Consider the following 57,671-nt stretch of genomic DNA (forward strand, 5'->3'; position numbering starts at 1 on the left):
ACGCACCGGTTGAGCAGTATGAGCGGCTACAACTTGAATCCGAATATCAAGCCGCAACGAATTAACGTCGCACGCCACCGGGGTGTGGTTGATGGTGCAAAGCCCTGCAGTTGTCGCTGCAGGGCTTTGCTGACGAATTAGGGGCAACCTAGCGCGGCGTTCACTGTTGAACTGATTGAAGCAAGGAGAGCAGATGCAAATAGGACTTTTGTACTTTGTGGTGATTTTACTGGCCAATTCGCTGGGGGCCGTGTCGGGAATGGGCGGCGGGGTGATCATTAAGCCGGTGTTTGATTTGATTGGCGCGCACAGCGTGGCCGCCATCTCATTCTATTCGGCCACGGCGGTTTTCACGATGTCGGCTGTGTCGACCCTCAGGCAGGTTCGAAGCGGCGTCAAGATCGAAGGCCGGATGCTGCTGGGGATCGCGCTCGGCGCGCTTGGCGGTGGCTGGGCGGGGAATGCGGCATTGAATTGGCTGCTGAGGGTGTGCCAGAACGAGGGAACGGTTAAGCTGATTCAAATCGTGATCACGATCGTGACGCTGCTGTTCGCCCTTTTGTACACGCGCAATGACTGGCAGGGGGCACACTTAGCTGCGTTTGGTTGGTATCTCGCGTGTGGGGCCCTGCTTGGCTTCTTCGCCAGCCTGCTGGGGATCGGCGGCGGCCCGATCAATGTCTCGCTGTTGATGTTGATGTTTGGGATGCCGATCAAGCTGGCGACGGTTTACTCGATCGGGACGATTTTCTTTTCACAGCTGTCGAAGCTGGTCTCGATCGCGCTGACCGGGCAGCTGCTGACGTTTGATTTAGGCATCTTGGCATTCGTTATCCCAAGCGCCATTCTGGGTGGATTGATCGGGGCGCATCTCAGCCATCTGTTGTCGCCACGGTACGTCACCATTGTTTTTCAAGCGATGATTCTGTTTGTCATCGTGATCAACCTCTACAACGGGGTCATGTTATGCGTCTGAATGATATTGACTGAACAAGTCAGAACGGGAGTCGTGCCATGAAAAGTGTTTCGATTTTGATCAAACCGGCCTCGGCGCTGTGCAACCTGCGCTGCAAGTATTGCTTCTATGCGAATGTTAGCTCGATGCGCGAGGTGCGGTCGTTTGGCCGAATGAAGTTGGGGCTGGTCGATCAGCTCGTGGCCAGTGTTTATGCGGACCTTGATGACGGGGATGAGTTGACTATCGCCTTTCAAGGCGGCGAGCCGACCTTGGCCGGGCTTCGTTATTTTGAACACTTTATTGCCACCGTGCAGACTCAGGCTAAGGCGGTGACGGTGCACTACGCCCTGCAAACCAACGGGATGGTGATCAACGAAGCGTGGTGTCGCTTCCTGAAGGCCAACGACTTTTTGGTGGGCCTGTCAATGGACGGCACCCCCATTTATCACGACTTGAATCGCCTGGACACGCACGGCCGCGGCACGTTCTTTCGCGTGCATCAAACCAAGGAATTGTTTGATCAATACCAGATCCCCTATAACGTGTTGTGCGTGCTGACCAATCCACTGGCCAAGCATGCGCGGAAGGTCTTTAACTACTTCAAAGCCAATCACGTGGCGTATGTGCAGTTCATTCCCTGCTTGGATGAGCTGGATGCCACGGAACGCAGTGGTTACGCGCTGACGCCGGAGCGCTTTGCCGCTTTTTATCAGACCTACTTCAAGCTGTGGCTCGAGCAGTTGGCAGACGGTCACTACCAGAGTGTGAAGCTGTTTGATGACGTGATCAACCTGTTCAAGTTTGGCCAGGCAACAGCGTGCGGCATCACCGGCCCGTGCCGCATTCAGTACGTGATCGAGGCGGATGGCAGCGTTTATCCTTGTGACTTTTATGCGCTGGATGAATACAAGTTGGGCTATATCCAAGAACAAACGCTCAAGGAATTGTTCAACCAACCACGGGCGTTGACCTTCATGTCGACCAAGCGGGAACTGCCTGCGTACTGCGACAGCTGCCCATTCAAGCGGCTGTGCTGTGGGGGCTGTAAGCGGATGAAGGATGCGATGTACGTCAACGCGAAGGGAGATTTCTGCGGGTATCGGCAACTGTTGGAGACGATCGTCCCGAGACAGGATCAAATCCTTAGCCTCGTTCAGCAGTGTGCGCGCGTTTAGGTGGGGACGCGCCACGGGAAACAGGAATCAATAAAAGTGCACGCAATGCGGCGGGCCGCGTTGCGTGTTTTTGACTGGCCTGCGCAGGCAAATCGTCGGGCTTAAACTAGCACCGACGCTGAAGGCGGCGGCAGAATGGCGTGGCCCGGATGGCCCCCCGTGCCGCGACTGGGGCCAGAAAAAAACCACCCTCAAGCGCACGGAAGGCTTGGGGGTGGTTGCATTAGGGCTTAAGGGCAGGACACTTACTCGGACAAGCGCTTGCGAATCTGAATGAGGGTACGAAGGATAAGCACTAAGACGATGAGGATCAAAACACCGGAGAGTTCGGCAAAAAACGCTAGTGCTTCGAGCAGCCAATAGAACAATATGAGTCACCTCGCTCATCTGATTGGAACGGCCCCGGGAGCTGTTGTGCCGCCACTGCCTGACCGTAGCGGAAAGGCCGGTAATGGTACTGCCAAAAGTGAAATGAGAACGAGAATCGATTGGGCGCGACGATCGATTGCGCGAAACCAATTATCGTTTGAATCTATTTTACACAAAAAGAGGCTTTTGACCCACTGACTTGAGTTGTATTTCCTCCGATAATAAAAATCCAGGCCCTCCGCTTGTGTGTGCGGAGGGCCTGGATCAGCTAGAAAAATAATCGACACATGCGGCTAGTCGTGCAGGGTGAACTGCAACTTCATGCGTGGCGCCGCCAGTTCAACCATCTGGCCGAGCAGCTTGTTACTGTTCTTGAAGGACAGCGCCGCCATTTGGTCATTGATGGTCGTCAGGTAGGCCGGCAGGTCCGCTTGCGTTGCAGCGGCCGCGTCGGCTTGGCGCTGCAGGTAGCGGCAGGCCGCCACGGTGTTTTCTTCAAAGACGTTCTCTTGGTCTTCGAACAGCGCGAAGTCGGTGTCGCCGAACACCGCCATGAGGTTAGAGAGCCAGTACATCTTGGTGGCGTCGAACTCGCCGGTGGTGTCGCGGTAGGTCGCCGGCGTGTCGGTGACGTTGGCGTAAAACGGGATCACGGCGTTGAAGGTGTTCGGGCCAAACGCCAGCCAGTGGATGCCGGCGAGGGCGGCGGGCACGTTGTTGCGGATCTGCAGGATGTGCAGCTCCTGGTTGCGGTTGATGCCGATCGGCCGGTACAGCTTCTTTTGTTCTGGGGTGCCTTGCGTGCCGTACACGTCGTAGGGCGTGTTTTGGTAGTGAGAGGACAGCACGAGCTTGACGTCTTCGATCGAGATCTTGTGGTCGGTCCGGCAGATGAACGGCAGGTCCTGGTCGATCGGGGTGGTGTCAAATTCGGGGTTGAAATACTTTTGGCCGTACCACGCCCGCGGGTTGTTGTAGCGGGTGTCCTTGAAGGAGGCGGAGCCGAAGATGTGGCGCAGGTTGTAGCCCACCGGATCCGGGTTGAGCTGGTTGTCGTCGACTAAGGCCTTGAGGTCTGCGGAGCACAGCGTGTCTTCGGAGTCGAAGTCAAAGTCGGTGATGTTGAAGCGGTTCGGGGCGACCACGTAGGCGTCATCTGGGATGCGCACGGCGGCCCAGTGGTGGCCGGCGATGGATTCGAAGTACCAGACCTCATCCTTGTCGGCAAAACAGATGCCGTTGGTTTCGTACGTCCCGTACTCGGTCAGCAAGGCACCGAGGCGTTCGACACCTTCGCGGGCGCTCTTGATGTACGGCAGGGTGATGGTTGGCATGTCCTCTTCACCGAGGCCGCTGTCAACCAGCGGGTCGATGCCCAGGATGCGGCTGTTGGTGGTGATCGTTTCGGTCGAGGTCATCGCAACGTTGGCGCTGTTGATCCCAGCGGCGGCCCACAAGCCGTGCCCGTCCACGGCTTCCGGCGTGGCGGTGTAGGCCAGCGGGTTCTCCGGCAGGTCAAGGTTGAATCGGCTGAGCACGCTTTGGTAGTGGCGCGGCTGATCCTCGGGCTTCACCAGCACGAACTTCTGCGGGTGCAGTGGGGAGTTGCCGTCTTCGTTGCGCGCGATGATGGTGGAGCCGTCCAGGCTGGCGTTTTTACCGACGAGGATGGTGGTGCAGGAACCTTTGATTCGTTTCGTCAAAATGGTCATCTCTTTCTCGAATATTAGGTCAATTGTAAGCCTGTTGCCGCGATTCGGCTAGGCCTGAAGCAGGACGTCCAGCTCAGTGGCGATGGCGTCGCACTCGGCCAGGTCTTGCGCGATGGCGCCGCTGGCCAGTGGGTGGCCCCCGCCGCCGTGCGCGACGGCGAGCGGGTTGATGCTGACGGTCTTGCTCCGCAGCTCCACGCGGTAGCGGCCGTCCGGGCGGGCGGTGAAGACGGCCCAGGCCTGAATGGTGCTGAGCTGGCCCAGTGGCCCAACAACGCGCTGGGCGTCATTGTTGGTCAGCCCAAGCTCATCCAGCGTGGTCTGATCCAGCGTCAGGCGCCCGGCACCGTTGGCCGACACCGTCACGTGGGTGAGACCGTAGCCGATCAGCTTGGCGATGGGCGGGGTCCACTCGTTTTCGCGGCGGCCGATGGCAGGCGCATCGATGCCGGTTTCAAGCAGCTGTGCCGCCACGCGGTGGGTGGACGGGCGGGTCAGGTCGTACAGGAAGCGGCCGGTGTCGCCGATGATGCCGGCGTACAGGCGTGCCGCCACCGTGGGGTCCAGCGCTAACCGGTCGCTGGCCGCGATCAGGTCGGCGACGATCTCTGAGCTGGAGGACGCGGAGGTGTCGACGTAGCTGAGGTCCCCGAACGGCTCGCGGTCGGGGTGGTGGTCGATTTTCATCACCAGCTTACCGGTTTGCCAGTGGTCACCGGCGATGCGCGGGATGTTGGCGGTGTCGATCACCACGACCAAGGCGTCGGCGTAAGCGGCGACGGGGACTTGGTCGGCCGGGCCGATCCAGGTCAAGGCCGGCTCCGCGGGCCCGGCGGCGTAGACGGTTTTGGTCGGGTAAGCGGCTTGCAGGGCGGCCTGCAGCCCGGTTTGCGCCCCGATGGCATCGGGGTCCGGGTTGAGGTGGCGGTGAATGATGATGGTGTCGTACTGGTCGAACGCGGCCAGTAGGGTTTCTAAGGTTGCAGACATTGTGGCGCCTCCATTCTGCCTTTATTCTAGTAGAATAGGAGACAAGACGCACGCGCAATTGGAGGGTTCTCGCATGAAAAAACGCACCAAGCTCCTGTTCATCTTGTTCGCGGTTCTGGCTTTGCTGGGGCTCGGCGGTCACATTGCCTTGCGCGCCCAAGCGCACCCGGCCACGCCGGCGGCCGCCCAAGTCGCCGCGACAGCCGCGGCAGTCGGCGACACGCGGGTCTTCGGGCCCAAGCGCGCCAAGCTGACGGTGGTGGTGTACCCCGGGGCGTTCGTTGACCCGGCGGCGTACAGCCTCTGGGCCCAGCGGGTGGCCGCGGCCGGCTACCGGGTGGCGATCGTCAGCTTTCCCTATGATCTCGCGGTGCTCGGGGGCAACCGGGCGGACACGGTGGTGAAGGCCGGCCAGCGCTATGTCATCGGCGGGCACTCGCTGGGTGGGGTGATGGCGAGCCGGTACGCGGCGGCGCACCCGCAGGGCCTGGCCGGGGTGTTTTTCCTTGCCAGCTACCCGGACGCCAAGGGTAAGCTGACCGATGTGCCGGCGCTGTCGCTGATGGGCAGCCGCGATGGGGTGCTCAGCTGGTCGGCGTGGCGCAAGGCGAAGGCAAACCTGCCCGCGGCCACAACGTTTGCCCAGCTGACCGGGGGCAATCACGCCGGCTTTGGCGCGTACGGCGGTCAAAAAGGGGACCGCGCCGCCACGGTCAGCAACGCAGCGCAGCAGAAATGGGTCGCCGCGCAGCTGACGCGGTGGCTGGTAACCCTGAAATGAGTGCACGCAAAGAGATTTCATGGTACTCTAATCGCTAGACTGACTTTGGGGGCGCATCATGCAATTATCGAAGACTCGGGCCAACGGGCTGCTGCTGTTGGCGGCGACCATCTGGGGCGCCGGCTACATCTGGTCCAAGCAAGCGACCAATGCGGGCATGCCGGCGGGACTGATCAATGGCATCCGCGGGCTGATCTATGCGGTGCTAGCCTACGCGGCGTTCCATCGCACGATCAACCGAATGACGCGCGCCGACTTAAAGGTGGGCCTGATCGCCGGGGGAATCAACTTCCTGGGCTTTCAGTTTCAGACGATCGGGCTCAGTGATACAACGCCGGCCAGCAACGCTTTTTTGACTGCGACTTACGTGGTGATCGTGCCGTTCATCGTGTGGGTGTTGTTCCACCAGCGACCCGAAGCCAAGAGCTACCTGGCGATCGTGGTGTGCATGATCGGCATGGCGTTTTTGACCAATGTGGTCAGCCAAGGCTTTTCGCTGCACCTCGGGGATGTGCTGACGATCGTGTCGGCGTTTTTCTACGCGCTGCAGATCGTGTACTTCGGCATGACGGCGACCCGCACCGCGCCGTGGATCCTGGCGTTCATGCTCGGCGTGACGCAAGGCGGCTTCGGCTTTCTGTGGTCAGGGCTGTTCGAGCGCGGGACGTACGGCGCGATCGACTGGCAGGCCGGGCTGTGGCCGGTGGTGATCCTGGGTATCGTGTCATCCTTTGGCGCGCAGACCCTGCAGCTGGTGGGACAACGCTTCACCGACCCGACGCCGGCGGGGCTGATCCTGATGACCGAGTCGCTGTTTGGCAGCGTGTTCTCGGTGGTGCTGGGATTTGAACCGTTCACGACCAACCTGTTGATCGGTGGGACCCTGATCGTCGTGGCGCTTTTGACGATGCAGGTCGGGTTGCGCCACCTGTGGCCGTTTCGGCGGCGGGTGCACGGGGAACGCTAAGGGTGAGGCCGTCGCAAACCGGCGGCCTTTTTGTCTGCTCTCATTTTAATCTCATGTTTTCACTTGACTTTAATAGTCAGTCTTGTAAGCTGAATGCAATCAGAATTGGAGGGATGACCATGCAAATCAAGACGCTGACCGTGCACCGCATGATGCTGCACCTGCGCCAACCCGCGACGGTGACCTTCGCCACCTTCGATGCGGTGCCCAGCCTGCTCGTGCGGCTTGAAACCGACACGGGGCTGGTCGGCTACGGTGAGGCCAATCCGGTCGAGCAGGTGACGGGGGAAACGGTCGCCAGCTCGATCGCGGCTTTGGCTACGCTGCGACCGGTGCTGGTGGGCACCGACCCGCTGAGCATCGAGGCCGCACACCGGCGCATGGACGCCGCACTGCTCGGCCACACCGCACTCAAGGCCGGCATCGACCTGGCGCTGTACGACCTGCTGGGCAAGCACACTGGGCTGCCGCTGTACCAGCTGCTCGGCGGTAACGCCAACGCGGTCACGACCGACATCACCGTAATGCTCAACTCGGCTTCGGTGATGATCGCTGAGGCCAAGGCCCGCGTGGCAGAAGGCTTCACGGCGCTCAAAATCAAAACGGGTCTGGATGAGGCGCACGACCGCACCGTCATCGCCGGTATTCTGGCCGCGGTGCCGCCAACCGTCAGCCTGAAGCTCGATGCCAACCAAGGCTGGACGCCCAAGCAGACGATCCGCATGATGCGCCAGTTCGACGTGCCCAACCTGACCATTGTGGAGCAGCCGCTCCCGGCGTGGCAAACCGCCGGCAATCCGCTGGTGCGCGCCGGCATCACGCAGGATCTGATGCTGGACGAAACCGTGCACGATGCCCACGATGCGGCCGCCGCGGTGGCTGCCGGGGCGTGTGACGCGATCAACATCAAGCTGATGAAGGCCAGCGGGCTGTGGGGCGCGGAAGCCATCAACCGCGTGGCCGAGGCTGCCGGCGTCTACTGCATGATCGGCTGCATGGCGGAAAGCCGGCTGGGGATTGCGGCCGCCGCGCATTTTGCCGCTGCGCACGCCAACGTGCGGGATTGTGACCTGGACTCGGTGCTGTTACTGGAAGAGACCCCGTGGCTGCAGGGCGGCTTCACCCAAACCGGTGAGCAGCTCGTGCTCAGCGATGCCCCGGGGCTGGGCGTGACCGTGGATGAGGAGGCGCTGAATGACCGTTTATGATGTCTACCAATGCGGGGTGCGGCGGGCCAGTTTCACCGTCACCCCAGGAACGCCGGTCGCGGTCACGGTGGCGAGCCGCTTGGACCTTCCCCAGTGGGCGCAAAACTGGGCGGGTCAGCCGCTACCACCCCTGGTCGAAGGGGAGTTGCGCGCACATGGCGCACGCTACACCGAAGCGGCTGGGGGCCGTGTCTGGCAACAACGCGATGCGCGCCCGGCCGTGAATTTGTTGGTGCATGATGGGCGCGTAGTGGGGGCGGAAACCACCAATAATAGCGCGACCGAGGTGGTGATCGCGCGCGGGCTTGAGGCGCAGTCCAGCCTGGCCGCTTGGCAGGCCGCGGGGTTGCTGCTTGAGGCACCGGCGCCGCTGCCGGCGGCCTTCACCGCGCAGGTGCCGATGCGCGACGGGGTGCAGTTGGCCACCACCGTGCAGCTGCCGACCACGCCGGGCCCGGCGGCAGTGGTGTTCATGCGCACCCCGTACGGCCGCCAGCTGTACGAAGCGGGGCTGGCGCATTTTGCCCAGCGCGGGTTCGTCGTGGTAATTCAGGACGTGCGTGGGCGCAACGACTCGCAGGGCGAGTGGGTGCCGATGGTGCACGAGGAGGCGGATGGCGAAGACGCCTTGGATTGGCTGGCGGCGCAGTCCTGGTCCACCGGCAAAATCGGCATGTTTGGCGGTTCATACAGCGGCGGTGTGCAGTGGGCCGCGGCCGCCAGCCGCAGCCCGCACCTGACCACGATGATCAGCCAGGTCACCTCCGGCGGGCCGTTCGATGACATGTTCTACCGCAACGGCGCACCGCTGTCGGCCGTGGCCTCCTGGCTCTTTGCGACCGGTGAACGGTATTTTGATCCAACCAAAATGCAGCGCACCGACTGGGCGGACCTGCTGAAGGTGCGGCCGTTCCAAAACATTCCGGTGGTCGGCCTTGGCCATGAGATCTCGGGCTTCTCGACCATCATGGCCCACCCGGACTATGATGCCTGGCATCAGGCGATGGACTGGCCAACGCGCGTGGCCGGCATGCAGGTACCGGTGCTGATCCAAAGCGGCTGGTACGACGATGACGGCGTGGGCACCACCGATGCCCTGCTGGCCACCGCGCACTACCCGGCGACCCAGCGCCGCGTGATCCTCGGCCCATGGCTGCATGGCGGCAACAGTCAATACGACCTCGGCCCTGTCCATCTGGGCGAACAAGCGCTGCGGTTTGATATTGATCTGATTCACCAGCAGTGGTTCGACCACTTCCTAAACGGCGTTGCCAATGGGGTCGAGCAGGGGCCCACCGTCGAATATTACGTGATCCATGAGGACCGCTGGCGCACCGCGACCACTTTTCCCCCGGAAGGGACCGAGACGACTTGGCACCTGGACGCGACCACCGGGACGCTGGCGCCGGATGCGCCAACGCAAGCGGGGACAGTCAGCTACGACTACGATCCAGCCGACCCGACCCCGCAGCTGCTCGATGTCAGCGCCAATGAGTTCCAGTACCCCAACGACTACCAACCGGTTGAGGCGCGGTCTGATGTGGTCAGCTTCACCAGCGCGCCATTGGCCCAGCCGATGACCGTCGCAGGCTGGTTTGACGTCGCCTTTGACGCCCAGTCCAGTGCGGTCAACACCGACTGGGTGGTCAGATTGACCGATGTCACCCCTGATGGGCAAAGCATCAACCTAGCCGACCAGGTGCTGAACGCGCGCTACCGCAACGGCCTAGCCGACCCGACACTGCTGACGCCGGGGGCCACCGCGCATTATCGTATTCGCACGCAAAAAACGGCGTACCGTCTGGCCGCCGGGCACCGCCTGCGGCTGGACATTGCCAGTGCGGCGGACAATCTGATTTTCCCCAACACCAACACGGCCGCCGGCGCCGCAGGGACGACCGCAGTGGTCGCGCACCAGACGATCGTGACCGGGCCCGGGCAGGGCGGCACGGTGACGTTCACCGTGGTGGCAGATTAAAGCAAATAAAAAGGACGCATGATGCGTCCTTTTTACTTGGTTAGGATTTCTTCAGCTTGTTCACCAGCTCCGCCAGCGCCGAAATATCGGTGGCGCTGGTGTGGGTGTCATGCAGCTTCAGGTGGGGAAAACTCTTGAGCAGGCGGCGCTGAACGTGGCTGAGGCGCGGCAGCTTGGCGCGCGACTCGGCGTCTTGGCGGTACTGTTCCAGCCACGGGTATTCGGCCTCCAGGCGTGCGCCGGTGGCTGCCGCCTTTTGCTGCAGCTCCTGCTTGGTCGCAGCGATCGTGTCGCCGATGCGCTTGGTGGCGGCACCAAAGGCCAGCAGGTTGGCCAGCGTGAAGCCGAAGTCAAAGGCGAACAGTGCGATCAGCGCGAACGCCGCAAAGACGCCGTAGCGCGCGTCGATGTGGGTGACCACCTGCGCGACCAGCGGGTGGATGACTTTGATGATCACGAGCATGCCGACGCCCCAAAAGGCAGAGATGGGTAGCGCCACGCGGCCGTTCAGGTTCAGCGGGATGTTGCTGTAATCCCACCAGCGCGCGTGGAACAGCGCCTCCATCAGCCAGGAGGTGACGTACTCGATCACCGTGATGATGAGCACCGACAGCAGGTAGAGCATCAGCAGGTTGTGCTGGAACGGGTGGATCACCGCGAGCACCGCCGTCATCGAGAACCCGTAGACGGGAATGACCGGACCGGTCAAAAAGCCCGAGTTGACCCAGCGATGTTTGCGGACACTGACGTAGCCGCTTTCCCACAGCCAGCCAACGAAGCCGTACGCGAAGAAGTAAAGCACCCAAGTGGTGAAGCCCTGTGCAAGCGCCATGAGTTGTGCGGAATGTGTCATGAGCAGCCCTCCATTCGCTTCGACTGTAACACACTGGCAAAAGCCGGTACAATAGAAGAAAACTGGAGGTCACCTTATGGACTTCAATCTGATCGGCGACCCGGCCAAGGCGCGCCCGATGGCCCGTTATATGAAAGACCAGTTTCCGTTTGTCGGGGTGCAAACGGTGGCGCGCCGCGCGCAGACCCGCCCGCTACTTCAGGCCGCGAAGTACGAGTCCCTGTCCACGGTGCACGCGTGGCTGCAGGCGCTGTACGCGCGGCCGGAACGCGAGTACCAGTACGTGGCTTACGATCTGGCCGCCAGCGCGGTGCGCCGGTTCACCCTGGCGGACTTAGTGGCGCTTGAGCCGCTGGTGCTTGCAAAGCCGTGGTGGGATACGGTGGATGGCTGGCGCGCCGTATACGGCCGCTACCTGCAGCTGCACCCCGAAGACAAGGACGCGGTGTTCGCGCGCTTCGACCGCCACCCGGACTTCTGGGCCCGGCGCGTGGCCATCACGCTACAGTTACAGGAAAAAGGGGCCACCGACACGGCGATGCTGGCGCAAGCCATCGAATACGATCGCACCACCCCTGAATTTTTCATTCAAAAAGCGATCGGGTGGGCGCTGCGGGCGTACAGCAAAACGGACGCGGCGTGGGTACGAGACTTCATCGCCACGCACGAACTGAGCAAGCTGGCGGTGCGCGAGGGCAGTAAGTACCTGTGACCACGCCAAAACGGCCACCCCAGTGAAGCGCGGGTGGCCGTTTTGACGTGGTCCAGACGATCAGGCCGCGACCCGCTCCAAGTGCTGCGCCCAGCCATTGATGGCGGCGGCGATCAGCATCAGCACAAGTGCGAGCACCATCACATTGTGCAGGCCGCTGTGCAGGATCTGGCGCATCTGCGGCATGAGCGCCTGGGGTAGGCTACCGGCGCTGTGGCTGTCGGACAGCTTGTTCATCATCGCCAGCGTGACACGGCCGTGCGTGGCCGCGATGCCGCGCAGCAGCGCGCGGTTGACCAGCAGGCCGAAGATGGCGGTGGTGAAGGTCTGGCTGAGCATTCGCAGTAAAAACGAGAAGCTGGTCGCCACCGGCACGTCCTGCAAGGCGGCGTCTTGTTGCACCTTGACCTGCAGCTCGTTGAAACAGCCGCCGTTGCCGAATCCCTCAAACCCCGCGGCCACCAGCAGCAGCCAGTACGGCGCCTGCACACCGGCCCCGACCATCAGCACGAAGCTGATGATCAGCATGGCGATGCCGATCATCACCACCTGGTGCGGCGAGCAGAAGCGCCGCAGTCCCGGCACCGCCTCCGAACCGATGAAGTCGGTGACTGAGCCCGGGATCTGCGTGGCGCCGCCAATCAGGGCGGTGGTGCCGATCAGCCCCTGCGCCCACATCGGCGAGTAGGTCAAAAAGCCGATGAACGCGCCCCAGATCAGCGTGAACAGCGCAAAGTCGATCACCAGCGCCCGATTTTGGAACAGCCGGCCGGGGATGATCGGATCGGCGGCTGTGCGCTCCACCCGCACCAGCCCGGCAAAGGCCAGCACCGCGATGACGGCGGCGACGGCAACCACCCAGCTGGCGGCCAAGCCGACGAACTCGATGGCGCACAGCAGGGCGATCAGGCCGACTGCCATCAGTCCGGCGCCCAGCGCATCGGTTTTGCCTACCGCGCGGGGGCGGGCCTGGGTCTGGTAGAACACCTGGATCAGCACCGCCGACAGCAGGCCGATCGGTACGTTCAGGTAAAAGACCCAGTGCCACGACAGCGTGTCGACGATGGCGCCGCCGACCAGCGGACCGATGATGGTCGCGGTGCTGTAGCTGGCCGAGACGAACCCGAGCACCTGCATGCGCCGGCGCGGTTGCGGGTAGAGCTCCGCGTAGATGATATAGGGCAACGAGATCATCCCGCCGTTGCCGATGCCGGCCAGCCCGCGCGCGAGGATCAAAAAGCCCATGTTCGGCGCGATCCCCTGCAACAGCGACCCGACGACGAAGAACACCGCGGCGAGCTGGTAGGCGGTCTTGTTGCCGACGCGCTCGCCGAGTTTGCTCCAGATGAGCGTGGACACGGCGGTGCCGAGCAGGAACACGGCGACCAGCCACGCCATCCACCGCAGGCCGTGCAGGTCGGCGATGATGGCGGGCAGGGCGGTGTTGACGATGGTGCCGTCCAGGCCACTCATGGCGTTGGATAAGAGGAGCGCGAGCGTGACGATGGTGATGTTGCGTTTAGTCAAGGCGAGACTTCCTTTTCTGAAAATAATCACGCCTTTTATTCAACACCTTTGGCGGTGCGACTGCAAATGGTGGCGGTATGAAAAAAGCGCCACCGTCGCAAGCGGTGACGCCAAGTCTAGTCCACAACTGCCAGCCGCGCCACCTGTACCAGCGTCTCGGCCAGCGTGGCCATCGCCTCGGTGGACACGCACTCGTACGGGCCGTGGAAGTTGATGCCGCCGTTGAACAGGTTCGGAGCGGGCAGGCCCATGTACGTCAGCTTGGAGCCGTCCGTGCCGCCGCGAAACGGCAGGTACTTGGGTGTGAGCCCCACGGCCTCGATGGCGCGCTCGGCCAAGTCGAGCGGCCGGCGGTCCTGGTCGATGATGGGGGCCATATTATAGTACTGATCGGTCATCGTGACCTGCAACCGCGGCCGGTCGAGCGTCTGGTTGAGCCCAGCGACTGCGGCGAGGAAGGCCGCCTTGCGCGCCGCGAACTGCGCCTGGTCGAAGTCGCGGATGATGTAGGTCAAAGTGGCGGTTTGAATGCTGCCGGTGACATCGTGCAGTAGGTAAAACCCGGCGCGATTGCGGGTGAATTCGGGGCGCTCAAAGCGCGGCAGCGCCGCATCCAGCTGTTCCCCCAAGCTGATGGCGTTGACCATCAGCCCGTACGCCTCGCCTGGGTGGACGCTAGTGCCAGTGATGGTGACGACGGCCTGCGCGGCATTGAAGGTCTCGTACTCGATCTGGCCGAGGTCGCCGTTGTCCAATGTGTAGGCCCAGTCAGCGCCAAAGTCGGCTACCTCGAAGCGGTCCGCCCCGGCGCCGATTTCCTCATCGGGCCCAAAGGCGAGCTTGATGACGCCGTGCGGCCACTCGGGGTGCGCCATCAGGGTGCGCACGGCGGCGATCGCCGCGGCGATGCCCGCCTTATCGTCCACGCCCAAAAGCGTGGTGCCGTCACCGGTGATCAGCGTCTGCCCTTGGTACTGGCGCAGTGCCGGGAAGTCGGCCGGGTCAAGCACCAGCCCGTTCTCAAACGGGATCGGCGTGCCGTCGTAGTGGGGGTGTAGCTGGGGGTGGACCGTTTCGGCTGCGTAGTCGGCCGTATCGAGGTGGGCGATCCAGCCGATGGTCGGCGCAGGCGTTGCGGTCGTGGCCGGCAGGGTCGCCGTCACAAAACCGCTGGCGGCACTGAGCGTCACCTCATCGAGCCCCATCTTGGTCAGCTGTGCGACCAGCTGGCGCGCGAGGACGGTTTGCCCCGGGGTGGACGGCACGCGGTCTGCGTGCGCCGGATCGGAACGGGTGTTGACTTGAACATAGGCGAGAAAATCGGCCTGGAGCTGGGCTTGGTCAATGACCATGAGCAATCACTTCTTTACAGGGTTTACCCGTGATTATAGGCGTTGTGGGCCGCGGTTGCCACCTGTTGTTGCAGCGCCTGGCCGAGCCGTCGCGCGCCTTCGTCGATCTGGGCCAGCGTGTTGCCGGTGAAGCTCAAGCGTGCGGCGTCTTGGAAGTGACCATGCGGCGACAGCGTGTTGCCGGGCACGATGGCGACGTGGTACTGCGGCCCCAGCACTTCCTTGACGAAGCGCGCCATGTCCAGCCCAGGGCAGGTGAGCCAGAGGAAAAAGCCGCCATCCGGCGCGCTCAGCGTGGCGCCAGCCGGCAACCGCGGCGTCAGCCCGGACTGCAGCCGCGCCATTTTCGCGGCGTACACCTGGCGCAGGGTGGCGATGTGAGCGTCCAAGTCGTGATGTGCTAGGTATGCGGCCACCGCATCGGTGACCACGCGGCTGGATTCGAGGTCCGCCCCACCCTTGAGTGCGATCAGTGGCGTCAGCAGCGCCGGTGCTGCAGTCAGCCAGCCGAGGCGCAGGTTCGGTGCGAGAATTTTGCTGAAACTTGATACGTGAATCACATGGCCTGTCGTGTCGAGGCTCGCCAGGGTCGGGAGTTGCACGCCGCGGTAGCGCAGCGCGCGGTACGGGGCGTCCTCCAGGATCACGCAGTCGTACTGCGTGGCCAGGGCCACCAGAGCGCGGCGCTTGGCCAGCGACATCACCGTACCGGTCGGGTTTTGGAAGTCCGGCACCGTGTAGATCAGCTTGACCGGGTGCTGGCGCAACACCTGGCGCAGCGCCGTCAGGTCCATGCCGTCGTGCGCCACCGGGACCTCGTAGTAGGTCGGCTGGTAGGTGTCAAAGGCCGACAGCGCGCCGATGTAGGTCGGCCCCTCGACCACGAGGCCATCGCCGGGGTCGATCAAAAGCCGCGCCACCAGGTCCAGCGCCTGCTGGGCCCCTTGGGTCAACAGCACCTGGTCCGCGGTGGTGGGGAGGCCATCTTGGGTCAGCCGGTGCGCCAGTTGCGTGCGCAACGCGGGACTGCCTTGGGGCGTGCTGTACTGTAGCGCCGCCGGGGTGGTGCTGGCGGTGAGCGCCTGACCCAAAAGCGCCGCCGGAAACAGCGTCGCATCAGGGTAACCGCCGGCAAAGGCGATCAGTTCGGGATCATTGGCGGCAAACAGGGCATCCATACCGTTGTCGGCGTAAGCAGTCATCCGTTGGGCAAATTTCATTGGGCTCACCTCAGCTTGAGAATTGACTTTAGCTTACCCGGCCGGTAGGATGAAGTAAAATTCAACTTATTCAAATTAGATTGAAATTTCGTCACCTTAAGGAGAAACGCATGAGTAATTTTAGTTATGAGGTGTTCCGCGCCGTGGTCGAGCAGGGCACCTTCATCCAGGCGGCCAACCGGCTGAACGTGACGCCCAGCGCCATCAGCCACAGTGTCGCGCAACTGGAGTCGGACCTCGGCTTTCCGCTGTTCATTCGCAACCGTACCGGGGTGGAACTGACCCCTGATGGCGCGCAGATCCTGCCGACCGTGCAGGCGATTTTGAACCTGGAGGAGCAGTTGACCCAGATCGCGGACAACATCAACGGCATGAACACCGGGCGCGTGCGCATCGGGGCGTTCTCTTCCGTATCGACCAACTGGCTGCCACCGATCATCCTGAATTTCAAGCGCCTGTACCCGGAGATCGACGTCAGCGTCATGCAGGGCAGCTTCAACGACATCGTGGCCCAGGTGCGCACCGGCGCCATCGACATCGGCTTTTCGCTTTTGCCGGCGGACCGCACGTTGGTGGTCAAGCCGCTGATCGAGGACCCGATCTACTGCCTAACCGCGACCACCGATCACCCGCAAAACGGCACCGCGATCACCGATGCGGACATGACCGACCGCACCTTCATCTTGCAGCGCGGCGACTACGACCGCGACACCAAGGCGGCCCTGGACCGCTACAACGTGTCGACGAATTCGCTGGCTTACTCCATCGATGACCAGTCGATCCTGTCGATGGTGGAGGCGGGGCTGGGATGGGGCGTGTTGCCCAAGCTCGCGCTGACGAAGCTGACCGGCGCCGTCAACGTGTTCCCGTTCTCCGAACCCTTTGCGCGGACGCTGTGTCTGGTGATGAACCCGACCACGCAAAAATCACCGTCAGTGACGCACATGCTGACGGTGATCGAGACGTTTTTGAAAGCCGAGTACGGCGACTTGTGCCTGTTCGACCGCTAAAGCTGGTCCATCGTGCGGTTGAGCGCCGCGTCCACCGCGTTGTTGTAGCGGTTGGTCGCGTGGCCCTTCACCTTCTGGAACTGGAGTTGATCAAAGCGCGCGACCTGCTGCAACAGCTGCTGCCAGAGTTCGGCGTTTTTGACCGGCTTACCGCCCTTCATCCAGTGGTTCGCCTGCCACTTGACGTACCACTTTTGCTGCATGGTGTTGATCACGTAGGCGGAATCCGAGAACACGGTGACGGGCAGGTCGGTGCGCTTCAGCGCGGACAGGCCCTGGATCACCGCCATGATTTCCATGTAGTTGTTGGTGCGACCGCGCTCGCCGGCTGACAGCATCTTTTGGTGCTCGCCGTAAATCAGCAGCGCGGCCCACGCGCTTTTATCCTCCGGGCGCACCGACCCACCGGCCACGTTGCCGGTATTGCGGTTGCCACCGTCGGTATAGACGTGAATTTCTGTCATGGGAACTCCTTTCAAAACCAGAGCGAAGTGGTGCGGTTATAAGACCGGACTACGGTCCAGCTAGTGCCACTTCCAGCTCCGGCGGGTGGCGGCGGAACGCGTGGGGCTCCCCCGAGCCAAAGAGCGGTCTCGGGACCCGCCCTTGTTGTAAGCCGGCAAAGGGCGCCGACTAACAACAATCTCACGCTGGCTCGCCACCCGCCTCCGCTTCCAGTGTCACTGGCTGAACCTCCGCCCTCCGATTATGAACCACTCAGACATCCACTGAGCTGATCATGTTTGCGAACTAACAAGTATCGAAATGCGTGCGACACAGATTTTTAAAACACACTCTAGCCATGTCACTTGCGCCCGCACTTAGGCGCGAGTGACATGGCGTAGCTAGATGCACCTGCGTTGCGTTGCGTAGCTCGACGAAGCGCGGAAAGTAGTAAGCGAGGCAGAAAGCCCGTAAGCAAGTTTGTTCAGTGAGCAGACCCTACGAACGACTTTTGCCCTTACTTAGGCGCGCTGGCATGGTTAACTGTACTACCGTTTCGCCGCTCCTGTCATTGTACGAGGCAAAAAGCCTTGGGGCAAGTCGGGTTCTAGGGTAAGATGGGGAAGATTACCAATGGGGAGAGGACAACATGAAACAAAAAATGATTGCGCTGGACTTGGACGGCACGACACTGAACGCCCATGGGGAGCTGAGCGCGACCACGGTGGCGGTACTGCAGGCGGCCACGGCGGCCGGGCACTTGGTGGTGATCACCACGGGGCGTCCGGATGGGATCTCCGAGCCGTTTTACGACCAGCTCGGACTGACCAGCCCCCTGATCAATTTCAACGGCGCCTTGATCCACAAACCGCATCAGGCTTGGGCACATGAGCGCGCCGTGACGATCGAGGTGCCGACCGCGTTGGCGCTGCGCGACTTGCGGCAGGATTTCGCCATTCGGGTGATGGTCGCGGAAGGCAAGCAGATGCTGTTGGCCGACCACGGGTACACCGGCGTGCCGTTTTTGCCGGACATGCCAGCGCCCACCACGCTGTTTGATGAAATCGGGCTGGTGCGCGCGCCGATTTCAGTCACGATGTTCATTGATGAGCCGACGCTGGCGCCGTTGAGCGCGGCCATTCAGGCCCAGTACCCGCAGCTGGTCGGCAAAACCTGGGGCGCATGGAGCGGCGAGCACACTGCGCTTGAGGTGACGGCCGGCAACGCGTCCAAGTCGCGTGGACTGGCCTATGTGGCCGGGGCGTACGGCATTGCGCAGGAGGATATCATCGCGTTTGGCGACGACATGAACGATCTGGACATGCTGCAGTATGCCGGGGTCGGAGTGGCGATGGCCAACGCGCGGCCGCAGATCCTGGCTGTGGCGGATGCCGTCACCCCGACCACGAACGATAACGACGGGGTGGCCAACTACCTGACCGCGCACCTCGCGCTGTAACGATAGGAGGATAAGATGACAGAACTCTGGTTGGTGCGCCATGGCCAAACCGAATACAATGTGCAAGACCGCGTGCAGGGGATGGCCAACTCGGCGCTGACCCCGGCCGGGCGCGCCGGGGCGGCTGCCTTGGGGCGTGGCTTCAAGCAAGCGGGGGTGACCTTTGACGCCGCGTTCAGCTCGGATCTGGCCCGCGCGCAAGACACCGCGCAACTGGCGCTGGCGGCCGCGGGGCAGGCAAGCTTGCCGCTGACGCTTGACGCCGGGCTGCGCGAGGAGAATTACGGCAAGTACGAGGGGCAGCTGACCAACGATTTTGCGCAAAGCCTGTTCGGTCTACCGGACTTCAAGGCGGCGCTGCTGGCGCACGAGCTGAACCTGGCGCAGATCGCGGATGCGACATATGCCGCCAACGCGGATCAGACGCCGAATCGCGCCGAGGACAACGGCATGGTGCAGCGGCGCTTCGACGCTGCGTTGCGGACGCTTACGGTCGGGCAAACGGGCCGGCTGTTGGTCGTGACCCACGGCACGGTGACGCTGATGTGGCTGAACTACATCGGCTTTGACACGCGCGGCCAGGAGATGCTGCACAACACCAGCGTCACGCGGGTCGCGTATGCCGATGGAATCTTCACCGTGCACGACTTTGATGATGATACCTACCTCACCCTGGGCAAGGAGGCCTAACATGACCCACCGACTGAATCGTCGTGAGCTGTTTTTCATTGGCGCGATGTTGTTCGGCCTGTTCTTTGGCGCCGGTAATCTGATTTTTCCCGTGTTTGTCGGCCAGGAAGCCGGCACGGCGCTGGGGCCGGCGCTGCTCGGCTTTCTGGTGTCGGGCGTGGGCCTGCCGCTCTTGGGCGTGGCGGCCATTGGACTGACCAAGTCCGAGGGCGTGTTCGAACTGGCGCAAAAAGTCAGTCGGCCGTACGCATACGCCTTCACGGTGCTCCTGTACCTGTGCATCGGCCCGGCCTTTGCACTGCCACGCCTCGCCTCGATCTCCTATGAGGTGGGCCTGGCGCCGTTTGTTGCGGCGCCACACCAAACCGTGAGCCTGCTGGGCTACTCGCTGGCATTTTTCGCGCTGGCGTGGTGGTTCGCCCGCAAACCCAGTCAGATCATGGTGTGGGTCGGTAAGGTGCTGACGCCGGCCTTCCTCGTGGCCCTCGGGATCCTGTTGGTGGCGGTGCTCGTGCACCCGCTGGGGAGCGGGCAGGCGGCCAACGGTGCGTATCGCGCGCAGCCGCTTTTGACCGGCTTCACCGCGGGCTACTCCACCATGGATGCGCTGGCGGCGCTAGCCTTCGGCATCATCGTGGTGGATGCGTTGCGTGACCTCGGCGTGACCGAGCCTGCGACCATCGCCAAGGACACCATCCGTGCCGGCGCATTGGCCGTGGGAATGATGGGGGTGCTGTACGCACTACTGGCCTTGCTTGGCCGTAATGCGGTGGGGCCGTTTGCCCGCGCGGCGAACGGGGGGCCGATTCTGGCCAACGTCGCCCACGCGTACTTCGGGACCTTTGGCAACGGCTTGCTGGCCGTCATCGTCATTCTGGCCTGTCTCAAAACGGCGATCGGGCTGATCACCGCATTCGGGGATACCTTCAAGACCCTTTTTCCCCGCCTGCCGTACCAGGGGCTGATCCTGGTGGCGACCGTTGTGCCACTGGTGTTTGCCAACGTGGGCCTCGATCGCCTGCTGGCGGTGTCCGTTCCCGTCTTGTACGCCATCTACCCGCTGGCCATCACGCTGATCCTGCTGGGTCTGCTGTCGCCGTGGCTGGGTGAGTCGCACTGGCTGTTCGGCACCGTCACCGCGTTCACCGCCGTGCCCGCGCTGTTGGACGGGCTCAACGCGTTGCCTACCAGCTTGCACACCGGTTGGGTGGCCCAGCTCCTGCAACTCGGTGATTGGCTGCCTGGCTTCGCGTACGGGCTGGGCTGGACCGTGCCCGCCCTGGTCGGGCTGGTCGTGGGGCTGATCGCCCATCACCTCAGCCGATAAAAAATGACTGTTCAGCTTCCCCAGGAGGCCGAACAGTCATTTTTGCTTATTTGTCTTCTTCAGGGGTGGGTTCAGGGTTGGGAATGCCGCCGCCCAGGTTCTTCACGATCGCCTTGAAGTTGATCACGATTTTGAAGTTCAACTCCGTCGCGTTCTGCCGGTCGCCGGCGTCATAGTCGGTGATGGTGAGTAGCGCGGAGTTCTCGTATACCTTCTGGACGGTGCCAGTAAATTGGGCGTCCATATCTTCTTTCACTTTTGCCGTCACGGTATCGCCGAGGTGGATGTCTTCTTTATTCAACGGGACCATATCCTTTCGCATGATCAATCGGTTCTTTCAATTGATAGGTTGCATGGTATAACACACGATTAGATAAATCAAGTGATTTTTCGCACTTATTCCGAAACTATATGATTTCTTGCACAAGACGGGGTCGTTGACCTATCCTAAAGGGGAACAACATTCATGAAGGGTGGCTGTCGACATGACAGAGGAAGCATTGACAGTGAACGAGCTGGCGCCTGACGCGCAGGACGCAGCGGTGGGCTCATTCGCACAGTTTTACTTGGAAAAGTACACACATGAGGGCCTCGACGTCTTCGCTCAGATTGACACAACGGGCCATATTGCAGATATCAATCAGTGGCTGGTTGACAACGTGAACTTCTTGCACGAGGAGAAGCTGCACGGCCTCATCCAAAGCCGAAGCGCGAATTTTGTCGCGCTGTTGCAGGTGCTCAAGGCGCCGTTCAACCGCAACGGCCAGCCGCTTACCTCGTGGTCGACCTGGTTTGCCGACCAGATCGCCAAGATCCCGCAGGGGCGCTAAAACCAGAGCGAAGTGGCGCGGTTATGAGGGTTGGGCTAAGCCGGCCTGACGCTTGCGCCCGCACTTAGGCGCGAGGGGCAGGCCGGCTTAGATCGCACCCTCATGCGCCACGTAGCTCGACGAAACCAGAGCGAAGCGAAGCGTACTTAGCAGGATGGCTAGCCTAAGACTGGTACTTGCGCCCGTACTTAGGCGCGAGTACCAGTCCGTAGCTAGACACGCCTGCGTTGCTTTGCATAGCTCGACGAAACCAGAGCAGCGCAAAGCGCACTTAGCGGAATGGCTAGCGAGGGTCAAGTGCTTGGGGCGTACTTGGCCCCGAGTGCTTGACCCTTGCTAGACGCTTCCGCGTTGCTTTGCGGCGCTCGACGAAGGTTGGAAAGAAGTAAGCGAGCCGTAAAGTCCGTGGTGGAGGACGCACGATTAAAAGCCCTGGAAAAGCTCGCGACCCAGGCACCAAAACAACCCAGTTCACGCAAAAGAATGCTGCAAGGCATTCTTTTTTTAACTCGCGCGGCGAAAGCGCTCGATGTTGTGCGCCGTTACCCTCTGCCTGCACGCATGCAAGGGGCAAACCAGCCAGCCGCGCGATTGTTTGGTACAATAGCGCCAGGAGGATACCTATGGACAATTACTTGATCGTCAGCGATGTGGACGGCACGCTGGCGTATGATGAACGACACATTACGGCGCGCACCCAGCGTGTGCTGAACCAACTGATGGACGCAGGGCACGAGTTTTACCTGGCGACCGGGCGGATGTACAGCCTGGCCGAGACGATGGCGACGCAAATCGGCCCGCGCGCTGAGATCATTGCGGCCAACGGGGCGGTGTACGACTTCGCCGGCGCCCGGGTCCACCACCGCTTGGGCTTGGCCGGGCTGGCAGCCATTGAGCGCACAGTGGCCGCCAATGACTTGGCGGCGCTGTACTTCAGCGATGACACCGTGTACTACACGACACCGCCCGTGCCGGTGGTGCAGGCGATGCTGGCGGCGTTTGCGCCAGCCGATTCGCCGGTCGCCGTGCGGCAGGTGGCATCGGTCAGTGAATGCGCGGCGACGGCCAACAATGGCATCGTCTTTGCGCCGCACGCCCCGGCTGCTCTGGAGCGCACGTTGACGGCGCTCAATGCCTGTCCAGAGCTGGCAGTGTCGGCCAGTGACCCGACCAACCTGGAGCTGATCCCTCGTGGCATTGACAAGGCAGTGGCCATTGCTGAGCTGCAGGCCAAAACCGGGATCCCCGCCGCGCGCACCATCGTGTTCGGCGATGGGATGAATGACCTCGGCATGCTGAAGGCGGCCGGCATCAGTGTGGCGATGGGCAACGCGATGCCCGCGGTGAAGGCGGTGGCCAAGCATGTGACGGCCACGAACAAGGAAGACGGCTTGGCACAGTTTCTCGAACAGTTTTTCAACTAAAGGAGGACGAATTCATGTATCACGCAAACCCTGATCGTTACGGCCACGTGCCGGTGCGCCACGCCGGCACCAGCGGCCTGATGCTACCGGTGGTCTCGCTGGGCCTCTGGCAGCACTTCGGTAGCGCCGACCCGTTCGCGGCGCGGCGGGACGTGATCCTGGCCGCATTTGACCGCGGTGTGTTTCACTTCGACTGCGCCAACCACTACGGGGACGGCGACTTCGGCTCTAGCGAGGCGCTGCTGGGTCAGGTGCTGGGTGCCGACCTGCGCGCGTACCGCGACGAGCTCGTGATTTCGACTAAGGTCGGCTACGAGATCCACCCTGGCCCATACGGCACCGGCACGAGTCGCAAGGCCGTGATGCAAAGCATCGACAGCTCCCTGCAGCGCCTGCAGCTGGATTACGTTGATCTGTTTTACGCCCACCGCTTCGATGAGACGGTAAATGTGGCCGAAACGGTGCGTGCGCTGGACGATGTGGTGCGGGCGGGCAAGGCGCTGTACATCGGCGTCTCCAACTTCGAGACCCCACAAGCCCAGGAAGCCATCGGCCTGTTCCAGCAGCTGGGGACGCCGTTTGTCGTCAACCAGATGAGCTACAACCTGTTCAACCGCAACGTGGAAACCAGTGGCCAGCTGGCCCTGTTGCGTGAGCATGGCGCCGGGTTGGTGGCGTACGGTCCGCTGTCCGAGGGGCTGCTGTCCGACCGCTACCTCGGTGGGATCCCCGATACCTTCAAGATCCATCCGACCAACCAGGCCACCTTCAGCCGCGGCAAAGACGAAGTGGTTCACTGCTTGAACCAATTGAATGACATCGCGCACGACCGCGGCCAGACGCTGGCTCAAATGGCGCTGGCCTGGCTGCTTCGCGACCCGGTGGTGACCAGCGTGATCATCGGCACCACCAGCGTTGAACACCTGGAAGATAATCTGGCAGCGGCGGAGAACCTGACGTTTAGTGCTGAGGAACTGGCTCGGATCGAGGCACTGACGGCATTGAGCTGAAGACGCGTTATCTGACGCAAGGTCGACGAAAAAGTCGGCTTTTTTTTACGCTAAAGTTCAATTAAAAAACTAATTCTATTAATAACCGTCGTTTTATTTGAGACGAGTTTGGCCACCTTGGTATGGTTATCTTGGGGCTAGAAATTGGAGATGTATTGCTTACTGATTTAGAAAGGTTGGTGAGAATTTGACTTCAAAAAAGCGAGGATGGTCAATCGTGCTGCTTTGTGCACTGTTGATCCCATACTTAGTGACAATGTGGACCAGTTGGCCGCGGAAAGTTGACGCGGTCACGGACACACAGCAAACGATTGTCGAGAACGATAATTTGAAGGTGTCAACCAGGTACGAAGTATCGGGTGACACCATTGAATGGACAATCGACTATACCAAGACGATGACCAATAACCGATTGGGTCGCTTGAAGTTAGCGAACGACACAGACACACCGATGGTGAGTCAAGGCTGGATGAAGCAGGATGCTTGGACAGTTGAACAAGCGTTTAGCGCGCAGAGCCGCGGTCAAGTTCGCTTGGACATGCCAGTTTCTCACCCGACGCTGAAGCTTCGGGTGCAACTGGATGAACAAGGCGTTAAGTCTAGCGCTACGACACAAGCTGACGTGACAGCAACGGCAGACACGGATACCCCCGACGATGATGCGGATGTCGCCCCGACCGCAGCAACGGAAGTGGAGCTCCTAGTGGATCAGCTGACGGACGCAGAAGCCGGTCCGCACACGCTGACCGCCGAAGTGCCAAGCGCGGATGCCACTGCGGATGTGAAAGATACTGCGGATGACGCGGATGATGTGGCGAGCACGCCGGCAGATGTTGCCACTGAACTTACCGATAGTGGCGTCATGCAGGCACCGTTAACCACGAGTCGAATTGGTGGAAGTGGGAATCCGACATCGCTTTCGCCAACGAGTGAAACGGATCCGTATGCCTACACGCCGGATTCGGACGGACGTTTCCCAACGTCTTACAATGACGCAACGAGCGCTAACGTGCGTAACTACAACTACGGCAAAAACGAAAATAAGTCTGATCAGGCTAACGCCGTGATGCCGTACATCTGGAGCTCGCGCCAACTTAACTTTGACGATGGATTCTTAGATTACAATGGTGCGGGCCTGCGTAAATGGGCGACACCGGTGGCAAACACGACGGACCAGTTTGACATCAATCTGGAAATCATCGGTAACAGCATCCTCCCAAAGCCTAAAGTGGATATTGTGCTGGTGCTCGATAAATCCTCGAGCATGGGTAGCGCTATTGGTAACACGAATAACGCGGCTCTGATTAGTGCTGTTCGGCCGTTCATTCAGAGTATTTTCGCTAAGGATGATCAGCTTGATGCCAGAATCGGGATCGTGTCGTTCCACGGCACCACCACGACCAAAACGTCAGGGCTGTTGAGCACCGCAGGCAGTCTAACGAATCAAGAGGCACTGACAATGACTGGTACCGGGTACACCCCGATGTCCCGTGGGCTCAAAGAAGGAACCGAGATGCTGCTTGATCATAGCACTGCGCGGGCAGATGCGAAGAAGTACCTGCTTTTCTTCGGCGATGGCGGCTCTAACCGAGGCTATGCAGGGCTTGCAAATTCGCGCGAGCGCAACGCCGGGTACTTTGCTATGAAGAATCTTGTGTCTCCCGGTATCGCGTCTGGCAACATGATTAGTACAGACGACTGGTACTACACCGGATATGGCAGTAACGTTTCAAATATTGGTAGTGGTACGTACGGCGATAAGGCATCAATGCTTCTGACCACGAGCTACATTCATTACTTGAAGACGAATGGCGCTGCCAGCTGGCTAAACCAGGAGGTGACCGCCCACGCAGTCGCGTACAATGTCGCAGGAAATGCGAACGAACAGTGGTGGGCGAAAAACACAATCGCCAACATTCCGGAAGGTACCGGGGGCAGTTTCCTGGCGTCCAGCAATGCTGCTGAGCTTCAGGACTACTTTGACGATTTGGTCGAAAAACTGACCAACACAGTCAAAGAAGCAACGGTGACCGATCCGCTGAGTGACTACGTTGACTTGGTGACGCCTCCAGCAATCGAAAAGGCGAGCTTTAAGTTGGGCAATACTCAACGTGAGAATTGGACTGGGGCAGCAGCGCCGTCAACGAACATGGTGATGTCGTACGATGCGGATTCGAACATCATTACGGCAAGTAATTTAGAAGTCGGCAAGAACCAAGGGGTGCGCATCACCTATCGGGTCAAATTAAAAGAAGCGTACCACAATGGCACCTTCTACCCGGCCAACAAGGCGACCTACCTGGTGAACGGGAAAGCGAATGCCAAAACGGATCGCATCCACTTCGCGGTGCCTTCCGTGCGGGTGCCGCAACCAACAGTGAACTTCACGCTGAAAAAGCAGATCGCCGGGTCCTCGGTCGGGTTGGCTGGCGCTAAGTTCCAGCTGTTTACGGCCGAAACCGGTGGCACTGCAGTGGGCGCGGAAGTGACCTCAACCGGGAATGGCACGTTGGCGTTCACCGATATTGCGCCGGGGACGTACTGGCTGCGCGAAACCGCGACGCCAAGCAACTTCCTGCCGGGTGAGCCGGTACAGATCACCGTTAATCGTGACGGCAGTGTGACCGGCTTGACGAACAACATCGTTGAGAACACGCGCAAGCCAATCGATGTGACGCTGAGCAAAAAGGATGGCAACGCGCTGTTACCAGGGGCAACGTTTGTGTTGAAGAACGGTAACGCGGTTGCCTATACGTTGACGGGTAACCAAGGCGTTCACAGCGCGCAAAACGTGGCCCCAGGCGTGTACACGTTGGTTGAAACCGTGGCACCGGCTGGTTATGAGCTGATCGGTGAGATCGGCACGCTGACGGTGAGCGTGGATGGTACGGTCACCTATAAGCTCAAGGGCGCTTCGGCGAATGCAACGATTCAGACGAACAACACCGGAGTGCGGATCAGCATCACGCTGCCAGAGGTTCAAAACGAGCTGAAGGACTTCGTGCTGAACCTTGAGAAGTACGACATGGCCGACAAGAGCGTACCGCTGGAAGCGGCTGAGTTTGAGCTGTACACCGAGAAACCAGGCCCACTTGGCGGCACGGCTAAAGCGACCGCAACCACGAACGCCAACGGCAAGGCCGTCTTCATGAAAGACGCGACCACCGTATATCCGCTTACCGTGGGGTCAACCTACTATATCAAAGAAGTGACCAGCCCAGACAGCTATGAGCTACTGACGGGGCTGATCACCCTGACGGTGACGAGCAAGACTGCGGCGACCATCACCTATGACGGGCCAGAAAGTGGTGCGGTCAGTGCAACGGTCGACGTGAAGCTGAATAGTGGTGCTGATCTGAACACGCTGACTTTTAAGGCGTACAACCAGGAGGCGCCAGAGATGCTGCCATCCACGGGTGGCCCGGGTATCCAAGGCATGATCGCCATTGCCATGGTGCTGATGATGACTGCGGGGATGGCGTGGCTATGGCTACGTCGCCCAGGAATGGAGGTGCGTTAGGATGCTGAAGCGATTACTACTTGCTGTTGCAGTGCTTGCTTGCGCGCTGCCATTTTTCGGCCAACGTCCGGTGCAGGCAGCAACAGATGATGTGACTGTCACCTTGCATAAGCGCATTTTCCGGAATGTGCGGCAGGATTACAGTGATTACGTCCACACGAATACGGGGCTTGCGATTGATCCAGCAACGACAGATGAGACAGAGCAACTTCTGTTGAACAGTACGTACGGACTCAATGGCGCGACCTTTGAAATTTACGATACGACCCAATGGTACATGGCCGCGCAGGCGGACGGACAGACGGCAATTGAGTTTGCCGCCGAGTTCGATGCGATGTCACGGCGCGATGCGTTGAAGTGGGTGCAGGCGCAGTCGCTGAAGCCGTTCAAAACGGTTAGGACTGCAGCGGTGGCCGGTGAGGACGGCGTGGCAAGTGTCGCGCTACCTCGCAAGGTCGAAGGACGCTATGCCGCCTACCTGATCATCGAGACAGCCGTAGACCACGATGTGTTGCTTAACGTGGATTTGGAGAAAAAGTCAAGCCCGATGATGGTCGTGTTACCGGTCATGCATCCGGTTCAGACGACGCAAAGCCTGCGTGAGATTCACCTGTACCCGAAGAACGTTGGGTATGTGCGTGATCCATATTTCTTCAAATTCGGGAAGCAGGTTAGTGGCGATGAAGTACGGCTGAAAGGGGCCGTGTTCGCCCTGTTCCGCTACGCTGAGGACGGCACGAAGCTGTATCTGAGCATGTCGATGGAAACAGACTTGAAGAATCGTTGGATTGCCTCTAGCACCCCGCTCAAGGATGACGATGTGGATAAGTTTATCTCGGATGCGGATGGACTTGTGAACACCGGTCGGCGCTTCCTGCCAAGTGGGACCTACTATTTCGAAGAATTGCAGTCGGTGACGGGGTATCAAAATGACCTAACGGAAACCAGCGTGAAGGTAGAAATTCCAGAAAGCTGGACCGACGAGGCCGACAATGAACTGCCAGTTTTGATCAACGGCGAGGCGATGGACGAAACGCTTCAGGGGACAGTTCAACCTGCAACGATTACCAAGGGCCGGCCGCGTGTGTACAACACACAGGTCAAACCTAAAGAAGAAGTGTCGACCAAACCAAGTGGCAACTTGCCTCAAGCCGGAGCAACCGTCAGCGTTGGGTTGATGGTGCTCGGAGTGATCGTGATGCTGACGGCATGGGGGCTGCAAAAAGTCCGCAAGCGTGCCTAACCAAAATAAGGGGGGACTTTGATGAAGCTCAGTAAACTAACGCGCTTTGCCATTACCGGGATGATGACCTGTTCGATGGCATTGACGACGATCGGCACCATGGCCACAGCTGCACCGGTGATTGCCACTGTGAATCCCGGGGATACCAATCTGTCGGATAAGCTGCCGGCGGAGGTCACGGTGAAGGTGAACAAGCTGGCGTTCAAGGATGCCAGCTCAACCCCACAGGACAACACCGGGGGACTAATGGACTACATCGGGGCAGATCCGCTGCCTGGCGTGGAATTCAAGATGTATGACGTTCGTGCCGTGTTCGACGCAATTAAAGCAGACGATCCAACCCTAAAGAATGATCAGATCATGGCTATGATCACGGGGGATTGGGACACCTACAAGGCCGGTGCGGTTGATAAAGGCAATGCAACCACTAACAGTGCCGGCGTGGCCACCTTTAGCGGCGTGAAAACGCGTCAAGCAGACGGGGCGAAGAAGTACGCCTTGTACCTCTTTGAGGAACTACCATCTGCCGCTAACGCTGGGAATGACAACTACTTCATGTCACCGCCGTTCGTGGCCGGGTTCCCGATCAAGAATGAAGCCGGCAAGCATTACAAGACCGTGAATCTGTACGCGAAGAACAGCGGGATCGAAAAGGACTTGGTGGCGCCTGGCGAAAACGGTGGCCAATCCGGTGACGGTGGCAATACCTGGAACTTTGAGGTGGGGAAGACCGTGACCTATAAGGCCAACGTCAATATTCCTCACCACATTAGCGACACGTTGAGCGATGGCAGCTACAAGTACTCATCCCTGATCATCCGCGATGAGATGACGACCTCAGGCACTGATTTTGTGGGGATCAAGAAAATTACCGCTGGATCAACGGACGTGACAACGCTGTTCAACAACTTGAATAAATACACCGACTCCAATCAGGATGGCTGGACCGGTAACGCAGGCTTTGAGTACAACATCCCACTCAAGGGTGACGGCGCCCCAAGTGCCGCTGCGCTGACGGCGCTGCTCGATGCCATCAAGGGCGAGTCGCTGACCTTTGAGTACGAGATGAAGATAAACGACCAGGCAGTGCCGACAGAAGACATCGGCAACGGCTTCCAGGTGACGTTCGATGGCAAGACGATTGTCGACGTCGCGCAAGACATCGAAACCGGTGGCTATAAGTTCAAGAAGTACGACACGGAAGATGATAGCGCCCTGGCAGGCGCGAAGTTCATTATTTCGCGCGTGAAGAATGGGGTCACTCAGTATGCGCAGTTCTACTATGGCACCGCGACCACCCCATCGACGGGGGACACCTCGCTTGTTAACGCCAATGGGACGTATACCCCAGCGATGATCGATTGGACTATCATCGAGGACGATGCGACCAAGATCACGTCCGGCACGCTTGGCAATCTGCAGATTAACGGACTGGGTTCCGGGAACTACAAACTGATTGAAACGGACGCGCCGGAAGGCTACAAGCTACCGGTTGCGCCAGCAAATGAGACAGCCTTTACCATCAAATTGGGATCAGATGGCTTCGAGGCACTGACGCAAAACAACCAGTTGCACAAGGATGTGGCAAACACGCCAGACGATGGTCTCCTGCCAACGACCGGGGGCACCGGGATTGCCGCCTTCCTGATCATGGGGACCGCCGCAATGGGCACCGCCGTTTACTACAAGAAGCGCCGCGCGTAAGCCGGCATAAGGAGGGGCGCAGATGGCCAAAGGCAAGCGCAAAAAAGCCAAACTGAGCACAGATCTCATCGTGTTGCTGGTGTTTTTCGCCGGCCTGGCCACCTTTGCCTACCCCTTCGTCGCCCAAGCGGTGAACACGGTCACGGTGGCGCTGCGCGTGCAACGCGACACGAAGATGGCGCAGGAGAACGCGAGGAAGCAGGCGGCCGACATGAAGGCCAACAATGAACGGTTGGCGAAGTACGGCATGCGGCCCAACTCGGATATCTTTGAGCAAAAGGGGACCGGGATTCAGTCGGTGAAGGCACTGCGCGAGCACATGATCGGCGTGATCACGATTCCCAAGCTCAATGTGAACCTGCCGCTGTTCGACACGGTGGGGGAGGACCTGCTCCAAAACGGGGCAGTGGTCCTCCCTGGCACCAGCGCCCCGACCGGCGGTGCCAGCACGCACACGGTGATCTCCGCGCACAGCGGCCTGCCGAGCAAGACGCTGTTCACCAACCTGTACAAGCTCAAAAAGGGCCAGCAGTTCATCATCACGGTGAACGACAAGCGCCTGGCGTACAAGGTCAACAAGATTGAGACCATCGAGCCGACCGATACGAAGGCTCTGACCATCGTGCCGGGCAAAGATCTGGCTACCCTGATGACCTGCACGCCGATCGGCATCAACTCGCATCGCCTGTTGGTGACTGGCTACCGGGTGCCGTACACCGAGGCCACCGCCAAGGCGGTGAGCGTGGGGACCCAGCGCGCGTGGTGGCAAAGCCTCGGCGTGATCGCCGGCGCGGTGCTGGGGCTTGCGCTCCTGATCACCCTGATCGTGCGCCTTGTGCGCAAGCACCGCCGGCCGCATTAAGCCGCAAAAACGGCGGTTCCCCTGGAGGGAGCCGCCGTTTTGCATTGAGAGGATAGAAGATGGAGAAGCTCGGTTAAGCGCGCTTGCGAATCAGTACAACTGCTCCAATCGCGGCGATCACGAGGACACCGGCAACCGCAACGCCAGTAGCCACTTTTTCGCCTGTCTGCGGCAGGAAGCCGTGTTTGGTCGTGGCGGTCTTGTTGTTCTTGGCTGCGACTGGCGTGTTCTTGTCCTTGCCACCGGATGGCTTGTTGGATGTTTGGTCCTTGTTGGTGTCGGTGGAAGGCTTGTTAGATGGCGTGTTAGCATCTGTGTCGTCCTTGTCGTCACCGTTAGTGGTGGTCGATGGGTCGGTGGTTTCTGGGCTCTTGGCCAAAGCCTTGATGGTGACCTGGGCTGGGTCGTAGCCGTTCAGAACGGTGCTGATGGTGAGCTGCTGTTCTGCCTCGGTCATTGGGACGGTTAGTTCGTAGTGACCTTCACCGCCGATGACGCCGGACGCAACGACTTTGCCGTTGGCGTCTGTTGCGGAGATTGGTTCGCCGGTAGTGGCTTCGGAGTCCACGATGGTGCCGGTGATCACAGCGGTTTTGCCGTCTTCCTTGTAGGTGACGTTATCAACGCTGATGTGGTTGGTCTGGATGTCTTCGGCGCTGAGCAGGCCCAGCTTGTTCTTCATCTGAAGGATCCGTTTAACGGAACCGTCAATTTGGGCTTCGGAGATTTCACCCTTTTGAACTGCTGCGACAACCTGTGGAATGCCGGTTTCGTAGTCGTTGTTCATGATGCAGTCGTTTCCGGCTTTAACGGCGAGTGTATCGATTTCTTCGCCATCGTGGTTCTTGGCGAACTCTTGGATGGCGCCCATTTCAAGCGCATCGGTGATGACAACACCCTTGAAGCCAAGGTCGTTGCGGAGTAAGCTGATGACTTTCGGCGAAAGGGAAGCTGGGTAAACCGGATCAACTTGCGTCATGACAATGTGGGCAATCATAACGGAGTCAACGCCGGCATCGATCCCGGCCTTGAATGGCAGGAAGTCTTGAGCTTTGAAATCAGCCAGGGACTTCTGCACTTCAGCAAAGTCGGTGTGGGTGTCGATCGCGGAACCGTAGCCTGGGAAGTGCTTCAGCGTGGCGGCCACACCGGCGTTTTGCCAGGCAGGGACAACTTGTTTCATGTAGTCAGCGGTGGTCTGGTAGTCTTGGCCCAGCGTGCGCTTGAAGATGAAGGCGCTGGTGTCGTCGGTCACGTCAGCGTCTGGCGCGTAATTCCAGTTGACGCCGAGGCTCCGCAAGATCGTCCCGACTTCGGTGGCTTCCTTGGTCGTTGCATCAACGCCGCCTTGCTTGTAGAGATCCTGTGGTGATGGGAACTCGCGGTCCGTGATCAAGCCGCTGGCAGATAGACGTGAGACGCTACCGCCTTCTTGGTCGATCCCGATCAGCAGCGGGGTCTTAGCCGCAACCTGAAACGCGTCAGACTTCGCTTTGACCTGTTCCTGCGTCAGCCCTTGCAGGTCGGCAGCGTAGTAAATTAGCCCGCCCAGGTTGTACTTTTGCACGTCCTGCTTCACTTTTTCGGTGTCCGCAGGGGTGCGCAGAACAAACATCTGGCCGACTTTTTGAGAAAGTGTGAGGCTGTTGATGTACTTGTCGATCTGCGCGTCCGTGACACCAGTCTTCACTTCCGCAGCGTTGACCGATGATACTGGTGCGGCCAGGGCACCCAAGACGAGTGCTGCCGTACTGAATATTGAAGCTGTGATGCGCCCAAATTTACTCATAATTCCACTCCCATTCCTGTGTATTGATCTCGGTCGAAAGGTGATAAGACCACGGGGTAAGTGTAGCATCGTCCAAATGAGTTTGTAAGCGATACCATATAACGCGGCGATGTGACGTTGGGGTACTCCGATAGAATGATCAACGTTAGGAAATGGGCTGCGAGTTAGCTGATACTTATAAAAAATATTTTTTGGTATGAACAAAAATTATCGAGGATGAAAAGTGCTATAACACAGCGAGAGCAAACTATTTAGCGAGATCAGTGTCATTAAATTCTGACCTTGTCTTTCCACAATAAAGCGGAATTTTACTTTGTTGTTTGCTTCACCGCGTGGGAATTGTTTTTTTCGGTGGCAGATGTTGTCTAAGTGGGCGCTTGAGCGGCTGATGCACGCAATTGGCGGTAGTCAGGTCGAAGACATATAGACATGTGCGGATAGACTCGGCGGCAGAGACATAATTAGCGGCCCAAGAATGAATTGCGACTATTTTGGGATAGTACGAAAAAAACAACGTCCTTTCTAACGCATGTCTGCTCGTAACTTATTTCGTTCGAAACGAGTAGAGCGAGCCATATAATCAAGGCTAAAACCGCTTTTTCTCAGCTTCGGTTTTTGCATGGGGCTGTTTCCCGTGAAATACAACGGCTACACGCCGAACTTGCGCAGGTGTGCGGCCAAAAAGCGGCCGGTATGCCCTGCGGTGCTGGCGGCGACTTGGTGTGGGGTGCCGCTGGCGACGATGTGGCCGCCGCGGCTACCGCCTTCCGGCCCGAGGTCGAGGAGGTAGTCGGCGTTGGCCATGATGTCCAGGTCGTGCTCGATGGCAAGCACCGTGCCGCCGGCGTCGAGCAGGCGCTGGAACACGGCCAGCAGCGTGCGCACATTCAGCGGGTGCAGGCCGACGCTGGGCTCATCGAACACGAACAGCGTCCCCTTGAGCTGTTTGCCCATGTGCGCGGCTAACTTCAGCCGCTGGGCCTCGCCGCCGGACAGCGCCGGCGTGCTTTCGCCGAGGTGTAGGTAACCGAGGCCGATGGCGTGCAGGGTTTGCAGCGCGGCGGCGATGGCCGGCTCATCAGCAAACACGGGCAGGGCCTCATCGGCGCTCAGCGCGAGCACATCCGCAATGGTATAACCGTGCCAAGTGACTTCGAGGATCTTGGGGGCGTAGCGCTTGCCGCCGCAGGTCGGGCACGTCTGCTGCATGTCCGGCAGATACTGAATATCGAGGCTGATGGTGCCGGTGCCGCCACACGTTGGGCAGGCCCCGGCCTTGACGTTGTAGGAAAAATCGCTGACGGTGTAGCTGCGCGCCACGCTTTCGGGCTGCGCGGCAAACAGCGCCCGCAGGTGGTCGAGGATCGGCGTGTAGGTGGCCACAGTCGAGCGCACGTTTTTGCCCACCGGGGTGGCGTCGATGGCGACCACGCGACGCAGGCCACCGCGCTGGAGGCTTTGGCTAAACGCCGGGGCGGGCTGCTTAGCCGTTGCGGTCAGCGCCGGCACCAGTGCGTCAAACACCAGCGTCGACTTGCCAGCGCCGGAGAAGCCGGTCACCACGCTGAGCTGATTGAGCGGAAAGCGCACGGTCAGGTCGTGCAGGTTGAAGCGGTCTGTCACGGTGACGCCGTAAAAGGCGGTCGCGGCCACGCGGGCGCGCTTGGCGGTCGGGCGCACCACCAGCTCGGCGCTGCCGTTGAGGTACGGGCCGATCAGCGAGTGTGGGGCTTCGGCCACCGCAGCCGGCGTTCCCTGGTTGATCAGCCGGCCACCGGCGAGACCAGCTCCGGGGCCGATTTCCAGCACCTGATCGGCGGCTTCAATGATGGCGGTGTCGTGGTCCACCACGACCACGGAGTTGCCCTGCGCCACCAGCGCGCGCATCACCGTGATCAGGCCCTGCACGTTGGCGGGGTGCAGGCCGATGGCGGGCTCGTCCAGGACGTACAGCACGCCGGTGGTGTGGGTGCGTAGCGTGCGCGCCAGCTGAATGCGCTGCAGCTCGCCGGTCGACAGGCTGTTGCCGGCCCGCTCAAGGCTGAGGTAGTTGAGCCCGAGGTCGATCAGTGGCTGCAAAATGGTGGTCAGCTCGCGCAGAATGTCATGCGCCAGCGCCTGCATGTCGGCAGGTAGGCTTGCGTAAACGGTGGGGATGAAGGCCTCAAGGTCCGCCAACGACTTTGCGCTCACTTCGGCGATGGTGCGCCCAGCCAGCGTTTGGCCCATCAGCTTGGGGTCAAAGCGCGTGCCGTGGCAGGTGGGGCAGACGCCGAATGCGTAGAAGCGGTTCAGCCGCGCGATCGCCCGCTCGTTGGTCGTGGTGGCCATGGAGTCGGTGACCGCATTGAAGGCATTCTCGTAGACGGCGTTGTCCATGTGAAAAATCTTACCGGTTTTGCTGGGAATGTTGATCGCGTAAGTCCGCCGCGGGCCGTGCCACACCAGCTCCTGCTGGGCCTTGGGCAGCGCCTGGAACGGCGTGTCGATGTCGATGCCGGCGTACTGTGCGACGATCGGCATGAAGTTGCGGCCCGGCAGGCGCCACGAAGCCACGGCGCCGGCCCGAATGGTTTTGGTCGGGTCGGGGATCAGCCGGTCCACCGCAAGGGTTCGAGCCACCCCGGTGCCGTCACAGGTTGGGCATGCGCCAACGGAATTGAAGGCGAATGACTCGGCCCCCAGCAGCGGGAAAACCGCGCCGCAAACCGGGCAGGTCATCGTCGCGTCCTTGCCATCGGTGTCCATGGCGTGCGCGATGGCCAGCGTTGGGGCCAGCTGGTGCCCGTTGGGACAGCGCGGCGACCCCAGCCGCGAAAATGCCAAGCGCAGCACGTTGAGCGCCTCGGTGGTCGTGCCGACCGTGCTGCGGATGCCGGGTACCGTGGGCCGCTGGCGCAGGGCGATGGCGCTGGGGATGTGCTGGATGTCATCGACCGCGGCGTGGCCGACCTGGCCAAGGCGCCGACGCGTGTAGGTGGACAGCGCCGAGACGTAGCGGCGCATCCCCTCGGCGTACAGCACGCCCATGGCCAGAGACGACTTACCGGAGCCTGAGCGGCCGGTGATGGCGACCAGTTGATGCAGCGGGATCGTGACATCCAAGTGGCGCAGATTGTTCACATGGGCACCGCGGACCATTATTGCTTGCGGAAACGTGTTATCATTCAATGGAACCCCTTCTTCTTTATTCAATAGAAAAGAGTGACAAGATGCCTCATCGCAGTATTCGACAATTTACCCCTGCGCCGGTCAGCGCCGCGACCCTGACGCTTTTGGAAGCCACCGCGCAGGCGACGGCCTCCAGCCAATTCTTACAACAATTCACGCTGATCCGCGTGGCCGATGCCGCCAAGCGTGCGGCCATTGCGGCCTTGACCCACTGTGATTTCGTGGCAGGGCCAGGCGTGCTGTATGTGTTCGTTGTGGATCAGGCCCGCAACCAGCGGCTGCTGGCAGCAGGCGTGGCGGATCGGTTGCGCGACTGGAACGCCTTTTTGGCCGGGAGTTTTGATGCGACCCTGGCCGCGCAGCACGTGGTTGACACGGCGGAGGCGCTGGGGCTTGGGACCTGCTACCTCGGCAGCATCCTGAACGACCCGCAGCAGATGATCGACCTGCTGCACCTGCCGCGCTATACCTTCCCCTTGTTGGGGTTGATGGTGGGGCACCCGGCGACCATTCCGGCGGGCAAACCGCGCCTACCGCAGGCGGCCGTAGTGGCCACGGATCAGTACCCGGCGCCAGTTTCGCTCACTGCTTATGATAACACCCTGCGCGATTATTACGAGCACCGGCCCGAGCACCCACGGTCGACCGACTTCACCCAGCTGGTCAATGCGTACATAAAAACCGATCCACACCATCGCGGTGAGATCGGTCGGATTTTGCGCCAGCAGGGCTTCAGACTGGATTAGCGCGCCGTTCGTTCTCTTGGATCAGCACAGCGTTCGCCTCGTCCAGTAGGTTGAGGAGCTGCGCGAACTTTTCGGCGCCTAACCCGTCATGCAGCGTGCGCATCGGCTGGAAGTAGTTGCCGGCCAAGTCGCGCACGGCCTGCTTGCCGGTTTCTGTGACGGAAAGCGTGAAGCTGCGGTTGTCGGCCGGGTCCACGGTTTTGGTCAGCAGGCCGTCTTCGATCAGCGGATTGAGCATCTTGGTGATCGCCGCCTTGGTCAACCCCATGGCCTCCGCTAACGCGGTCGGCGTCGGGGGCGTGGCCTCGGCAGCGACCCAAAACAGCAGGTTCTGCTGCGACAGCGGCCGCTTGGCGTTCGCCACCGGTGGGCTCAACCGGTTGAACTGGTTCAGTGTCTGGTTCATCCTGAGATGTTTGAGTTCCATACCGTGCCTCCTTTTGTGTCTCTAGTTAAATTGTACCGGGTTGCGGCAGGTGAACACAATCAAAGTGGCCTTGCGCCCGCGACAAAGAAAGGATTTCCATGATGATCGACTCAATTTTGATGCACCACGCCCAAACAGTGCTGGCCGCTGACCACAGCGGCCACAGCCTGGATCACATTCAGCGGGTGGTGGCGACTACCCGCACCCTGCTCGCCCAGACGCCGGACGCGGACGCGACCATTGCGCTGGCCGCGGCGATCTTGCACGACACCTACGATGACAAGCTGGTTGAAGACGTGGCGGCCGCCAAGGCGGCCACGCAGGCCAAGATGGGGGAGGCTGGGCTGACGGCCGCTCAGCAAACCGCCGTGCTGGCCATCATCGACCACATGAGCTTCAAGCAGAGTTTGAGCGGGCATCAGGTGCTGAGCCTGGAGGGCCGGCTGGTGCAAGACGCCGACCGACTGGATGCCATCGGCGCCATTGGCATCGCCCGCACGCTGCTGTACGGCGGCGCGCATGCCAGCAAGTTGTACGATCCGGCGCTTCCGCCGCGCACCGCGCTTGACGCACAAAGCTACCGACAAGGCGAGTCCACGGTGATCAACCACTTCTACGAAAAGCTCCTGAAGCTGGCCGCGCAGATGAACACGCCGGCGGCCAAGCAGCTGGCCGCGCACCGGCAGCAGGTGATGCAAGACTTTCTCGCCGAGTTCACCGCCGAATGGCAGGGCAAAAGTTAAGCGTAGCGGAACTTTTTTGCCTCAGATAGTTGCACCGCGGCCGGAAATATTGTATATTAATTGGGCAGTTGTTTTTGCTAAAACAACCGTCAATGCCGTCTTAGCTCAGTAGGTAGAGCGCATCCATGGTAAGGATGAGGTCGCTGGTTCGAATCCAGTAGACGGCAGCAGGATCACCCGTGAACGGTCGAAGCCCAGTGCCTCGGCTGTTTTTTTATCCACCGAATACGCAATTGGCCGCAGTGAAGGGCGTGTAGTTGGCCGACCACCGATGCTGCTCAAAAGCAGCGGTGGCATCAGCAAGGCACCCTAACGTAGGGCTGTTCTGTGTGCCACCGAAAAGCAGGCCAAATAATCGGGCGGCACTGTCAACCCTAGGTCCGGGTTTGTCAGTGCCGCCCGCTTATTCTTATCTCTGGGCGCAGGTGCAGCCGCTTGAGATCCGATGGGGTGACAAGCGTCAAACTCAGCGGCGGCGCTTGTTCTTGGCCGTTCGCATCGTGGCTTTCAAATTCTTTTTGGTGCCAAACATTTTGGCGATTTTGGCGTTCTCGCGGGCTTTGCCGCGAAGTGCCACGTTTTCGCTTTGTTCAGCCTGAAGCTGTTGGTAGCTGTTAAAACGCTTTTGATGCAACTGGCCGGCCGCGATTGCAGCCTGTACCGCACAGCCCGGTTCGTGGGTGTGGGTGCAGTCATTGAACTTACACCGTTGTGCCAGCTCAATGATGTCCGCAAAGGTGCCGGCCACGTCGGCCTCAACCAGCGCTAATTCGCGCATCCCCGGCGTATCGATCACGATCGCGCCGTTGGGCAAAAGCAGGAGCTGGCGGCCGGTCGTCGTGTGACGCCCGTGTGCATCCGCGTGGCGAACTGCTCCTGTTGCCAGGTCATCGTTCCCGCGCAGTCGGTTAATTAACGTGGTTTTGCCGACCCCGGATGAGCCGAGGAAGGCATACGTCTTGCCAGGGTGTACCACCTCGGCCAGCGCTTGCCAGCCGGTCGCGCGGGTGGCATCACAGACGAGCACCTGCGCGTCGCCACTTGTTGCGGTCACCTGCGCCATCTGATCCGCAAAGTGCTGCGCAAGGTCTGCCTTGGTGAGCACGACCACGGGTTGGGCGCCGCTAGTTCTGGCAACGGCGAGGTAGCGTTCCAGCCGACGGACATTGAAGTTCCCGTCCATCGCCATGCACAGAAACAAGACATCGATGTTGGCAGCTACCACTTGCAGATGGCTGGTCATCCCGGCTGCTTTGCGGGTAAAAACAGTCGTGCGTGGGATCAGTCGCTCGATCACCCCGACATCTGAGGGGTTCGGCGGTAGCCGCAGTTGCACCCAATCGCCCACTGCGGGATAGTCCTCGGGGCCAACCGCGACATTGATAAAGCGTCCAGAAACCTGCGCGGCGACTCGGGTCGTCGCAGTTTGTACCGTGTGCGACTCTGGCCCACCACGCGTCCCAAGGTTAAGGGGCCGGCCATGATAGCCCGTAATTCAGCGGTTAACCCATAAGAGTCAAGTATATTTTGATTCAATTGTTTGTGTGTCCTCCACATTTAGCCATGGAGGGTTGGGCGCGCCTAAAGCGTCATCCCCTCCGCCGTCATGACAGCGTATCGTCCAATGCCCTTCTTCGCCATGTTGCCACACATCCTTTCTGCGGTGACTTCGCGCACCGAATGTTGTCGGGGCGAGTCAACCACCGTACCGTTTACGGGTACCGATATTGCCTTCAATATATCATATGACGGTGACGGCATGCAGGAAAGCTGGCTGTTCACGCCCCGTCCGCGTGGTATGATAAAGCACAAAGGAGTGTGGCAGCGTGACGATACGACAGGTTCTGGGCCGCGGGCTGATGACGGCCGGCATGTTTTTGGTGTATCAACTGGTGACGGCGGTGGTGCTGGTGCCCAGCCTCATTGGGCGGCCATCAACGCTTTTGAACGCGGCGCTGTTCACGGCCGCATTCGGGGGACTGATCTGGTTTCTGGCCATTGTGTACACGCAATGGCTGGCGGCGGAAAAAAGCGCGCACTTCGGCCTCCGCGGCATGGACTTCGGCAAAGCCAAGCTGTTGTTTCTGGCCGTGTTGGCGATGGTGGTCATTCAGGCGGCATCGGTGGCGATGATCACGCTGCACTGGACGCCGGAAGCGGAGAACCAAACCGAGCTTATCAACTTTTTCAATCAGGCCCCACTGCCAATGGTGCTGATCACGGTGGTCGGCGGGCCGCCGGTTGAGGAGTTCGTTTTCCGTGGCCTGTTGATGCACAGCTTTCCGCATCAGGATCAGCGCGCCTGGCGGTGGCTCAGCGGCAGTGTCTCGGCGCTGTTGTTCGGGCTGGCGCACACAGGCTTCGATGATCCCCTCAACCTCGCCGTCTATGTCGCCCTGGGCGCGGTGTTCACCGCGGTCTACGCGCGCACAGGCGATTTGCGGTATTCGATCGGGCTGCACTTTCTGAACAACTTCGCCGCCTTGTTTCTCTAAATAGTCCAAAAAACGTGCGGCCCATCCTCAATGACGGGCCGCACGTTTGCGTTCGGTTTAGTTGTGCGTCGCCACGCCAGCCTGTGTGAGCAACCCGGCTGGCAACGCAGTCAGCAGTGGGCTTGGTGCGTCCAGTGCCATCAGTACCAGGGTGTGCAGCGCGCGGGAGGCCAGCGTGTACAGGAGGTCGCGGTCGCTGTCAGCGGCGTAGGTGCCAGCGCTTACGTCGTAGCCGATCACCGCGTCGAACTCCAGCCCCTTGGCGAGGTATACCGGCAGGATCACGCAGCCGGTGTGCATCTGGTGGTCCTGCGGCGAAAGCAGGGTGATGGGGACGTCCAGCTGCAGCGTGGCGAACAAACGCGTGGCGGTGGCCATGTCCTTGGTCAAAATCGCCACGGTGTGGTGGTCATTGAGCAGCTGGGTGACGGTGCGGATCAGGGTGTCACGCGCCGCTTCGGCCGGGATGACCAGCAGTTGCGGCGTCTGACCATCGCGGCTGAAGGCCTGAATGTGGGCGTGGTCCGGCAGGAGATTTTTGGCCAAGTTCGTGATCGGTGCGGTGGACCGGTAGCTGCGAAACAGGTTGATCAGCCGCACGTTCTGGGTGCCGAAGACGTGCTGGATCGCTTCGATGAGGTCGGCCGGCTGGTAGTCGCTGGTGAAAACGTCCTGCTTCACGTCGCCGAGCAGCGTCATCTTGGCCTTGGGGAAGGCGTGGTGCAGGTACTTGAGCTGGGCCATGCTGTAATCCTGCATCTCATCGATGAAGACGTACTGGATCAGGTGGTTGCGCCCGGTGCCGGCCAAGGTATCCCGCAGCATCAGCAGCGGGGCGGCGTCTTCTAGCCGCAACACGTGGGCCTCAAGGTCGGCCTGATAGGCGGCGATCATCGCGGCCCAGGTGGCCGGGGCGACCGGCGCGGTGACTTGCGCCAGGAAGCGGGCGTAGTCGGTGTAGCAGTCCAGGAAGTAGTCGTTGTAGATGGCGTCGTACACGGGGGCAAAAGCGCGCTCGACCAGGTGGGCCGCGATGAAGGCCGTTTCGGCATCCCCTGAGGCAAAGGTCCGCTCACCGACAATGGTGGCCGCGGCATCGGCACTTAGGCTCCCCAGCGCGTCTTGCACCCAGTCGTCGTACACGGCCAGCTTGATGCGCGTTTTCAGGCGGCGGATCAGCGTGTTCTTGGTGTCGAGGAACTTGTTGGCCGCCGTGGCCGTAGCGGGCTGGCTGGCGTAGATCTTCTGAATGGTTTTGGCGGCGAAAAACACCTCCCCGTTCAGCGTGATGTCCACGAAGTTCGGCGCGTAGCCGGGGGCCTGCGTGTAGGCAACGATGGCGTCGAGCATCTCGGCGCGCTCCTTGAAGCGGCGGATCACCTTGGCGGACTCAGGCAGGCTGGCCTGGTCGCGCTCGTAGCGCTCGAACAGCGTCTCCACGTGCAGGCCGGCGAAGCGCTTGGCGAAAAATTCGGCCAGCGTGGCCTGCCGCATGTTTTTCTCCCCGAGGCTGGGCAGCACTGCGGAGATGTAGTTGGCAAACAGCTGGTTGGGGGAAAACAGCACCATTTGGTCGGCATCTAGCGCCTGGCGGTTGTGGTAGAGGAGGTAGGCGACGCGTTGCAGCACCGCGGAGGTCTTACCCGAGCCCGCCACCCCTTGGACCACCAGGACGGCTGCCTTGGTGTCGCGGATGATGTCGTTTTGTTCCTGCTGAATGGTGGCGACGATGTTTTTCATCTGCGCGTCGGTTTGCTCCCCGAGCACGGCCTGCAGCAGCGTGTCGCCGACGGTTTCGTTGGTGTCGAACATGTGGGTGATGCGGCCCTGGTCGATCATGAACTGTCGCTTGTTGTCGAGCGTCGCCTCCATGGTGCCGGCCGGGGCGTCGTAGGTGACGGGGCCCAGCGTGCCGTTGTAGTAAACGGACGCGACCGGCGCACGCCAGTCGTAGACGAGGAACTGATCGTGCTGGTCGATGAACGTGCCCATGCCGATGTACAGCGTTTCGGGCTCGCCGTCCTGCGTGATGTCGATGCGGCCGAAGTACGGCGCGTCCTGCAAAAGCGTCAGGCGTTCCTGCTCATGGGTGAGGATCGTTTCGTTCTCGACTGCGCGGGCCACCATCATCTTCTGCTGCTGGACGGCCGCGTTGGTTTCCATTCGGTCATCGACTTCGGTCACATTGACGCGAGTTGCGTCCCCGTACGCCTGCTCGACGCGGGTGGTTTCTTGGTGGGCGCTGGCCAGCTGGCTGGCGACGGTGGTTTGGCGGGTGCGGATCTTGGCCCGTACGGCATCGACGCGGGCTTGTTCGGCGCGTTGCGTAGTGTTTTGCATTTGGCCCTCCTTGCGGTGCGTTTTAGTCTATCCAGTTTAGGCGTGTTCGGTCGCGGCGTCAAGGCAGGAGATTTGGTGTTGCGCCGGAAGCCTTCTATACTAGAGGAAAAAGGGGCGGATACGATGGAAAAATATGACGTGATCATCATTGGCGCCGGGCCCGGCGGGTTGGCTGCGGCGTACGCGCTGGCGCCAAGTCGCCGCGTGCTGGTAGTCGAGCGAGACTTGTGGGGCGGTACGTGTCCGAACTACGGGTGTGACCCAAAGAAAATGCTGTACAGTGCCGTGCAGGCGAAGGCCTACGCGCGGCGCATGACGCACGCCGGCCTGGTGGGTGAGCCGACCATCGACTGGCCGCACCTCATGACCTTCAAGCAACGCTACACCGATGCCGTTCCGTCGAACACGTTGGGTGGGCTCGTGCAGGCTGGGATCACCGCGGTTCATGGCGAGGCCAAATTCATTGACCCCGTCACCATCGAGGTGGGGGATGCGGTTTACCGCGGTCAAAAACTGATCGTGGCCACCGGACTTCAGCCGGCCACCGGCAATGTGGTGGGTCATCAGTTGCTGGGCACGTCCCGTGATTTTCTCGCGATGCGCCAGCTGCCGCAGACCCTGGCCTTCATCGGGGCCGGCTACGTCAGCCTTGAGCTGGCTAACATCGCTGCGGCGGCCGGGGCGACCGTGCACATCATCAACCGGTCGGACCGCGCGCTGCGGGCCTTTCCGGCGCCTGCGGTCGCGGCCCTGCGGCGGAACATGCAGGCGGCTGGCGTGCGCTTTCACGACAATGTGACCCTGCAGGAGGTGCGCACCACCAACACCGGGCTCGTGTTGCGAGGGACGGATTTTGAGCTCCGCGTCGCCCGGGCCTTCGCCGCAGTTGGCCGGGTGCCAGACGTGGCGTTGCACCTTAGCCGCGCCGACATTGCCACGACGGCCGCAGGGATCACCGTTGATGATCACCTGCGGACCAGCAATCCCGACGTGTACGCCATCGGGGACATCGTGGCCAAAAGCGCCCCGAAGCTGACCCCCGTAGCGGGCTTTGAAGGCCGTTATGTGGCTGGTCAACTGTTGGGGGACACGGCTGCGATCGATTATCCCGCCCAGCCGGTGGTCGTTTACGGCGCCACCGAGATGGCGAAAGTAGGCGTCAGCATCGAAACCGCCGAAGCGGCGCCTGACCGCTATGTCGTGCACACGCATGATGCGGCCGGCTGGTACACCTACAACCGGATCCAAGCGACCACGGCCCAGCTCACCCTGATCACGGCCCGCGCCACCGACACGCTTGCCGGTGCGGTGGTGCTTGCCGACACCGCCGAGGAGTTGATCAACCTCGCCACCCTGCTGATCAATCAGCACGCGACCATGGCGACTGTCAAGCAGACGATTTTTGCCTATCCCAGTGCGGCCAGTGATTTGCAGTACTTGGGGTGAGCACTGTTCATTTGACACCCTGGCAAAGCTTGAAAAAAGCGCCGAAAACGCCTATGTGGCGACTCGTATCGGCACTTATAAGCCCACCTTGCCAACGGCTTAGGCATGCATGTCGGCCGCGTCGCCCAGCGTTTTTCGCTGCTGCGCATCCCTAACGACACATTCCAAAAAATCACCGCTAAATAATCCTGAGCCTTCTCGGGTAACGCAGGTTCCTCTTCTGGAGGAGCCTTTTTTTGATGGACAAGGATTGATTATCCGCTGTTAAATCGGTTAGTTGATGATGTAATCTACACGAATAGGCATGTAACCGCTAGTAAACAAACTTTATATGGATGTGTTTGGACCCAAAATATATTTTATCGCGTTTTGGTGTATTGATAACAACGTTTATAAAAAATAGAGTCATTACCTATATCATTTTTGGTGACCTGAGTATTAATGCCTTACGTGTAAGGGCTTTTTTGATGTTTAAGGTGATGCTATGCTTGGGTTGTTGTTAGGAAGCAGCAGACTGAAGAGGAGAATATCGATGAAAAAGAAGAATATCGGTGATTCGATCCAGCGGTTTGGCCGAACCTTACTTTTGCCGATTGGGGTCTTAGCGCCAGTCGGGATGATTTTAGGGATTTCGGGCGCCCTGGTTCAACCGTACATGATGGAACGGTTCGCTTTTTTGGCGAATCCCAACCTCAATGCCATTTTAATTAGTATTCGTTCGATCGCCAGCGTGGTGTTCGACAACATTCCGCTATTATTCGCAATGGGTGTCGCTTACGGGATGTCCAAACGGGACAAAGGGATTGCGGTGTTCGCATCCACCGTTGGCTATCTGACCTTGATTGTCACCATGAACGTGTGGTTGACGCTGACAGGGCACATGGCAGATCCGGAGGTGATGACCCAGCTGGGTCAAATCTCGGTGTTAGGGATCCAAACCATGAACGTCAGCGCCGCCGGGGGGATTATTACCGGGCTGATTGCGGCTTGGGCAACCGATAAGTTCTATAACCTCGAGTTGCCAACGGCCTTTGCATTTTTCTCCGGTAAAAAATCGGTACCGATCATCACCATCGGCTTGATGATTCTGATCGGCGGTACTATTCCGTTCATCTGGCAGGCGTTCGTGTTCTTGCTTTCCAAGATGTCCGTGATCATCTTGAGTGCAGTGGGGCCATTCTTTACCGCCGCCGGGGAGCGTTTGTTTATTCCGTTCGGGCTGCACCACGTGTGGAACGCTATGTTCCGCTTTACCGAAGCTGGGGGCTCTTATGTCATCGGCGGCAAGACCTTCGTCGGGGTGATTCCGGCCTTGAACGAAGTGCTGTTCAACCAAGGGCCGACGTCTCAATATTGGAGCCTGATGCCGAGTTTGACGCGCTTCATGGCGCAGCAGCAGATGTTAGTCACCTTGTTCATGTTCCCGGCAATCGCTTTGGCGATGTACCGCTCAGCGCGTGAAGAAAACAAAAAAGAAGTCAAGTCGATGCTGGTGACCATGGTGTTGACCGCTATGTTAGGGAACGTTACCGAACCACTCGAATTCACCTTCGTGTTCATCGCGCCACTGTTGTATGTGGTATATGCCTGCTTGGTTGGGATCGGCGCGGTCTTGCTGTCGTTTGCCGGTGTCGCCATCGGGTATATCCGGGGGACTATCTTCGACTTCGGGATCTTCGGGCTGCTGTATGAAAAAACCAACTGGATTTTCTTAGTCTTAATCGGACTAGGCATGGCTGCCGTGACCTACTTCGTCTTCCGTTGGGCAATCGTGAAGTTCAACATCAAGACGCCTGGGCGTGAAGAAAGCCAGAACCTCGATTCGACCTTGCTGAAGGAAAAACGCTATCCAGAAATCGCCAAGCTGGTGGTTGAAGGTTTAGGCGGCAAAGACAACATTGTTAACGTTGACAACTGTATCACCCGCTTGCGCATCGACTTGTCTGATGTGCGCAAAGTGGACAAGAGCATCCTTGAAATGTCCGGGACCTCAGGCTTCTTCTTCCCGGCCGATAAGCATATCCATATCGTGTTCGGCCCGCAAGTCGAATTCGTGAGAAATGCGGTCGACGACGAAATCAGAAACAACTAATGGGGGATTAAACATGCGTGCATTCTATGATTCTAAGAGTAAGACAATCGACGACCAAGGACTGAGGTACTTGTTTACCGATGAGTTCAAGTACAAGACCTGGCTGATGTTTGAAGCTAAGCTGGCAGAAGCGCAAGCCGAAGAAGGGTTCATCCCGCAATGGGCGGCGGATCAAATAGGCGAATCTGCCAAGATTGAAAACATCGACTTTGAAGAGATGGACCGCATCTACCAAAAAATCGGTCACGGCTTCGTGCCGTTCTTGAAAGTGTTAGTGAAGGCCTGCCCAGAAGAAAGTGGCAAATACGTTCACTACGGCATCACCACCCAAAACATCCAGCAAAGCTCCCAGATGTACATGGCATGGTGCGCCCACAAGAAGTTCATGCACCTGCTCGGTCAGATCATCAATAACCTAAGCCACTTGGTTGAAGACAACAAAGATTCTGTGATGGCAGGCCGCACGCACGGACGGCACGCAACTCCGATCACCTATGGCTACAAAGCATCAGTATGGCTGTCTGACTTCATCGACGCAGCAGAGCGCTTGAAGGAATCTGAAAAGCGGGTGTTCCGCATCATGATGGGCGGCGCTGTTGGGGTGTACTCCACCATGCCAGAAGTTGGCCCAGAAGTGCAAAAGCGGGTCGCAGAGCTGGTCGGCATGTACGAAATGCCGGTACCTTCCCGCAACCTCTCGACTCACAAGCTGGAATACATGATGGACCTGGCGTTGTTGTGCAACATCTGCCACAAGATTGGTGAAGAAGTCTACAGCACCACGCTGGAAGAAATCGCTGAAGTGTCGGAAGGCTTCACCCCCGGCACCGTCGGCTCCAGTACGATGCCACATAAGATTAACCCGAAGCTGGCCAAAGGTATCATCGCCAACTCCCAGAAGCTTTACAGCCTGCCAGCCGTCGGCATGTACTCGGCAGTGCGGCCATATGAAGGCGACTCCAGCTCCTACATGCTGTTTGACGGCATTTTTGAAGAATCACTGGAATTGACCACGGAAGTGTTGCTGCGTGCAGAAGAATTGACCCGCACCATTGTGCCGCACCCAGAGCGGATGCTCAAAAACGTGCTCAACAACCACGGCTTAGACAACACTGAAAACGTGATGATGCATATGGCCAAGAAGCTGGGGAAAGACCAAGCGCATTCCTTGCTTTATGAAATTGCGATCAAGACCGAGCGTGAAGGCAGCGAATTCATCGACAACCTGATGGCCAACGAAACCATCGCCCGCGAATTTGACCGCGAAGAGTTAGAAGCGATGATCGATCCGCGCAACTATACCGGGTTGGCGTCACGCATCGCTGATGAGCAAAGCAAACGTGGCTACGCGGTGGCTAAAGCGTTATTAGACGAGGAAGTGACGGTTAAGTGACACAACTCATCATCAATGCCGACGATTTTGGCTACTCGCGGGCAGTGTCTTACGGGATTTTGACCGCCTACAAAAGTGGGGTCTTGACGTCCACAACGATGATGGCAAACATGCCGGGATTCGCCCATGCGCAGTGGTTGGTGCAAGGTGAACCCGGCCTTGCTATAGGCGTGCACTTGACGCTGACGGCAGGCAAGCCACTCGTGCGGGCCGCTTCTAGTTTGACTGACGGCACCGATTTTCGTAAGCGCCAGGCGGTGTTCGCCCATCCCGAAGTGATTGACCCCGACGAATTATATGAGGAATGGGACGCACAGATTGTCAAGGTAGCCGGCGCTGGCATTCCGATTACCCACCTCGACTCGCATCATTACGTGCACGGCATTCCGGCGTTTGCGCCGGTGATTACCGCCTTAGCGGAAAAATACGCGCTGCCGGTGCGTAACAACTTCACGTTGGTGCCAGAAAATGTGCGCACCACCACGGCGCTGTGGAAGATTTTCAACTTCGCGCAGTTCAAAGACATGACGCGCTCGTATGGTGCGGCGTTTGAAGACATCATGGCGATGATTCAAAAAGACGCCGCGCCGTTTGTCGATCTGGCGACGGTCGAGGCCAATTGCCATCCCGGCTATGTTGACGAAACACTGCTGTATGGCTCGAGTTTTAACTTACCGCGCATGCGCGAAGTGACGATGTTGTGCGATCCGCGCTTTAAAGCGATGCTAGAGCAGGCAGGTTTTACCCTCACTACCTACCGCAGCCTCTAGCAGAAAGGGAGAATGGATGACGATTGAAGAAGCATCGCTGCAATTACACGAACAATATCAGGGTAAAATCGAAAGCAAAAGCAAGGTGCCGGTGGCCGGCTATCACGACCTTGCGCTCGCTTATTCGCCGGGGGTGGCGGCGCCATGCTTGGCAATCGCCAAAGACCCTAAGCTGGTTGATACCTACACCAATCGCGCCAACGCGATTGCGGTGGTGACCGACGGTAGCGCGGTGCTGGGGCTCGGTGATATCGGCCCCAAAGCGTCACTGCCGGTGATGGAAGGCAAGGCGATTTTGTTCAAGCAGTTTGCCGGGTTAGACGGCGTGCCGATTTGTTTGGATACCAAAGACCCAGAGGAGATTATCCGCACCGTAGCGCTGATTGCACCGGGGTTTGCCGGGATTAACCTAGAAGACATCAGCTCGCCGCGCTGTTTTGAAATCGAACAGGCGCTAGACGCTAAGCTGGACATTCCGGTGTTTCATGATGACCAACATGGCACTGCCATCGTGGTGTTGGCCGCGTTGATGAACGCTTTGAAGGCCGTCAATAAAACCATGGCGCAGATTCGGGTGGTGGTGTCCGGGCCTGGAGCCGCGGGCACTGCCATCACCAAGATCTTGATGGCCTCGGGGGTCAAAGACATACTGGTGTGCGACGAACACGGCATTTTGACCCAAGAGCGCAAGGATTCGGCGGCGCACAAGGCCTGGCTGGCAGCGCACACCAACCCTGCCGGTGTGGTTGGCGATTTGGCGGATGCGCTGGTCGGCGCAGACGTCTTGATCGGCGTATCGGTTGGCCACATCGTCACCGGCGAAATGGTGGCGACGATGAACGATCACGCCATCGTGTTTGCAATGGCTAACCCGACGCCAGAAGTCGATTACCAAGTGGCCAAAGCTGCCGGTGCGGAAGTCGTGGGCACGGGGCGCTCGGATTATCCTAACCAGATCAACAACGTCTTAGTGTTCCCGGGACTGTTCAAAGGCACCTTGGCTATCGGCGCCCGCACGGTGTCAACTGCCATCATGCTGGCCACCGCTAAGGCAATTGCCGCTTCGGTGCCGGAAACCGCGTTGTCTGCCGAACACATTTTGCCGTCGCTGTTCGCCGATCATGCGACGGACAACATTGTCCAATATATTGAGGCATTGCCATGACCAATCGGGTAGAACATGACGCGCTGGGCACGGTGCTGGTGCCAGAAACCGCGCTTTACGGCCCGCAAACGGCGCGCAGCCGCCTGAATTTTCCCATCACCGAAGACCACTTCGCCCCGGCGGTGATTCGTGCGCTCTTAGCGGTGAAAAAAGCCGCCGCCCAAGTCAATTTCCGCCACGGACGCTTGGGACGCAAGCAAGCTGAGGCGATTCAAGCAGCATGCGCGGCGCTACGCAATAACTATCCGCAGTACGCGGCGCAGTTTCCGCTGAGTATCTGGCAAACCGGCAGCGGCACGCAGACCAATATGAACGTCAACGAGGTGATTGCGCGTTTAGCGCAGGTGCAATTCGGTATGACGCTGAACCCCAACGACGATGTCAACTGCTCGCAGTCGTCTAACGATGTCTTTCCGACAGCGATGCACCTGGCGGCGTTGGGGGAACTCGATGCGCTGCTTTATCAGTTGATTGACTGGCAAGAAACGCTCGACTACTTGATTGCAACGCAAGGCGCAGAGATTCGCCTGGGGCGCACGCACTTGCAAGACGCAACGCCGATGACTTTTGGTCAGCAACTGAGCGGCTGGCGCGGCATCATCAGTGCCAGTCAAACCGAGCTGCAAGCCGTTGCCAAAACGCTGACGGTGTTGGCAATCGGCGGCACGGCGGTGGGAACTGGCTTGAACGCGCCGGCGAAGTTTGGCGCGGAGGTCGCCGAACTGCTGCGGCAAGACTATCACTATACGCTAACCAGCCAACCGGTGAAAACGCTGGGGCTGAGCAGCCACCACCAGCTTGTGGCGTTACAAAACGCGCTGAGTAATTTAGGGACGGGCTTGATGAAAATCGCCAACGACATCCGTTGGCTGGCCAGTGGTCCCCGGGCGGGACTGGGTGAGCTCGTGATTCCGGCCAACGAGCCGGGTAGCTCGATCATGCCCGGTAAGGTCAACCCGACGCAGTCAGAGGCGTTGTGCATGATTGTCTGCCGGGTGCTGGGCCACACCACCACCGTGCAAATGGCGGCCAGCCAAGGCAACTTCGAACTCAACGCTTACAAACCGGTAATCATCGATTCGGTGTTGGATGCCATGCGCCTTCTGACCAAAGGGATGCAGGCTTTTCGCAACAAGTGCCTTGCCGGCGTCCGGCTGAACGTCGCCACCACCCGTTTCAACGTGGCCCAGTCGCTAATGAACGTGACGGCGTTGACCCCGCGGATCGGCTACAGTCAAGCCGCTAAAATCGCCCAATATGCGCAGGCCAACGACTTGTCGCTGGTGGCCGCCGGGGTGGCGCTAGGCGTCGCGTCGCAATCCCAACTGGAGGAATGGCTTAATCCCGCCAAAATGATATAGTGGAGGCGGAGGGATTGCGATGAATATTATGGAAGGCTACGAGAACCTGACCAAAAGCGAACGCCGAGTATTGGCGTACGTCATGGAGCACAAGCAACAGCTGCCGTTGATGAACATCGACGAGGTCGCCGCAAGCACCTTTGTGTCTAAAACCGTGGTGATTAACTTGGCGCACAAATTAGGGTTTAGCGGCTATCGGGAGATGAAGTTCCACCTAAAAGTCGAAGTCGCCAAGCAGCAAGCGGTGCAACAAGAAACCAAAAGCGTCAAAGATCAGCTACGTGGGGTGATCGATAAAAGCTTTGCGTTGCTCGATGAACAAACGCTGATGGACGCGGCCTTGCAAATTGTCCAAGCCAACAACGTCTTCATCATGGCGCGCGGCCTCAGCAAACCCGTCGCGTATTATTTGGAGCATGTGTTGCTGGCGCTTGGCATCCACTGCTTTTTCATCGATGACTATAACTTGTCTGATTCCTTCACCAATCTGGTCACCAAAAATGATACGGTGTTGTATATCTCGCTTTCTGGTAACACCCCCAAGATTGTGTCCTCCGCCCAGATGGTGCAAATGAAAGGCGCGCACATCATCAGCCTGACATCGTTTAATTCCAATAAGTTGGCCGCTTTGGCGGATAAAAATCTCTTTGGTTACACGCCGGTAGACAACACCAAGTCCGACGACTCGATTCCGCGAATTGGGCTGTTTGTGGTGATTGATTTGCTGGTTGGGACGATTAAACAAATTCTGTAGTCGCAAACTAATCACGAGGTGAAGCATATGTTTAACTTCTTTAAGAAATCCAAAACCACCCTGGTGGCACCAGTGTCTGGCGAAGCCATTCCCATGACGCAAGTGGCAGACGCGATGTTTTCCCAAAAAATGATGGGCGATGGCTTCGGGGTGCGCCCTGAAGAAGACGCGCTGTTTGCGCCGGCTGCCGGTACCATTGCATCGGTGTTTCCCACCAAGCACGCGTACACAATGACTACCGTTAGCGGCATCGAGATCTTGGTGCACCTCGGCGTTGATACTGTTGAACTGAAAGGCGCGCCGTTTACTTTGACGATTGAAGCTGGGCAAGAAGTGGCCGCTGGCGACGCGATTGGCACCATGGACCGCGCGTTGATCAAAGAAGCGGGCAAGGCCGATGACGTGATTGTGGTCATCACCAATATGGATGCAATCAAGGCGTTTACCCCAGTGACGCCGGGTGCTGTGACTCACGGCGATGAGGTGTTGGCGTTAGCCGGCGCGTAAGCCGCAAAGCATTAAAACAGGCGCCTGCTTTTGATTATTTGCCTTTTGGTTTGTGTTCCATGTAGTCGCGGAGGCTTGCCACCACGGACGGCTCTGGGGTTTCACGCATCGCTTTGATGTTGTGAATATGTTCCACTGAGACGTGGCTGTTGAGCGCCATCTCGGTATCGGTGAGGTTGTTTCGACGCTGGAAGTCGATAATCTCCCGAGAAAACTGGTTTACTTGCTCTTTTTCGCTCATTGCAATAACTCCCTCGCATTTGTATCTTCATTACGCCTAGTTTCGGCACCAATGCGCGCACCTCGGTTTGACATCCCGCACGCCCTTCGCTAAGATGAAACCAGACGTCAATGCACGCGATGAGTACCGCGCGACCAGTGTTCAGGAAGTCTCCAGGACTGCGAAGGAGACCGCTGCCGCGCGCGAATTGGCTCGCGGAAGACGAAACGGTGGGTGCGCCTTAAGCCTGAAGTGGCCACACTTGTGGCAAGATAGGTGGTACCGCGCACAGCCGTCCTATCCCTGCAATGGGGAGAGGACGGCTTTTTTTAGCCAATCAAAGGAGAAACCTCATGCCAAAACACACATTCTTAACGGGCGATCGCCCGACCGGCCGGCTGCACATTGGCCATTTTGTCGGGAGCTTGCAAAATCGCGTTGCACTGCAAAACTCCGGGGACTACAACAACTTCATCATGATCGCCGACACGCAGGCGCTGACCGATAACGCGCGCAACCCGGAGAAGATCCGCAACTCCCTGATGGAAGTCGCGCTGGATTACTTAGCCGTGGGCATCGATCCGACCAAGTCCACCATCCTGGTGCAAAGTGGTGTGCCGGCCTTGGCCGAGCTGACGATGTACTACTTGGATCTGGTCAGCGTGGCGCGTCTGAACCGCAACCCGACCGTCAAGACGGAGATCAAGCAAAAAGCGTTTGGGGAATCTGTGCCGGCCGGCTTTTTGATCTACCCGGTGTCTCAGGCCGCAGACATCACGGCGTTCAAGGCGGACACGGTGCCAGTCGGGGACGACCAGGAACCGATGCTGGAGCAGACGCGCGAAATCGTGCGCAGCTTCAACCACACTTACGGCAAGGACGTACTGGTCGAACCCGAAGGCTACTTCCCGCCGAAGGGTTCCGGCCGCCTGCCGGGCATCGATGGCAACGCGAAGATGTCCAAGTCCCTGAACAATGGCATCTACTTGGCCGATGACGCGGACACGGTCAAGCAAAAAATCATGTCGATGTACACCGACTCGAACCACATTCACGTGGAAGACCCGGGCCAGGTCGAGGGCAACGTGGTCTTCACCTACCTCGACATTTTTGCTTCGGATAAGGCGAAGGTCGCGGACCTCAAGGCCCAGTACCAGTACGGCGGGCTCGGCGACGTGAAGCTCAAGCGCTACCTGATCGATGTGATGGACGGGGTGTTGACGCCGATCCGTACGCGGCGCGAGGCGTACGCGAAGGACATGGCCGGCGTGGCGCAGGTGCTGATCGACGGCACTGCCAGGGCCAATGAGGTCGCCAACCAGACGCTGGCCGAAGTACGCGATGCGATCGGCTTTAACTACTTCAAGTAAGCGACAGGGGATGGCGCAACTTTGCGCACATTCCCTTTTTTAGATTGATTATCATTTAGCACTGTGGCATAATTAAAATCGTAAATAATCTAGTTGTTTGAAGGCTAACCTTGAGGAGGGCGATTATCATGACCGAGACACAAACGAACGCGGTATTGAACCAGCTGGTGGCAGATCTGAGCGCGATGTCGGTGTTGATCCATCAGACCCACTGGTACATGCGCGGACCAGAGTTTTTGACCCTGCACCCGTTGATGGACGAGTACATGGCAGAAATCGATGATCAGCTGGATGTGGTATCCGAGCGGCTGGTGGCGCTGGATGGCGCCCCGTATTCGACCCTGACCGAGTGGGCCGATCACACGGGCATCAAGAGTGCGCCGGGCCGCTTTGAGGATTCAACGGCCACGCGCTTCGGCTGGTTGGTGACCGCCTACCGCTACCTGGCGGGGGTCTACCAACAGGGGATCGAGGTCAGCGGCCAAGAAGGCGATGATTCGACGCAGGACGTCTTCATCGGCTACAAGCGCGATGTCGAGAAGCGCATCTGGATGCTGCAGGCGCAACTCGGGTTGGCACCGCAAGCTTAATACGGGAAGGGGCGCGCCGTTGGGGGCGCCTTTTTTGTTTTCAGACCGGCGTGGGTTGTCCCAACATTGCCACGGCCCTAGGTGCGTGCGGTCTAGGTGTGTCGGGTGGCTTGAACGCTGAACCGTACTCACAGCGAAAATCCGGGCCAGTCACGCCACGGTGCTTGCCGAAATGCTCCGCCTTGGGACTGATGCCGCGTTGCCCCGGCATGGTAGAATAGAGAGTATCGAAGCACATAAAGGAGAACACGATGAAGAAAAAACTGAGTCCGGTGGCGATCACCGGGATTGTGATCGGGGTTGTGGCGCTGTTTGTGGCGATTTTCAGCATCAGCACCTACAACGGTCTGGCGAAGCAAAACCAGGCGGTCGAGGCGCAGTGGAGCCAGGTGGAAAACGTGATGCAGCGCCGCGCGGACTTGGTGCCGAACCTGGTCAGCGCCGTGAAGGGGTCAATGAATCATGAGACCAAGGTGTTCACGGACATCGCCAAGGCGCGCGCCAACTACAACAACGCCAGCTCCACGAAGGCGAAGGCCAGCGCGGATGCCGACTTGAATCAAAGCGTGGGGACGCTGCTCAACGTGATCAGCGAGGACTATCCCGACCTGAAGAGCAACAGCGACGTTCAGACGCTGATGACGCAGCTGGAAGGTAGCGAGAATCGCATTTCGGTGGAGCGCAAGCGCTACATTGACGCGGTGCGCGACTACAACGCCAGCGTTGTGACGTTCCCGAAGAACCTATTTGCCAACATGATGGGCTTAGGCCAAAAGGCGACCTTCAAGGCGGACCCAAGCGCCTACAAGGTGCCGAAGGTGGACCTGGGCGACTAGTGAGGAGCGCATATGCGTAAAAAGGCGTGGTGGCTGTGCCTGCTACCGGTTCTACTCATGCTGTGGCAGGCTGCCCCTGTGGCGGCGGCCAGCCTACCGAGCCGGCCGACCAGCAACTTTTATGATGGCTTGAACCTGCTTGACACAGATACGCAGGCCCTGATTCAGGCCAAGAATCGAACCTATCAGGCGACCAGCGAAAAGCCGCAGATCGCGGTGGCCGTGGTGAAGTCCAGCGACGGGGCCATCGGCGACTACGCCCCGGACCTGTTCGAAAAATGGGGCGTCGGCCAAAAAGGCGACGACAACGGGGTCCTGATCGTGTACGCCGACAATGATGGCGCCCAAAACGTGCGCATCGAGGTCGGCTACGGGCTGGAAGGCGAGCTGACCGATGCCTTGAGCGGCCGGATCCTGGCGCAGAACAAGACGTTGCTCAAGGCCAGCGACAAGGCCAAGGTCAACCGGGGCCTGCGCAACGTGTTCAACGCGGTGGCAACGGTCATTGACAAAAAGTACAAGTTTCCGGCGGATGACAACACCGTCAGTGATGCCACGATGCAGCAGTATCAGGAAGAGACGTCCGGATCATCCGGTGGCATCCTGCGCGTGGTGGTTGGGATCTTCTTCGTTCTCGTCATCGCGGCGATTTTCCTCGGTGGCGGTGGGGGGCGCGGTGGTCGCGGGGGCCGGCGCGGCGGTTCCGACTGGTGGCTCTGGTGGCTGCTCAGCAGTCTGCTGTCCAGTGGCCGGCGCAGCGGCCCGTACAACCGCGGTGGTGGCCCTTGGAACGGCGGCGGCTTTGGCGGCGGTGGTTTCGGCGGCGGCTCCAGCGGTGGCGGCGGGGCCGACATCTAGGCCGGATAATGAGACACAGGGATACTCGGTGTGCGCGTCAGTCGCGACACCGGGTATTTTTATATCGATATATTAAATAAGTTGTCTGAAAAGGGGTCACGCACCCAGTTAAGTGTGATAAGGTGTAGCGAGATTCAATTCGTTTAGGAGGGGCACATGTGCGCACACTGACAAAGGGGAATCCCCTCAAACTGGTTTTTTTCTTCACGATCCCACTGCTGATTGGGAATGTGTTCCAACAACTTTACAGCTTCATGGACGCCTTGATCGTGGGGCGGACCATCGGCAAGGACGCGCTGGCGGCGGTCGGGGCCACGGGGAGTATCAACTTCCTCATCATCGGGTTCGCCCAGGGGCTGACCGCGGGGCTGTCGGTGCTGACGGCGCAGGCGTACGGGGCGCGCGATGCGAAGGCCGTGCGGCGCAGTTTTGGCGCCAGCATCTGGATCAGCATCGGCATGGTCGTCATCCTGACGGCGCTGGCGGTGTCTTTGACGCGGCCGATGCTGGCCTTGATGCAGACCCCGGCGGAGATCATCGATGATTCCGTCGCGTTCATCCGCGTCATTTTTATGGGGATCTTTGCCTCGATGGCGTTCAACCTGCTGTCCAACATGATGCGTGCGCTCGGTGACTCGCGCACGCCGCTGTTCTTCCTGATCATCGCCACGGTGATCAACATCGCGCTGGAGTTCACGTTTATCTTGGGCTTCCACTGGGGCGTGGCCGGCGCCGGCTGGGCCACGGTGGTCGCGCAGGTGGTGTCGGCGCTGTTGTGCTGGTTCTACATTCGGCGCAAAATCCCGATGCTGAACCTGCAGCGCGCAGACCTCGCCATCGACTGGGCCAACATCCGCCACCACATTGTCGTGGGGATGCCGATGGGCTTTTCGATGTCGATCATCGCGATCGGGGCGGTGATCTTGCAGGTGATGCTCAACACGCTGGGGACAGACGCCGTGGCGGCATACACTGCCGCAGGGCGAATCGACCAGCTGGCCACGCTGCCGGCGTCCTCGTTCGGGGTCGCGATGGCCACTTATGCCGCGCAAAACCTCGGCGCGCGGGAGTACGGCCGCATTCGCCAAGGCGTCCACCAGACGCTGTTGCTCAATGTCGGCATCTCCGCTGGGCTCGGCGCGCTGATCATCGCCTTTGGCAAGCCGCTGGTCAACCTGTTTCTTGGGCCTAATCAGCCGGCAGTCACGGCCTTGGCGCAGACCTACTTTCACTACAACGCCAGCATGTACTGGCTGCTGGCGATCCTGTTCAC

At 59.5% G+C, this 57,671-nt stretch carries 49 protein-coding genes and 1 tRNA gene (2 of these 50 running past the window's edge); 36 read left to right on the forward strand and 14 right to left on the reverse strand.

The window, feature by feature from the left end; genetic code table 11:
* The 3 genes from EKM88_RS01875 to EKM88_RS01885 all read left to right on the forward strand — a co-directional run.
* Positions 1-65: the 3' portion of a sulfatase gene (locus tag EKM88_RS01875; RefSeq protein WP_125702520.1), read on the forward strand. It extends 1,450 nt beyond the left edge of the window; the window shows 65 of its 1,515 coding nt (coding positions 1,451-1,515); its start codon lies beyond the left edge, outside the window; it ends in the stop codon at positions 63-65.
* A 128-nt stretch (positions 66-193) separates the two neighbouring features.
* A complete protein-coding gene (locus EKM88_RS01880; protein WP_125702522.1) occupies positions 194-976 on the forward strand; it encodes a sulfite exporter TauE/SafE family protein in 783 nt (260 codons plus the stop codon).
* 38 nt (positions 977-1,014) lie between these two features.
* Positions 1,015-2,133, forward strand: coding sequence for a radical SAM/SPASM domain-containing protein (locus EKM88_RS01885; RefSeq protein WP_125702524.1), 1,119 nt, complete (start codon positions 1,015-1,017; stop codon positions 2,131-2,133).
* A 662-nt stretch (positions 2,134-2,795) separates the two neighbouring features.
* On the opposite strand, the gene EKM88_RS01890 is transcribed toward EKM88_RS01885, so the two are convergent.
* Both EKM88_RS01890 and EKM88_RS01895 read right to left on the reverse strand, forming a co-directional pair.
* Positions 2,796-4,205 (reverse strand): C69 family dipeptidase, encoded by a 1,410-nt coding sequence (locus tag EKM88_RS01890; RefSeq protein ID WP_125702525.1) that lies wholly within the window; start codon positions 4,203-4,205, stop codon positions 2,796-2,798.
* 57 nt (positions 4,206-4,262) lie between these two features.
* Entirely contained in the window at positions 4,263-5,204 is a 942-nt protein-coding gene (locus EKM88_RS01895; protein WP_125702527.1) for a DHH family phosphoesterase, read from the reverse strand.
* Between the two features lie 73 nt (positions 5,205-5,277).
* Between EKM88_RS01895 and EKM88_RS01900 the strand changes: the two genes are divergently transcribed.
* The 4 genes from EKM88_RS01900 to EKM88_RS01915 all read left to right on the forward strand — a co-directional run bounded on the left by EKM88_RS01900 (position 5,278) and on the right by EKM88_RS01915 (position 10,138).
* Positions 5,278-5,985 carry an alpha/beta hydrolase gene (locus tag EKM88_RS01900; RefSeq protein WP_125702529.1) on the forward strand — a complete coding sequence of 236 codons (708 nt, stop codon included), beginning with the start codon at positions 5,278-5,280 and terminating at the stop codon, positions 5,983-5,985.
* A 58-nt stretch (positions 5,986-6,043) separates the two neighbouring features.
* A complete protein-coding gene (locus EKM88_RS01905; RefSeq protein ID WP_125702531.1) occupies positions 6,044-6,952 on the forward strand; it encodes a DMT family transporter in 909 nt (302 codons plus the stop codon).
* A gap of 119 nt (positions 6,953-7,071) precedes the next feature.
* Positions 7,072-8,160 (forward strand): mandelate racemase/muconate lactonizing enzyme family protein, encoded by a 1,089-nt coding sequence (locus EKM88_RS01910; RefSeq protein ID WP_125702534.1) that lies wholly within the window; start codon positions 7,072-7,074, stop codon positions 8,158-8,160.
* On the forward strand, positions 8,147-10,138 hold the full coding sequence (locus EKM88_RS01915; RefSeq protein ID WP_125702536.1) for a CocE/NonD family hydrolase: 1,992 nt from the start codon (positions 8,147-8,149) through the stop codon (positions 10,136-10,138). The genes EKM88_RS01910 and EKM88_RS01915 overlap by 14 nt, the downstream gene beginning before the upstream one ends.
* A gap of 40 nt (positions 10,139-10,178) precedes the next feature.
* Here EKM88_RS01915 and EKM88_RS01920 read toward each other — a convergent pair whose 3' ends face one another.
* Complete coding sequence (locus EKM88_RS01920) at positions 10,179-10,991, reverse strand: putative ABC transporter permease (RefSeq protein WP_125702538.1); 813 nt, start codon at positions 10,989-10,991, stop codon at positions 10,179-10,181.
* 76 nt (positions 10,992-11,067) lie between these two features.
* Between EKM88_RS01920 and EKM88_RS01925 the strand changes: the two genes are divergently transcribed.
* Complete coding sequence (locus tag EKM88_RS01925) at positions 11,068-11,703, forward strand: DNA alkylation repair protein (protein WP_125702540.1); 636 nt, start codon at positions 11,068-11,070, stop codon at positions 11,701-11,703.
* A gap of 60 nt (positions 11,704-11,763) precedes the next feature.
* Here the strand turns inward: EKM88_RS01925 and EKM88_RS01930 are convergent, their stop codons facing one another.
* The 3 genes from EKM88_RS01930 to EKM88_RS01940 all read right to left on the reverse strand — a co-directional run bounded on the left by EKM88_RS01930 (position 11,764) and on the right by EKM88_RS01940 (position 15,802).
* Entirely contained in the window at positions 11,764-13,230 is a 1,467-nt protein-coding gene (locus tag EKM88_RS01930; protein WP_125702542.1) for an MFS transporter, read from the reverse strand.
* 116 nt (positions 13,231-13,346) lie between these two features.
* A complete protein-coding gene (gene pepT, locus EKM88_RS01935; protein ID WP_404819951.1) occupies positions 13,347-14,582 on the reverse strand; it encodes a peptidase T in 1,236 nt (411 codons plus the stop codon).
* 23 nt (positions 14,583-14,605) lie between these two features.
* On the reverse strand, positions 14,606-15,802 hold the full coding sequence (locus tag EKM88_RS01940; RefSeq protein ID WP_125702546.1) for an aminotransferase-like domain-containing protein: 1,197 nt from the start codon (positions 15,800-15,802) through the stop codon (positions 14,606-14,608).
* Positions 15,803-15,912: 110 nt separating this feature from the next.
* Between EKM88_RS01940 and EKM88_RS01945 the strand changes: the two genes are divergently transcribed.
* A complete protein-coding gene (locus EKM88_RS01945) occupies positions 15,913-16,812 on the forward strand; it encodes a LysR family transcriptional regulator (RefSeq protein WP_125702548.1) in 900 nt (299 codons plus the stop codon).
* On the opposite strand, the gene EKM88_RS01950 is transcribed toward EKM88_RS01945, so the two are convergent.
* A complete protein-coding gene (locus EKM88_RS01950) occupies positions 16,809-17,276 on the reverse strand; it encodes a ribonuclease H family protein (RefSeq protein ID WP_125702550.1) in 468 nt (155 codons plus the stop codon). The two genes, EKM88_RS01945 and EKM88_RS01950, sit on opposite strands and share 4 nt — an antisense overlap.
* A 629-nt stretch (positions 17,277-17,905) precedes the next feature.
* Between EKM88_RS01950 and EKM88_RS01955 the strand changes: the two genes are divergently transcribed.
* Genes EKM88_RS01955 through brnQ form a run of 3 tightly spaced genes read left to right on the forward strand, consistent with a single transcriptional unit; the run spans position 17,906 to position 20,732 of the window.
* Positions 17,906-18,715 (forward strand): Cof-type HAD-IIB family hydrolase, encoded by an 810-nt coding sequence (locus EKM88_RS01955; protein ID WP_125702553.1) that lies wholly within the window; start codon positions 17,906-17,908, stop codon positions 18,713-18,715.
* 15 nt (positions 18,716-18,730) lie between these two features.
* The gene (locus EKM88_RS01960; RefSeq protein WP_125702555.1) at positions 18,731-19,405 is read left to right on the forward strand and encodes a histidine phosphatase family protein; all 675 of its coding nucleotides are present in this window, start codon (positions 18,731-18,733) and stop codon (positions 19,403-19,405) included.
* Between the two features lies 1 nt (position 19,406).
* Complete coding sequence (brnQ, locus tag EKM88_RS01965) at positions 19,407-20,732, forward strand: branched-chain amino acid transport system II carrier protein (RefSeq protein WP_125702557.1); 1,326 nt, start codon at positions 19,407-19,409, stop codon at positions 20,730-20,732.
* A 46-nt stretch (positions 20,733-20,778) separates the two neighbouring features.
* Here brnQ and EKM88_RS01970 read toward each other — a convergent pair whose 3' ends face one another.
* On the reverse strand, positions 20,779-21,033 hold the full coding sequence (locus tag EKM88_RS01970; protein WP_125702559.1) for a DUF2187 domain-containing protein: 255 nt from the start codon (positions 21,031-21,033) through the stop codon (positions 20,779-20,781).
* A gap of 184 nt (positions 21,034-21,217) precedes the next feature.
* Between EKM88_RS01970 and EKM88_RS01975 the strand changes: the two genes are divergently transcribed.
* The 7 genes from EKM88_RS01975 to EKM88_RS02005 all read left to right on the forward strand — a co-directional run bounded on the left by EKM88_RS01975 (position 21,218) and on the right by EKM88_RS02005 (position 31,325).
* Entirely contained in the window at positions 21,218-21,562 is a 345-nt protein-coding gene (locus tag EKM88_RS01975; RefSeq protein ID WP_125702561.1) for a hypothetical protein, read from the forward strand.
* Positions 21,563-22,185: 623 nt separating this feature from the next.
* A complete protein-coding gene (locus EKM88_RS01980; protein ID WP_125702563.1) occupies positions 22,186-22,986 on the forward strand; it encodes an HAD family hydrolase in 801 nt (266 codons plus the stop codon).
* Between the two features lie 14 nt (positions 22,987-23,000).
* Complete coding sequence (locus tag EKM88_RS01985; protein WP_125702565.1) at positions 23,001-23,996, forward strand: aldo/keto reductase; 996 nt, start codon at positions 23,001-23,003, stop codon at positions 23,994-23,996.
* A gap of 421 nt (positions 23,997-24,417) precedes the next feature.
* The gene (locus EKM88_RS01990) at positions 24,418-27,516 is read left to right on the forward strand and encodes a vWA domain-containing protein (protein WP_164511969.1); all 3,099 of its coding nucleotides are present in this window, start codon (positions 24,418-24,420) and stop codon (positions 27,514-27,516) included.
* 1 nt (position 27,517) lies between these two features.
* Positions 27,518-28,759, forward strand: a complete 1,242-nt coding sequence (locus EKM88_RS01995) for a pilin N-terminal domain-containing protein (RefSeq protein WP_125702569.1) — start codon at positions 27,518-27,520, stop codon at positions 28,757-28,759.
* A gap of 21 nt (positions 28,760-28,780) precedes the next feature.
* Entirely contained in the window at positions 28,781-30,463 is a 1,683-nt protein-coding gene (locus EKM88_RS02000) for a SpaH/EbpB family LPXTG-anchored major pilin (protein WP_125702571.1), read from the forward strand.
* Between the two features lie 22 nt (positions 30,464-30,485).
* On the forward strand, positions 30,486-31,325 hold the full coding sequence (locus EKM88_RS02005; protein ID WP_125702573.1) for a class C sortase: 840 nt from the start codon (positions 30,486-30,488) through the stop codon (positions 31,323-31,325).
* Positions 31,326-31,398: 73 nt separating this feature from the next.
* Here the strand turns inward: EKM88_RS02005 and EKM88_RS02010 are convergent, their stop codons facing one another.
* Together EKM88_RS02010 and EKM88_RS02015 are read right to left on the reverse strand one after the other, a co-directional pair.
* On the reverse strand, positions 31,399-33,114 hold the full coding sequence (locus EKM88_RS02010) for a glycoside hydrolase family 3 N-terminal domain-containing protein (RefSeq protein ID WP_125702574.1): 1,716 nt from the start codon (positions 33,112-33,114) through the stop codon (positions 31,399-31,401).
* A gap of 648 nt (positions 33,115-33,762) precedes the next feature.
* A complete protein-coding gene (locus EKM88_RS02015; protein ID WP_125702654.1) occupies positions 33,763-36,255 on the reverse strand; it encodes an excinuclease ABC subunit UvrA in 2,493 nt (830 codons plus the stop codon).
* 71 nt (positions 36,256-36,326) lie between these two features.
* Between EKM88_RS02015 and EKM88_RS02020 the strand changes: the two genes are divergently transcribed.
* Entirely contained in the window at positions 36,327-37,031 is a 705-nt protein-coding gene (locus EKM88_RS02020; protein ID WP_164511970.1) for a nitroreductase family protein, read from the forward strand.
* Here EKM88_RS02020 and EKM88_RS02025 read toward each other — a convergent pair.
* Positions 37,018-37,458 (reverse strand): MarR family winged helix-turn-helix transcriptional regulator, encoded by a 441-nt coding sequence (locus EKM88_RS02025; protein ID WP_125702578.1) that lies wholly within the window; start codon positions 37,456-37,458, stop codon positions 37,018-37,020. The two genes, EKM88_RS02020 and EKM88_RS02025, sit on opposite strands and share 14 nt — an antisense overlap.
* Before the next feature lie 101 nt (positions 37,459-37,559).
* Between EKM88_RS02025 and EKM88_RS02030 the strand changes: the two genes are divergently transcribed.
* Positions 37,560-38,201, forward strand: coding sequence for an HD domain-containing protein (locus tag EKM88_RS02030; RefSeq protein WP_125702656.1), 642 nt, complete (start codon positions 37,560-37,562; stop codon positions 38,199-38,201).
* Positions 38,202-38,295: 94 nt separating this feature from the next.
* Positions 38,296-38,368 (forward strand) — tRNA-Thr (locus EKM88_RS02035).
* Between the two features lie 299 nt (positions 38,369-38,667).
* On the opposite strand, the gene rsgA is transcribed toward EKM88_RS02035, so the two are convergent.
* Complete coding sequence (gene rsgA / locus EKM88_RS02040; protein WP_164511971.1) at positions 38,668-39,549, reverse strand: ribosome small subunit-dependent GTPase A; 882 nt, start codon at positions 39,547-39,549, stop codon at positions 38,668-38,670.
* 478 nt (positions 39,550-40,027) lie between these two features.
* Between rsgA and EKM88_RS02045 the strand changes: the two genes are divergently transcribed.
* Complete coding sequence (locus EKM88_RS02045; RefSeq protein ID WP_125702582.1) at positions 40,028-40,696, forward strand: CPBP family intramembrane glutamic endopeptidase; 669 nt, start codon at positions 40,028-40,030, stop codon at positions 40,694-40,696.
* 57 nt (positions 40,697-40,753) lie between these two features.
* Here the strand turns inward: EKM88_RS02045 and helD are convergent, their stop codons facing one another.
* On the reverse strand, positions 40,754-43,036 hold the full coding sequence (gene helD / locus EKM88_RS02050; protein WP_125702584.1) for an RNA polymerase recycling motor HelD: 2,283 nt from the start codon (positions 43,034-43,036) through the stop codon (positions 40,754-40,756).
* Positions 43,037-43,159: 123 nt separating this feature from the next.
* Between helD and EKM88_RS02055 the strand changes: the two genes are divergently transcribed.
* From EKM88_RS02055 to EKM88_RS02090, 8 genes are all read left to right on the forward strand, one after another.
* The gene (locus EKM88_RS02055; RefSeq protein ID WP_125702586.1) at positions 43,160-44,482 is read left to right on the forward strand and encodes a dihydrolipoyl dehydrogenase family protein; all 1,323 of its coding nucleotides are present in this window, start codon (positions 43,160-43,162) and stop codon (positions 44,480-44,482) included.
* Positions 44,483-45,014: 532 nt separating this feature from the next.
* Positions 45,015-46,574 (forward strand): PTS transporter subunit EIIC, encoded by a 1,560-nt coding sequence (locus EKM88_RS02060; protein WP_125702588.1) that lies wholly within the window; start codon positions 45,015-45,017, stop codon positions 46,572-46,574.
* A gap of 13 nt (positions 46,575-46,587) precedes the next feature.
* Positions 46,588-47,967 (forward strand): class-II fumarase/aspartase family protein, encoded by a 1,380-nt coding sequence (locus EKM88_RS02065; RefSeq protein WP_125702590.1) that lies wholly within the window; start codon positions 46,588-46,590, stop codon positions 47,965-47,967.
* Positions 47,964-48,737, forward strand: coding sequence for a carbohydrate deacetylase (locus tag EKM88_RS02070; RefSeq protein ID WP_125702592.1), 774 nt, complete (start codon positions 47,964-47,966; stop codon positions 48,735-48,737). Before EKM88_RS02065 ends, EKM88_RS02070 begins: the two co-directional genes overlap by 4 nt.
* 16 nt (positions 48,738-48,753) lie before the next feature.
* Positions 48,754-49,902 carry an NAD(P)-dependent malic enzyme gene (locus EKM88_RS02075; protein WP_125702594.1) on the forward strand — a complete coding sequence of 383 codons (1,149 nt, stop codon included), beginning with the start codon at positions 48,754-48,756 and terminating at the stop codon, positions 49,900-49,902.
* Positions 49,899-51,263: a class II fumarate hydratase gene (locus tag EKM88_RS02080; RefSeq protein ID WP_125702596.1), complete on the forward strand. Its 1,365-nt coding sequence runs from the start codon at positions 49,899-49,901 to the stop codon at positions 51,261-51,263. The genes EKM88_RS02075 and EKM88_RS02080 overlap by 4 nt, the downstream gene beginning before the upstream one ends.
* Positions 51,264-51,282: 19 nt before the next feature.
* A complete protein-coding gene (locus tag EKM88_RS02085; RefSeq protein ID WP_125702598.1) occupies positions 51,283-52,017 on the forward strand; it encodes a MurR/RpiR family transcriptional regulator in 735 nt (244 codons plus the stop codon).
* 27 nt (positions 52,018-52,044) lie between these two features.
* Entirely contained in the window at positions 52,045-52,524 is a 480-nt protein-coding gene (locus EKM88_RS02090) for a PTS sugar transporter subunit IIA (protein ID WP_125702599.1), read from the forward strand.
* A 34-nt stretch (positions 52,525-52,558) separates the two neighbouring features.
* Here the strand turns inward: EKM88_RS02090 and EKM88_RS02095 are convergent, their stop codons facing one another.
* Positions 52,559-52,765, reverse strand: a complete 207-nt coding sequence (locus EKM88_RS02095; RefSeq protein ID WP_125702600.1) for an LBP_cg2779 family protein — start codon at positions 52,763-52,765, stop codon at positions 52,559-52,561.
* A 332-nt stretch (positions 52,766-53,097) separates the two neighbouring features.
* Between EKM88_RS02095 and trpS the strand changes: the two genes are divergently transcribed.
* From trpS to EKM88_RS02120, 5 genes are all read left to right on the forward strand, one after another.
* Entirely contained in the window at positions 53,098-54,114 is a 1,017-nt protein-coding gene (trpS, locus tag EKM88_RS02100) for a tryptophan--tRNA ligase (protein WP_125702601.1), read from the forward strand.
* Between the two features lie 128 nt (positions 54,115-54,242).
* Complete coding sequence (locus EKM88_RS02105) at positions 54,243-54,704, forward strand: Dps family protein (protein ID WP_125702602.1); 462 nt, start codon at positions 54,243-54,245, stop codon at positions 54,702-54,704.
* A gap of 251 nt (positions 54,705-54,955) precedes the next feature.
* Positions 54,956-55,540, forward strand: coding sequence for a LemA family protein (locus tag EKM88_RS02110; RefSeq protein WP_125702604.1), 585 nt, complete (start codon positions 54,956-54,958; stop codon positions 55,538-55,540).
* 12 nt (positions 55,541-55,552) lie between these two features.
* Positions 55,553-56,398, forward strand: a complete 846-nt coding sequence (locus tag EKM88_RS02115) for a TPM domain-containing protein (protein ID WP_125702606.1) — start codon at positions 55,553-55,555, stop codon at positions 56,396-56,398.
* A gap of 158 nt (positions 56,399-56,556) precedes the next feature.
* A protein-coding gene (locus tag EKM88_RS02120; RefSeq protein WP_125702608.1) for an MATE family efflux transporter crosses the window boundary here: on the forward strand, positions 56,557-57,671 show its 5' portion. Its footprint extends 259 nt past the window's final position; only the first 1,115 of its 1,374 coding nucleotides appear in the window; its start codon is at positions 56,557-56,559; its stop codon lies beyond the right edge, outside the window.

It is taken from the genome of Lacticaseibacillus daqingensis, assembly GCF_003946115.1.
GTDB classification, from domain to species: domain Bacteria; phylum Bacillota; class Bacilli; order Lactobacillales; family Lactobacillaceae; genus Lacticaseibacillus; species Lacticaseibacillus daqingensis.

What these genes read in the sequence shown, in the direction of transcription:
- EKM88_RS02020 (WP_164511970.1), top strand. Translation starts at nt 36,327, where the DNA reads ATGCCTCATCGCAGTATTCGACAATTTACCCCTGCGCCGGTCAGCGCC.
- EKM88_RS02000 (WP_125702571.1), top strand. Translation starts at nt 28,781, where the DNA reads ATGAAGCTCAGTAAACTAACGCGCTTTGCCATTACCGGGATGATGACC.
- trpS (WP_125702601.1), top strand. Translation starts at nt 53,098, where the DNA reads ATGCCAAAACACACATTCTTAACGGGCGATCGCCCGACCGGCCGGCTG.
- EKM88_RS01940 (WP_125702546.1), bottom strand. Translation starts at nt 15,802, where the DNA reads ATGAAATTTGCCCAACGGATGACTGCTTACGCCGACAACGGTATGGAT.
- EKM88_RS01985 (WP_125702565.1), top strand. Translation starts at nt 23,001, where the DNA reads ATGTATCACGCAAACCCTGATCGTTACGGCCACGTGCCGGTGCGCCAC.
- EKM88_RS02005 (WP_125702573.1), top strand. Translation starts at nt 30,486, where the DNA reads ATGGCCAAAGGCAAGCGCAAAAAAGCCAAACTGAGCACAGATCTCATC.
- brnQ (WP_125702557.1), top strand. Translation starts at nt 19,407, where the DNA reads ATGACCCACCGACTGAATCGTCGTGAGCTGTTTTTCATTGGCGCGATG.
- EKM88_RS02090 (WP_125702599.1), top strand. Translation starts at nt 52,045, where the DNA reads ATGTTTAACTTCTTTAAGAAATCCAAAACCACCCTGGTGGCACCAGTG.
- helD (WP_125702584.1), bottom strand. Translation starts at nt 43,036, where the DNA reads ATGCAAAACACTACGCAACGCGCCGAACAAGCCCGCGTCGATGCCGTA.
- EKM88_RS02080 (WP_125702596.1), top strand. Translation starts at nt 49,899, where the DNA reads ATGACCAATCGGGTAGAACATGACGCGCTGGGCACGGTGCTGGTGCCA.
- EKM88_RS02115 (WP_125702606.1), top strand. Translation starts at nt 55,553, where the DNA reads ATGCGTAAAAAGGCGTGGTGGCTGTGCCTGCTACCGGTTCTACTCATG.
- EKM88_RS01880 (WP_125702522.1), top strand. Translation starts at nt 194, where the DNA reads ATGCAAATAGGACTTTTGTACTTTGTGGTGATTTTACTGGCCAATTCG.
- EKM88_RS02015 (WP_125702654.1), bottom strand. Translation starts at nt 36,255, where the DNA reads ATGGTCCGCGGTGCCCATGTGAACAATCTGCGCCACTTGGATGTCACG.
- EKM88_RS01975 (WP_125702561.1), top strand. Translation starts at nt 21,218, where the DNA reads ATGACAGAGGAAGCATTGACAGTGAACGAGCTGGCGCCTGACGCGCAG.
- EKM88_RS02010 (WP_125702574.1), bottom strand. Translation starts at nt 33,114, where the DNA reads ATGAGTAAATTTGGGCGCATCACAGCTTCAATATTCAGTACGGCAGCA.
- EKM88_RS02055 (WP_125702586.1), top strand. Translation starts at nt 43,160, where the DNA reads ATGGAAAAATATGACGTGATCATCATTGGCGCCGGGCCCGGCGGGTTG.
- EKM88_RS01900 (WP_125702529.1), top strand. Translation starts at nt 5,278, where the DNA reads ATGAAAAAACGCACCAAGCTCCTGTTCATCTTGTTCGCGGTTCTGGCT.
- EKM88_RS01950 (WP_125702550.1), bottom strand. Translation starts at nt 17,276, where the DNA reads ATGACAGAAATTCACGTCTATACCGACGGTGGCAACCGCAATACCGGC.
- EKM88_RS01895 (WP_125702527.1), bottom strand. Translation starts at nt 5,204, where the DNA reads ATGTCTGCAACCTTAGAAACCCTACTGGCCGCGTTCGACCAGTACGAC.
- EKM88_RS01980 (WP_125702563.1), top strand. Translation starts at nt 22,186, where the DNA reads ATGGACAATTACTTGATCGTCAGCGATGTGGACGGCACGCTGGCGTAT.
- EKM88_RS01960 (WP_125702555.1), top strand. Translation starts at nt 18,731, where the DNA reads ATGACAGAACTCTGGTTGGTGCGCCATGGCCAAACCGAATACAATGTG.
- EKM88_RS01905 (WP_125702531.1), top strand. Translation starts at nt 6,044, where the DNA reads ATGCAATTATCGAAGACTCGGGCCAACGGGCTGCTGCTGTTGGCGGCG.
- EKM88_RS01945 (WP_125702548.1), top strand. Translation starts at nt 15,913, where the DNA reads ATGAGTAATTTTAGTTATGAGGTGTTCCGCGCCGTGGTCGAGCAGGGC.
- EKM88_RS02105 (WP_125702602.1), top strand. Translation starts at nt 54,243, where the DNA reads ATGACCGAGACACAAACGAACGCGGTATTGAACCAGCTGGTGGCAGAT.
- EKM88_RS02025 (WP_125702578.1), bottom strand. Translation starts at nt 37,458, where the DNA reads ATGGAACTCAAACATCTCAGGATGAACCAGACACTGAACCAGTTCAAC.
- EKM88_RS01955 (WP_125702553.1), top strand. Translation starts at nt 17,906, where the DNA reads ATGAAACAAAAAATGATTGCGCTGGACTTGGACGGCACGACACTGAAC.
- EKM88_RS02095 (WP_125702600.1), bottom strand. Translation starts at nt 52,765, where the DNA reads ATGAGCGAAAAAGAGCAAGTAAACCAGTTTTCTCGGGAGATTATCGAC.
- EKM88_RS02060 (WP_125702588.1), top strand. Translation starts at nt 45,015, where the DNA reads ATGAAAAAGAAGAATATCGGTGATTCGATCCAGCGGTTTGGCCGAACC.
- EKM88_RS02085 (WP_125702598.1), top strand. Translation starts at nt 51,283, where the DNA reads ATGAATATTATGGAAGGCTACGAGAACCTGACCAAAAGCGAACGCCGA.
- EKM88_RS01920 (WP_125702538.1), bottom strand. Translation starts at nt 10,991, where the DNA reads ATGACACATTCCGCACAACTCATGGCGCTTGCACAGGGCTTCACCACT.
- EKM88_RS02110 (WP_125702604.1), top strand. Translation starts at nt 54,956, where the DNA reads ATGAAGAAAAAACTGAGTCCGGTGGCGATCACCGGGATTGTGATCGGG.
- EKM88_RS01995 (WP_125702569.1), top strand. Translation starts at nt 27,518, where the DNA reads ATGCTGAAGCGATTACTACTTGCTGTTGCAGTGCTTGCTTGCGCGCTG.
- EKM88_RS02075 (WP_125702594.1), top strand. Translation starts at nt 48,754, where the DNA reads ATGACGATTGAAGAAGCATCGCTGCAATTACACGAACAATATCAGGGT.
- pepT (WP_404819951.1), bottom strand. Translation starts at nt 14,582, where the DNA reads ATGGTCATTGACCAAGCCCAGCTCCAGGCCGATTTTCTCGCCTATGTT.
- EKM88_RS01915 (WP_125702536.1), top strand. Translation starts at nt 8,147, where the DNA reads ATGACCGTTTATGATGTCTACCAATGCGGGGTGCGGCGGGCCAGTTTC.
- EKM88_RS02030 (WP_125702656.1), top strand. Translation starts at nt 37,560, where the DNA reads ATGATCGACTCAATTTTGATGCACCACGCCCAAACAGTGCTGGCCGCT.
- EKM88_RS01925 (WP_125702540.1), top strand. Translation starts at nt 11,068, where the DNA reads ATGGACTTCAATCTGATCGGCGACCCGGCCAAGGCGCGCCCGATGGCC.
- EKM88_RS02065 (WP_125702590.1), top strand. Translation starts at nt 46,588, where the DNA reads ATGCGTGCATTCTATGATTCTAAGAGTAAGACAATCGACGACCAAGGA.
- EKM88_RS01910 (WP_125702534.1), top strand. Translation starts at nt 7,072, where the DNA reads ATGCAAATCAAGACGCTGACCGTGCACCGCATGATGCTGCACCTGCGC.
- EKM88_RS01885 (WP_125702524.1), top strand. Translation starts at nt 1,015, where the DNA reads ATGAAAAGTGTTTCGATTTTGATCAAACCGGCCTCGGCGCTGTGCAAC.